This window comes from Vibrio algicola, assembly GCF_009601765.2.
In the GTDB taxonomy this organism is placed as follows: Bacteria; Pseudomonadota; Gammaproteobacteria; order Enterobacterales; family Vibrionaceae; genus Vibrio; species Vibrio algicola.
On the sequence record NZ_CP045700.1, the window covers coordinates 288,358 to 342,171 of the forward strand.

75 protein-coding genes, 1 other RNA gene and 1 pseudogene (2 of these 77 cut by a window edge) are annotated in these 53,814 nt (G+C 44.5%); 64 read left to right on the plus strand and 13 right to left on the minus strand.

The window, feature by feature from the left end:
• Positions 1-770, plus strand: the 3' portion of a protein-coding gene (locus GFB47_RS12845) for a TDT family transporter (RefSeq protein ID WP_153448443.1). 190 nt of this gene lie to the left of the window's left edge; 770 of the gene's 960 nt are visible here — the last part of the coding sequence; the start codon falls outside the window, past its left edge; its stop codon occupies positions 768-770.
• 111 nt (positions 771-881) lie between these two features.
• Here GFB47_RS12845 and GFB47_RS12850 read toward each other — a convergent pair whose 3' ends face one another.
• Together GFB47_RS12850 and GFB47_RS12855 are read right to left on the minus strand one after the other, a co-directional pair.
• Positions 882-1,151 carry a hypothetical protein gene (locus tag GFB47_RS12850; RefSeq protein ID WP_153448444.1) on the minus strand — a complete coding sequence of 90 codons (270 nt, stop codon included), beginning with the start codon at positions 1,149-1,151 and terminating at the stop codon, positions 882-884.
• A 485-nt stretch (positions 1,152-1,636) separates the two neighbouring features.
• Positions 1,637-2,419 carry a LexA family transcriptional regulator gene (locus GFB47_RS12855; protein WP_225874332.1) on the minus strand — a complete coding sequence of 261 codons (783 nt, stop codon included), beginning with the start codon at positions 2,417-2,419 and terminating at the stop codon, positions 1,637-1,639.
• A gap of 172 nt (positions 2,420-2,591) precedes the next feature.
• Between GFB47_RS12855 and GFB47_RS12860 the strand changes: the two genes are divergently transcribed.
• The 53 genes from GFB47_RS12860 (at position 2,592) to GFB47_RS13110 (ending at position 34,316) form a co-directional block, all read left to right on the plus strand.
• Entirely contained in the window at positions 2,592-2,825 is a 234-nt protein-coding gene (locus GFB47_RS12860; protein ID WP_153448445.1) for a helix-turn-helix domain-containing protein, read from the plus strand.
• Entirely contained in the window at positions 2,825-4,825 is a 2,001-nt protein-coding gene (locus GFB47_RS12865) for a transposase domain-containing protein (protein ID WP_153448446.1), read from the plus strand. The genes GFB47_RS12860 and GFB47_RS12865 overlap by 1 nt, the downstream gene beginning before the upstream one ends.
• 34 nt (positions 4,826-4,859) lie before the next feature.
• Positions 4,860-5,129: a helix-turn-helix domain-containing protein gene (locus GFB47_RS16605; RefSeq protein ID WP_225874350.1), complete on the plus strand. Its 270-nt coding sequence runs from the start codon at positions 4,860-4,862 to the stop codon at positions 5,127-5,129.
• Entirely contained in the window at positions 5,129-5,815 is a 687-nt protein-coding gene (locus GFB47_RS12870; RefSeq protein ID WP_225874351.1) for an AAA family ATPase, read from the plus strand. The genes GFB47_RS16605 and GFB47_RS12870 overlap by 1 nt, the downstream gene beginning before the upstream one ends.
• 8 nt (positions 5,816-5,823) lie before the next feature.
• Positions 5,824-6,042 carry a hypothetical protein gene (locus GFB47_RS12875; RefSeq protein WP_153448447.1) on the plus strand — a complete coding sequence of 73 codons (219 nt, stop codon included), beginning with the start codon at positions 5,824-5,826 and terminating at the stop codon, positions 6,040-6,042.
• Positions 6,029-6,349 (plus strand): hypothetical protein, encoded by a 321-nt coding sequence (locus GFB47_RS12880; RefSeq protein ID WP_153448448.1) that lies wholly within the window; start codon positions 6,029-6,031, stop codon positions 6,347-6,349. Before GFB47_RS12875 ends, GFB47_RS12880 begins: the two co-directional genes overlap by 14 nt.
• A gap of 11 nt (positions 6,350-6,360) precedes the next feature.
• Entirely contained in the window at positions 6,361-6,984 is a 624-nt protein-coding gene (locus GFB47_RS12885) for a DUF3164 family protein (RefSeq protein ID WP_153448449.1), read from the plus strand.
• A 7-nt stretch (positions 6,985-6,991) separates the two neighbouring features.
• Positions 6,992-7,210 carry a hypothetical protein gene (locus GFB47_RS12890; protein WP_153448450.1) on the plus strand — a complete coding sequence of 73 codons (219 nt, stop codon included), beginning with the start codon at positions 6,992-6,994 and terminating at the stop codon, positions 7,208-7,210.
• Positions 7,197-7,367 carry a hypothetical protein gene (locus GFB47_RS12895; RefSeq protein WP_178306495.1) on the plus strand — a complete coding sequence of 57 codons (171 nt, stop codon included), beginning with the start codon at positions 7,197-7,199 and terminating at the stop codon, positions 7,365-7,367. The genes GFB47_RS12890 and GFB47_RS12895 overlap by 14 nt, the downstream gene beginning before the upstream one ends.
• On the plus strand, positions 7,364-7,579 hold the full coding sequence (locus GFB47_RS12900) for a hypothetical protein (protein WP_153448451.1): 216 nt from the start codon (positions 7,364-7,366) through the stop codon (positions 7,577-7,579). Before GFB47_RS12895 ends, GFB47_RS12900 begins: the two co-directional genes overlap by 4 nt.
• Positions 7,572-7,727: a hypothetical protein gene (locus GFB47_RS12905; RefSeq protein ID WP_153448452.1), complete on the plus strand. Its 156-nt coding sequence runs from the start codon at positions 7,572-7,574 to the stop codon at positions 7,725-7,727. The genes GFB47_RS12900 and GFB47_RS12905 overlap by 8 nt, the downstream gene beginning before the upstream one ends.
• A 3-nt stretch (positions 7,728-7,730) precedes the next feature.
• Positions 7,731-7,808: hammerhead ribozyme type II (locus GFB47_RS12910), an RNA gene on the plus strand.
• 7 nt (positions 7,809-7,815) lie between these two features.
• Complete coding sequence (locus GFB47_RS12915; RefSeq protein ID WP_153448453.1) at positions 7,816-8,274, plus strand: hypothetical protein; 459 nt, start codon at positions 7,816-7,818, stop codon at positions 8,272-8,274.
• Positions 8,274-8,600 (plus strand): DUF3850 domain-containing protein, encoded by a 327-nt coding sequence (locus GFB47_RS12920; RefSeq protein ID WP_153448454.1) that lies wholly within the window; start codon positions 8,274-8,276, stop codon positions 8,598-8,600. The genes GFB47_RS12915 and GFB47_RS12920 overlap by 1 nt, the downstream gene beginning before the upstream one ends.
• The gene (locus GFB47_RS12925; RefSeq protein WP_153448455.1) at positions 8,597-9,154 is read left to right on the plus strand and encodes a hypothetical protein; all 558 of its coding nucleotides are present in this window, start codon (positions 8,597-8,599) and stop codon (positions 9,152-9,154) included. Before GFB47_RS12920 ends, GFB47_RS12925 begins: the two co-directional genes overlap by 4 nt.
• Positions 9,139-9,663, plus strand: a complete 525-nt coding sequence (locus tag GFB47_RS12930) for a gp16 family protein (protein ID WP_153448456.1) — start codon at positions 9,139-9,141, stop codon at positions 9,661-9,663. The genes GFB47_RS12925 and GFB47_RS12930 overlap by 16 nt, the downstream gene beginning before the upstream one ends.
• Before the next feature lie 145 nt (positions 9,664-9,808).
• A complete protein-coding gene (locus GFB47_RS12935; protein ID WP_153448457.1) occupies positions 9,809-10,201 on the plus strand; it encodes a Mor transcription activator family protein in 393 nt (130 codons plus the stop codon).
• A gap of 11 nt (positions 10,202-10,212) precedes the next feature.
• On the plus strand, positions 10,213-10,395 hold the full coding sequence (locus GFB47_RS12940) for a hypothetical protein (RefSeq protein ID WP_153448458.1): 183 nt from the start codon (positions 10,213-10,215) through the stop codon (positions 10,393-10,395).
• A 7-nt stretch (positions 10,396-10,402) separates the two neighbouring features.
• Entirely contained in the window at positions 10,403-10,882 is a 480-nt protein-coding gene (locus GFB47_RS12945) for a structural protein (RefSeq protein WP_153448459.1), read from the plus strand.
• An 80-nt stretch (positions 10,883-10,962) separates the two neighbouring features.
• Positions 10,963-11,511: a glycoside hydrolase family 108 protein gene (locus GFB47_RS12950; RefSeq protein ID WP_153448460.1), complete on the plus strand. Its 549-nt coding sequence runs from the start codon at positions 10,963-10,965 to the stop codon at positions 11,509-11,511.
• Positions 11,511-11,843: a hypothetical protein gene (locus GFB47_RS12955; protein WP_153448461.1), complete on the plus strand. Its 333-nt coding sequence runs from the start codon at positions 11,511-11,513 to the stop codon at positions 11,841-11,843. The genes GFB47_RS12950 and GFB47_RS12955 overlap by 1 nt, the downstream gene beginning before the upstream one ends.
• Positions 11,830-12,078 carry a DUF2644 domain-containing protein gene (locus GFB47_RS12960; protein WP_153448462.1) on the plus strand — a complete coding sequence of 83 codons (249 nt, stop codon included), beginning with the start codon at positions 11,830-11,832 and terminating at the stop codon, positions 12,076-12,078. The genes GFB47_RS12955 and GFB47_RS12960 overlap by 14 nt, the downstream gene beginning before the upstream one ends.
• Positions 12,075-12,335 carry a DUF2681 domain-containing protein gene (locus GFB47_RS12965; RefSeq protein ID WP_153448463.1) on the plus strand — a complete coding sequence of 87 codons (261 nt, stop codon included), beginning with the start codon at positions 12,075-12,077 and terminating at the stop codon, positions 12,333-12,335. The genes GFB47_RS12960 and GFB47_RS12965 overlap by 4 nt, the downstream gene beginning before the upstream one ends.
• 135 nt (positions 12,336-12,470) lie before the next feature.
• The gene (locus GFB47_RS12970) at positions 12,471-12,692 is read left to right on the plus strand and encodes a TraR/DksA C4-type zinc finger protein (RefSeq protein ID WP_153448464.1); all 222 of its coding nucleotides are present in this window, start codon (positions 12,471-12,473) and stop codon (positions 12,690-12,692) included.
• Positions 12,693-12,992 carry a DUF2730 family protein gene (locus tag GFB47_RS12975; RefSeq protein ID WP_153448465.1) on the plus strand — a complete coding sequence of 100 codons (300 nt, stop codon included), beginning with the start codon at positions 12,693-12,695 and terminating at the stop codon, positions 12,990-12,992.
• Positions 12,993-12,994: 2 nt separating this feature from the next.
• Positions 12,995-13,285: a VpaChn25_0724 family phage protein gene (locus GFB47_RS12980; RefSeq protein ID WP_153448466.1), complete on the plus strand. Its 291-nt coding sequence runs from the start codon at positions 12,995-12,997 to the stop codon at positions 13,283-13,285.
• An 8-nt stretch (positions 13,286-13,293) separates the two neighbouring features.
• Positions 13,294-13,542, plus strand: a complete 249-nt coding sequence (locus GFB47_RS12985; protein WP_153448467.1) for a hypothetical protein — start codon at positions 13,294-13,296, stop codon at positions 13,540-13,542.
• Entirely contained in the window at positions 13,514-14,092 is a 579-nt protein-coding gene (locus tag GFB47_RS12990) for a DUF3486 family protein (RefSeq protein ID WP_153448468.1), read from the plus strand. Before GFB47_RS12985 ends, GFB47_RS12990 begins: the two co-directional genes overlap by 29 nt.
• A 2-nt stretch (positions 14,093-14,094) precedes the next feature.
• Entirely contained in the window at positions 14,095-15,702 is a 1,608-nt protein-coding gene (locus GFB47_RS12995; protein WP_178306510.1) for a terminase large subunit domain-containing protein, read from the plus strand.
• On the plus strand, positions 15,699-17,288 hold the full coding sequence (locus GFB47_RS13000; RefSeq protein ID WP_153448469.1) for a DUF935 domain-containing protein: 1,590 nt from the start codon (positions 15,699-15,701) through the stop codon (positions 17,286-17,288). The genes GFB47_RS12995 and GFB47_RS13000 overlap by 4 nt, the downstream gene beginning before the upstream one ends.
• Positions 17,281-18,075 (plus strand): phage head morphogenesis protein, encoded by a 795-nt coding sequence (locus GFB47_RS13005; RefSeq protein ID WP_153448470.1) that lies wholly within the window; start codon positions 17,281-17,283, stop codon positions 18,073-18,075. Before GFB47_RS13000 ends, GFB47_RS13005 begins: the two co-directional genes overlap by 8 nt.
• A 138-nt stretch (positions 18,076-18,213) precedes the next feature.
• A complete protein-coding gene (locus GFB47_RS13010) occupies positions 18,214-18,897 on the plus strand; it encodes a hypothetical protein (protein WP_153448471.1) in 684 nt (227 codons plus the stop codon).
• A 141-nt stretch (positions 18,898-19,038) separates the two neighbouring features.
• Positions 19,039-20,007 carry a phage protease gene (locus GFB47_RS13015; RefSeq protein ID WP_153448472.1) on the plus strand — a complete coding sequence of 323 codons (969 nt, stop codon included), beginning with the start codon at positions 19,039-19,041 and terminating at the stop codon, positions 20,005-20,007.
• Positions 20,007-20,906: a Mu-like prophage major head subunit gpT family protein gene (locus GFB47_RS13020; RefSeq protein ID WP_153448473.1), complete on the plus strand. Its 900-nt coding sequence runs from the start codon at positions 20,007-20,009 to the stop codon at positions 20,904-20,906. The genes GFB47_RS13015 and GFB47_RS13020 overlap by 1 nt, the downstream gene beginning before the upstream one ends.
• 107 nt (positions 20,907-21,013) lie before the next feature.
• Positions 21,014-21,571: a hypothetical protein gene (locus GFB47_RS13025; protein ID WP_153448474.1), complete on the plus strand. Its 558-nt coding sequence runs from the start codon at positions 21,014-21,016 to the stop codon at positions 21,569-21,571.
• Between the two features lie 30 nt (positions 21,572-21,601).
• Positions 21,602-22,042, plus strand: a complete 441-nt coding sequence (locus tag GFB47_RS13030) for a gp436 family protein (protein WP_153448475.1) — start codon at positions 21,602-21,604, stop codon at positions 22,040-22,042.
• Positions 22,042-22,584 carry a phage virion morphogenesis protein gene (locus GFB47_RS13035; protein WP_153448476.1) on the plus strand — a complete coding sequence of 181 codons (543 nt, stop codon included), beginning with the start codon at positions 22,042-22,044 and terminating at the stop codon, positions 22,582-22,584. The genes GFB47_RS13030 and GFB47_RS13035 overlap by 1 nt, the downstream gene beginning before the upstream one ends.
• 13 nt (positions 22,585-22,597) lie before the next feature.
• Complete coding sequence (locus GFB47_RS13040) at positions 22,598-23,200, plus strand: hypothetical protein (protein ID WP_153448477.1); 603 nt, start codon at positions 22,598-22,600, stop codon at positions 23,198-23,200.
• Positions 23,201-23,235: 35 nt separating this feature from the next.
• The gene (locus tag GFB47_RS13045; protein WP_153448478.1) at positions 23,236-23,445 is read left to right on the plus strand and encodes a DUF2635 domain-containing protein; all 210 of its coding nucleotides are present in this window, start codon (positions 23,236-23,238) and stop codon (positions 23,443-23,445) included.
• 2 nt (positions 23,446-23,447) lie between these two features.
• The gene (locus GFB47_RS13050; protein ID WP_153448479.1) at positions 23,448-24,926 is read left to right on the plus strand and encodes a phage tail sheath subtilisin-like domain-containing protein; all 1,479 of its coding nucleotides are present in this window, start codon (positions 23,448-23,450) and stop codon (positions 24,924-24,926) included.
• Between the two features lie 27 nt (positions 24,927-24,953).
• Positions 24,954-25,304 (plus strand): phage tail tube protein, encoded by a 351-nt coding sequence (locus GFB47_RS13055; RefSeq protein ID WP_153448480.1) that lies wholly within the window; start codon positions 24,954-24,956, stop codon positions 25,302-25,304.
• The gene (locus tag GFB47_RS13060; protein ID WP_153448481.1) at positions 25,304-25,648 is read left to right on the plus strand and encodes a phage tail assembly protein; all 345 of its coding nucleotides are present in this window, start codon (positions 25,304-25,306) and stop codon (positions 25,646-25,648) included. Before GFB47_RS13055 ends, GFB47_RS13060 begins: the two co-directional genes overlap by 1 nt.
• Positions 25,649-25,661: 13 nt before the next feature.
• Positions 25,662-25,790 carry a hypothetical protein gene (locus tag GFB47_RS16705; RefSeq protein WP_267904254.1) on the plus strand — a complete coding sequence of 43 codons (129 nt, stop codon included), beginning with the start codon at positions 25,662-25,664 and terminating at the stop codon, positions 25,788-25,790.
• A complete protein-coding gene (locus GFB47_RS13065) occupies positions 25,774-27,525 on the plus strand; it encodes a phage tail tape measure protein (protein WP_153448482.1) in 1,752 nt (583 codons plus the stop codon). The genes GFB47_RS16705 and GFB47_RS13065 overlap by 17 nt, the downstream gene beginning before the upstream one ends.
• A gap of 21 nt (positions 27,526-27,546) precedes the next feature.
• Entirely contained in the window at positions 27,547-28,878 is a 1,332-nt protein-coding gene (locus GFB47_RS13070) for a DNA circularization protein (RefSeq protein WP_153448483.1), read from the plus strand.
• Positions 28,871-29,941, plus strand: coding sequence for a phage baseplate assembly protein (locus GFB47_RS13075; protein WP_153448484.1), 1,071 nt, complete (start codon positions 28,871-28,873; stop codon positions 29,939-29,941). Before GFB47_RS13070 ends, GFB47_RS13075 begins: the two co-directional genes overlap by 8 nt.
• Positions 29,935-30,537 carry a phage baseplate assembly protein V gene (locus tag GFB47_RS13080; RefSeq protein ID WP_153448485.1) on the plus strand — a complete coding sequence of 201 codons (603 nt, stop codon included), beginning with the start codon at positions 29,935-29,937 and terminating at the stop codon, positions 30,535-30,537. Before GFB47_RS13075 ends, GFB47_RS13080 begins: the two co-directional genes overlap by 7 nt.
• A gap of 8 nt (positions 30,538-30,545) precedes the next feature.
• Positions 30,546-31,004: a phage GP46 family protein gene (locus GFB47_RS13085; protein WP_153448486.1), complete on the plus strand. Its 459-nt coding sequence runs from the start codon at positions 30,546-30,548 to the stop codon at positions 31,002-31,004.
• Positions 30,994-32,061: a baseplate J/gp47 family protein gene (locus GFB47_RS13090; RefSeq protein WP_153448487.1), complete on the plus strand. Its 1,068-nt coding sequence runs from the start codon at positions 30,994-30,996 to the stop codon at positions 32,059-32,061. Before GFB47_RS13085 ends, GFB47_RS13090 begins: the two co-directional genes overlap by 11 nt.
• Positions 32,046-32,642: a YmfQ family protein gene (locus tag GFB47_RS13095; protein ID WP_153448488.1), complete on the plus strand. Its 597-nt coding sequence runs from the start codon at positions 32,046-32,048 to the stop codon at positions 32,640-32,642. The genes GFB47_RS13090 and GFB47_RS13095 overlap by 16 nt, the downstream gene beginning before the upstream one ends.
• Positions 32,642-33,433 (plus strand): hypothetical protein, encoded by a 792-nt coding sequence (locus tag GFB47_RS13100; protein ID WP_153448489.1) that lies wholly within the window; start codon positions 32,642-32,644, stop codon positions 33,431-33,433. Before GFB47_RS13095 ends, GFB47_RS13100 begins: the two co-directional genes overlap by 1 nt.
• Positions 33,430-34,113, plus strand: a complete 684-nt coding sequence (locus GFB47_RS13105) for a hypothetical protein (RefSeq protein WP_153448490.1) — start codon at positions 33,430-33,432, stop codon at positions 34,111-34,113. Before GFB47_RS13100 ends, GFB47_RS13105 begins: the two co-directional genes overlap by 4 nt.
• 2 nt (positions 34,114-34,115) lie before the next feature.
• Positions 34,116-34,316, plus strand: coding sequence for a hypothetical protein (locus GFB47_RS13110; protein WP_153448491.1), 201 nt, complete (start codon positions 34,116-34,118; stop codon positions 34,314-34,316).
• A 180-nt stretch (positions 34,317-34,496) separates the two neighbouring features.
• On the opposite strand, the gene narI is transcribed toward GFB47_RS13110, so the two are convergent.
• Positions 34,497-34,808, minus strand: a complete 312-nt coding sequence (gene narI / locus GFB47_RS13115; protein WP_153448492.1) for a respiratory nitrate reductase subunit gamma — start codon at positions 34,806-34,808, stop codon at positions 34,497-34,499.
• On the minus strand, positions 34,805-35,491 hold the full coding sequence (gene narJ, locus GFB47_RS13120; protein WP_153448493.1) for a nitrate reductase molybdenum cofactor assembly chaperone: 687 nt from the start codon (positions 35,489-35,491) through the stop codon (positions 34,805-34,807). The genes narI and narJ overlap by 4 nt, the downstream gene beginning before the upstream one ends.
• A 96-nt stretch (positions 35,492-35,587) precedes the next feature.
• Between narJ and GFB47_RS13125 the strand changes: the two genes are divergently transcribed.
• Together GFB47_RS13125 and narL are read left to right on the plus strand one after the other, a co-directional pair.
• Positions 35,588-36,508, plus strand: coding sequence for an IS5 family transposase (locus GFB47_RS13125; protein WP_153448494.1), 921 nt, complete (start codon positions 35,588-35,590; stop codon positions 36,506-36,508).
• 278 nt (positions 36,509-36,786) lie between these two features.
• Positions 36,787-37,440, plus strand: coding sequence for a two-component system response regulator NarL (gene narL / locus GFB47_RS13130; protein ID WP_153448495.1), 654 nt, complete (start codon positions 36,787-36,789; stop codon positions 37,438-37,440).
• Between the two features lie 117 nt (positions 37,441-37,557).
• On the opposite strand, the gene GFB47_RS13135 is transcribed toward narL, so the two are convergent.
• Positions 37,558-38,013, minus strand: a complete 456-nt coding sequence (locus GFB47_RS13135) for a methylglyoxal synthase (protein ID WP_153448496.1) — start codon at positions 38,011-38,013, stop codon at positions 37,558-37,560.
• Positions 38,014-38,349: 336 nt separating this feature from the next.
• On the opposite strand from GFB47_RS13135, the gene GFB47_RS13140 reads away from it, so the two are divergent.
• On the plus strand, positions 38,350-38,631 hold the full coding sequence (locus tag GFB47_RS13140; RefSeq protein ID WP_153448497.1) for a hypothetical protein: 282 nt from the start codon (positions 38,350-38,352) through the stop codon (positions 38,629-38,631).
• 54 nt (positions 38,632-38,685) lie between these two features.
• On the opposite strand, the gene GFB47_RS13145 is transcribed toward GFB47_RS13140, so the two are convergent.
• Positions 38,686-41,055, minus strand: coding sequence for a fatty acid cis/trans isomerase (locus GFB47_RS13145; protein ID WP_153448498.1), 2,370 nt, complete (start codon positions 41,053-41,055; stop codon positions 38,686-38,688).
• Between the two features lie 307 nt (positions 41,056-41,362).
• On the opposite strand from GFB47_RS13145, the gene GFB47_RS13150 reads away from it, so the two are divergent.
• From GFB47_RS13150 to GFB47_RS13160, 3 genes are all read left to right on the plus strand, one after another.
• The gene (locus tag GFB47_RS13150) at positions 41,363-41,509 is read left to right on the plus strand and encodes a hypothetical protein (protein WP_178306511.1); all 147 of its coding nucleotides are present in this window, start codon (positions 41,363-41,365) and stop codon (positions 41,507-41,509) included.
• A gap of 211 nt (positions 41,510-41,720) precedes the next feature.
• Positions 41,721-41,954 carry a hypothetical protein gene (locus GFB47_RS13155; protein WP_178306539.1) on the plus strand — a complete coding sequence of 78 codons (234 nt, stop codon included), beginning with the start codon at positions 41,721-41,723 and terminating at the stop codon, positions 41,952-41,954.
• 310 nt (positions 41,955-42,264) lie between these two features.
• Positions 42,265-43,308 (plus strand): GMP reductase, encoded by a 1,044-nt coding sequence (locus GFB47_RS13160; RefSeq protein WP_153448500.1) that lies wholly within the window; start codon positions 42,265-42,267, stop codon positions 43,306-43,308.
• Between the two features lie 112 nt (positions 43,309-43,420).
• Here GFB47_RS13160 and GFB47_RS13165 read toward each other — a convergent pair.
• Positions 43,421-43,708: pseudogene (locus GFB47_RS13165) on the minus strand (tyrosine-type recombinase/integrase); the annotation flags it as partial.
• A gap of 79 nt (positions 43,709-43,787) precedes the next feature.
• On the opposite strand from GFB47_RS13165, the gene GFB47_RS13170 reads away from it, so the two are divergent.
• Together GFB47_RS13170 and GFB47_RS13175 are read left to right on the plus strand one after the other, a co-directional pair.
• Positions 43,788-44,708: an IS5 family transposase gene (locus GFB47_RS13170; protein WP_153448502.1), complete on the plus strand. Its 921-nt coding sequence runs from the start codon at positions 43,788-43,790 to the stop codon at positions 44,706-44,708.
• 33 nt (positions 44,709-44,741) lie between these two features.
• On the plus strand, positions 44,742-45,389 hold the full coding sequence (locus GFB47_RS13175) for a 3'-5' exonuclease (protein ID WP_178306512.1): 648 nt from the start codon (positions 44,742-44,744) through the stop codon (positions 45,387-45,389).
• A gap of 284 nt (positions 45,390-45,673) precedes the next feature.
• Here the strand turns inward: GFB47_RS13175 and GFB47_RS13180 are convergent, their stop codons facing one another.
• The 6 genes from GFB47_RS13180 to GFB47_RS13205 are packed head-to-tail and all read right to left on the minus strand — an operon-like array spanning position 45,674 to position 53,061.
• Complete coding sequence (locus GFB47_RS13180; protein ID WP_178306513.1) at positions 45,674-47,395, minus strand: BatD family protein; 1,722 nt, start codon at positions 47,393-47,395, stop codon at positions 45,674-45,676.
• A 23-nt stretch (positions 47,396-47,418) separates the two neighbouring features.
• A complete protein-coding gene (locus tag GFB47_RS13185; RefSeq protein ID WP_153448505.1) occupies positions 47,419-49,407 on the minus strand; it encodes a vWA domain-containing protein in 1,989 nt (662 codons plus the stop codon).
• A complete protein-coding gene (locus GFB47_RS13190; RefSeq protein ID WP_153448506.1) occupies positions 49,400-50,362 on the minus strand; it encodes a vWA domain-containing protein in 963 nt (320 codons plus the stop codon). The genes GFB47_RS13185 and GFB47_RS13190 overlap by 8 nt, the downstream gene beginning before the upstream one ends.
• Positions 50,355-51,128 (minus strand): DUF4381 domain-containing protein, encoded by a 774-nt coding sequence (locus GFB47_RS13195; protein WP_153448507.1) that lies wholly within the window; start codon positions 51,126-51,128, stop codon positions 50,355-50,357. Before GFB47_RS13195 ends, GFB47_RS13190 begins: the two co-directional genes overlap by 8 nt.
• Entirely contained in the window at positions 51,125-52,108 is a 984-nt protein-coding gene (locus GFB47_RS13200; RefSeq protein WP_153448508.1) for a DUF58 domain-containing protein, read from the minus strand. Before GFB47_RS13200 ends, GFB47_RS13195 begins: the two co-directional genes overlap by 4 nt.
• Positions 52,105-53,061 (minus strand): AAA family ATPase, encoded by a 957-nt coding sequence (locus GFB47_RS13205; RefSeq protein WP_153448509.1) that lies wholly within the window; start codon positions 53,059-53,061, stop codon positions 52,105-52,107. Before GFB47_RS13205 ends, GFB47_RS13200 begins: the two co-directional genes overlap by 4 nt.
• A 258-nt stretch (positions 53,062-53,319) precedes the next feature.
• Between GFB47_RS13205 and GFB47_RS13210 the strand changes: the two genes are divergently transcribed.
• Positions 53,320-53,523, plus strand: coding sequence for a restriction endonuclease subunit S domain-containing protein (locus tag GFB47_RS13210; protein ID WP_153448510.1), 204 nt, complete (start codon positions 53,320-53,322; stop codon positions 53,521-53,523).
• Positions 53,524-53,687: 164 nt separating this feature from the next.
• Positions 53,688-53,814 carry the 5' portion of a DUF3820 family protein gene (locus tag GFB47_RS13215; RefSeq protein ID WP_027695672.1) on the plus strand. It continues 89 nt past the right edge of the window, so only the first 127 of its 216 coding nucleotides appear in the window; it begins with the start codon at positions 53,688-53,690; its stop codon lies beyond the right edge, outside the window.

Here is a 53,814-nt window from a genome sequence, read left to right on the forward strand (position 1 = left end):
AATTGCGTCATCCGATTGTGGGGTCGGTGCTGCCAACCATGTGTATGGCACTCATGGCGATTTCTTACGATCTTATTCATTTTCATCAACTCGCGATTACTGGCCGAGTAGTCTGGTATGGCGCAGTGATCCTTCACTTACTGTTTTTCATCTCGTTTACTTACCATCGTTGTAAAGGCTTTAAACTTAAAGACATGATCCCAAGTTGGTTTATTCCGGCAATTGGTCCGATTTTAGGCTGTTTAGCGAATCCCGGTGCAGACACATTATGGTTAGCTAACATCTTATTGGTTTTAGGGGTAGGTTCGTATTTTGTGTTATTGCCACTGCTAATGTATCGATTAACTTTCCATGAGCGATTACAAGCGGCTGAAGTACCAACCTTTGCCATTATGGCAGCGCCGTCTAATCTGATCATTATTGGTTACTTGGGGGTCGCGACTGCGCCGATGGTGAATATGCTACTGATGCTCAGTGGTGTGGCAATACTATTGAATGTGGTGTTTTACTTGTCGCTAGTACGTCTGCTAAAACAACCCTTTAGTGCGGGGTTTTCAGCCTATACTTTCCCGCTTGCCAGTGGCGCAACCGCGATGTTTAAAATGGAAGCACTATTAACCAGTCACGAGTTGAGCAATGGGGTGGGTGTGTTTCATTATTTAGCCATTTTTCAGCTTTATGTGGCCAGCCTTATTATTGCTTATGTGGCATTTTGCTTTATCAAACATTACCGCTTTAATCTGATTGGCTTGTTTGTTAATCGTGCTTAGAAGGTGGATTATCCAGCCGTTTAGTGAATACTTTAACGGCTAAATGGATTAACTTTCAATCTCTAATCTCTAATCTCTAGCTTCTAGGCGCTTAAGCCCCTAAACTTTAATTTAAGCCACCAAACCATTTCGAACTAACCCGCGGCGCACGTTTTTACATAACTTACCAAAGCGGTTTAGTTCATCAAAATCAGGCAGTTGATCTTTTTTCAATTGCGATTCCCAATAGATCAATTCCCCTTCAACTAGCTCGAGCAATTTTCTTGGGCAACCGACGCAAGTATCACCACAAATAGAGGCTTCAGGCGCATCGAGTGGAAACTCGCTTTTGACCGTTTCGATGATCTCTAGCATAACGGTTTTACGATCAGGTTTTGCCATGACTTTGCCCTCTATTATTGGTTTATTTGATTATATCAAAAATAGTTGAGCGATTAATATACTAACTAAGAGGTAGCTTTTCTCAAACGCCAAAGGAAGGAGCAGTGTCTTTCGGGGTATTCAGATTGGACACATATTAAATGGAATGGGTATAAGCATAACCCTGTTGAATAACGTGAACGTAAAGCAAAAAAAGCCAGCTCCGAAGAACTGGCGAATAGGGCATCTGTGTATGAAGACTATTTAAATGAACAATATAAGGAATAGATGGGAATTGGTCGGAATAAATGGGATGGATTTGGTTTGAGGCTAGGAAAAACAAAGGGTTTGAGGCGTTTTGCTTCAAACCCTTTTTTGTATTTTAGGTGTTGATGGTGGAAATTTCAAAATGAACAATTTTTTGAAATTATGAAAATCAGCCCTAGTAAAATGAACAATTTGGAAAAGGCTTTATTTTGTTTTTAAAGTGCCTTTAAATTTTTAAATCAGTTGCCCAGGTCTTTAGCGATGTGAACCACTTGGCCTATCACTTGGAACTGGTGCTGCTCTTCTTTTTTGATGTCCATCATGCTGTAAGCTTTGTTGTCGCTAATTAAACGCCACGTGCCCACCATGCTTTGGTAACGCTTCACAAACAGCTCCTCACCGTTTCTAAAAACATATATGTGCCCATCTTGTGGAACGGTGCGGCCTAGGTGCACCACTAGCGTGTCGTTGTTGTTGATCGTTGGTTCCATGCTGTCGCCTTTGGCCCATACAATCGCTAAATCCTTTTCGCTAAAGCCTCGCCACTTCAACCACTTGCGCCTAAACGCTAGGTGTCTGCATGGTTCTTCTTCACCGCCTAAAGGGTTTGTACCGTGTCCGGCTGAGACTTGAATTCTATAGCCAGGAATAAGAACAAACTCATTATAAAATTCGAGCATTTCATTAGAGGCAGCATAGCTTTCTGCTACATCACTGATTCCGAATATAGGCTTCATAGGCTCATCTATTGCTAGCATTTCGCCTCTGCCTGTCGCTAACCACTCTAGGTTAACACCCTCTCTGCACGCAATTTGGTGCGCTATATTTAGATTTGGAATGGATCCGTTTTTGACATAAGCATTTACGGTAGATGCTCCAATCCCCCAATCCTCAGCTACTTGCCTCGCACTTCTGCCTTTCATCAAAAGCAAAATTCTTTCTGATAACGATCCATTTCCTTTGTTTTCAATCGGATCGTTAGAAGAATTTGAGTCTTTTTCGACCATATTCTTTAAACCCATTGTCGTATCTAGCCTGAGCCACATTTAGCCCAAAAGAAACGTAATTTAGAAAAAGATCTAAATTTAGCTGTTGACAAGAACTATATTTAGATCAAGAATTGATTTTACGAACTAAGTTTAGTTACTTAGTGCATGTAGTAATAAAGAGATACTAGCAGATTGGGGGCTAAGAATGGAAACAAAAACCGATATGCCACGAGCATTGATTGTTGCTCACTTAAAAATGAAAGGCTGGAGTGTTGCCAAATTATCTATGCACCACGGGTATCACAGAGGAACATTAAACAATGCTTTATGTGCTCCTTGGCCGAAGGGTGAACGTCTAATTGCAGATGCACTAAATATGGCACCAGAAGATATTTGGCCGAGTCGTTACCCTGAAGTTGAGACGAAAGGAGTAGCTTAATGTACTTCACAGCCAAAGAAATAGCTGGCGTGACGGGCATGCCAAAGCTAGAGCGAAATTGTTTAGCCAGACTGAATAACCTATTTAGTCAGCGAGATCTAAATCCTGAATTTAAACGCAAGCGGCAAGGCACTAAAGCGTTCGAATACCACATTTCTATTTTACCGCTTGCCACACAAGCTGCGCTTTACAAGCGTGAAGGCAAAATCAAAGTGGGTGATCAGGTTTTCGATTTACCAAAACCCAAAACCACTTCTTACTGTCGCGAAGCATTATGGGTGCGTTGGAACAAAGCTGGCACTCGTGCGCAAGAAAAAGCGCAAGGTGTACTAAAAGCCGTGCAGACCGTTAGCGAACTTGTGCGCTCTGGCATTGGCAAAATGGCCGCTTATGAAACCGTTTCAAATGAATTCGGGATCAGCAAAATGAGCCTACGCCGCGCCTGTTCCAAAGTGAAAGATTTTGCACCGGAAGACTGGGCACCTGCATTGCTTGATCGCAATAAAGAAGTCGCGTCTGAAATCAAATCGAAACGCTTTGCCTACATCACACCTGCTGCGTGGGATTTTTTCAAAGCCGATTACCTACGCCTAGAACAACCAACTATGGCCGCTTGTTACGAGCGCTTAATCGAAGCTGCTCCACAACACGGCTGGAAAGTACCTAGCCTAAAAAGCCTAGACCGCCGTATTCGCCATGAAGTACCACATCAACAACGAGTGATGCTACGCAAAGGTGAGCACGCATTAATGAGTTTATTCCCAAGCCAAGAACGCAGTGTTGATGGCTTGCATGCCCTTGAATGGATTAATGGCGATGGTTACCAGCACAACGTGTTTGTGAAATGGTTCAACGGTGAAATTCTTCGTCCTAAAACATGGTTTTGGCAAGACATCTACTCGCGCAAAATTGTGGGTTGGCGTTGTGACATCAGCGAAAACACCGACAGCATTCGCCTATCACTTATGGATGTGTGCGAGCGCTACGGCGTACCAAAAGAAATCACCATAGATAACACCCGCGCAGCGGCAAACAAATGGATGACTGGCGGCGTTCCTAACCGTTACCGCTTCAAAGTCAAAGAAGATGACCCACTTGGCATCATCCCGATGCTTGGTATGAAGCTGCATTGGTCAAGCGTGATCTTGGGTAAAGGTCACGGTCAGGCAAAACCTATCGAACGTGCGTTTGGTGTGGGCGGCCTAGATGAAATGATCGACAAACACCCACTGTGTGCAGGTGCCTACACTGGCCCTAACCCAATGGCAAAGCCAGACAACTACGCAAGCAAAGCGATTGATGCAGAAGAGTTCCTAAAAGCGCTCGCGGCTGGTGTTGAGATGTACAACAGCAAGCAAAACCGCCGCACTGAAATCTGCCAGGGCATGATGAGCTTTAACGATGCCTTTAACGCCAGCTATGCAGAAGCACCAATCCGTAAAGCGACTCAAGAGCAGCTGCAATTGATGATGCTACAAGCGGAAGCCATCACGGTGAACAAACAACACGCCACCATCACGCTTGATGCAGGCGGCAGCTTGAAAGGTCGTAAGAACCGTTACCACCATGAAGCCCTGTTTGATTACGTAGGGCAAAAACTGGTGGCACGTTTTGACCCACTCAAACTGCATGACAGCGTAGAAGTTTACACCCTACAAGGCGTGCGAATTTGTACAGCGGAATGTTTAGAGAAAGTCGGCTTCGGCGACACTCAAGCCGCTCGCGAACACAAACGCAAACGCACTCAATTTACCAAAGCCAACAAGATTGCCGCACAAGCGCAAACCGATATGGATGCGCTGGAAGTGGCCGCCATGATGAAGCCGCTTGAAGAAGAGTTCATCCCAGAAACCAAAGTGGTTGAGCCATTCCGCCCTGTGTCCATTGGCAACACCGCTGCACAAGTCCATGTGGATGAAGATCTGGATGAAGACTACGAAGCCAATTATGCGCAAAACCTTTCGTATCTTGTGGAACAGAAGAACAAAAACCGCCTTTAAAACCAATTTAAACCGCCGATAAACGGAGCAATTTATGACTAAACAAATGGAAAACGTGATCACTTTAGGCCAACCCCAAGCGACTGAAACCGATGTGTTAATGCGTGTTCGTACTTTGGTTGACTCAAAAGTGGTTACATCATCGCAGCTAGCGAAAGAGATCAGCGTGTCGCCTGCCACGCTAAGCCAAATCATCAACAACAAATACCAAGCCGACCCTAGCAAGATTGTTGAGAAGCTTGAGAAATGGTTGCGCATGCGTGAATCACGTAAAGCAACGCCAAGCCAAAACCCGGCTTTGTGATGACAACCACAGCACAGCAAATCACTAACGATTTGACCTACGCCCAAGTGACCGAATCGATTGTCGTGATCTACGGCGCATCCGGTGTCGGCAAATCAGAAACCCTGCACGAGTACCAAAAGCAAAACAACAACGTGTGGATGGTGACCGCTTCGCCAAGCCGTTCAAGCCTGACCGAATGCTTATATGAAATTGCGATGGAGCTAGGCATGGATCAAGCGCCACGTCGCAAAGGCCCATTAGCGCGAGTGATTCGCCAGCGCCTAAAAGGTACAGAGGGTTTGATCATCATTGATGAAGCCGACCACCTCGATTACCCAACCCTAGAAGAGCTGCGCATTCTGCAAGAAGAAACAGGCGTAGGCATGGTGCTAGTAGGTAACAACAAGGTTTATACGCAGCTAACGGGTGGCCGACGCAATGAAGATTTTGCCCGTTTGTTCTCACGCATTGCGAAAAAGCGCGGCATTCACAAAACCAAACAAGCCGACGTTCGCGCCATTGCACAAGCGTGGAATGTTCTTGGCGAAACCGAAAACAGCCTGATGTTCCAAATCAGCGAACGCCCGGGTGGTTTACGTCTATTAAGCAAAACCCTAAAGCTTGCGGCCATGTATGCCAAAGGCGGACAGATTACCGAAAAAGGCTTACGCACTGCGTTTGCTGAATTAGAAACCAATGAGTGAGGTGTGAGATGACTGTTGTAAACAAGAGTAAAGAGACTATCGCAACCCACAACGGGGAAGCTTATTTATGGATAAAGGACTCACAAGGCCAAGTGTTCAAGTTTGATCGCGTTGCGCACATGGTAGACGGTGGCGTGGATTTAGACCAAATGAGACCTGATGAGTGCTTGTTGGCTCCCGGTCACATCTATCGATTTGATAAGGAGTTAACCAATGATGCACTTTAACGAAAAACGCCGCGCGGTTCGCAATGCCATTGAACGCTTAGAACGTGAAGGCGCTGCTGTGATTGGCTGGAACGTCAAACTCGCTATTCCAACCATCACTATTGAAATGCCGCCTGTGTCGTTGATGACCAAAGCCTACACGGTCACAGAGCGTAAAGCAGGCAAGCGTGTGACTAGCCATGTCGCCAAGCTTAGCGGCTGCTTAGTTCGTTGGTACGACAGCGAACTACCAGAAGCCTTTTTTATCACTCAACACCTAAACCCATACGCGCCAGAGCTTATCGCTTCATGGCCGACGAACTTATAAGAGAAACGACTATGACTACCCAAAACCCAAACCAAGCACCTGAAGGCTACCGCTTTAACGCACAAAGCCACCTAGTACCTGAGAGCCAAATCAAAGCGATTGATCTCATTCGTGATGATGTGGTGATGACCATAGTGCAAGAAGCTCGCATCCAGCAGCAACGCCTTGCCACTTTTAAAGCAGGAGCCATGAACAAGGTCGCCGACTTTGTAGACCTATCCGCTGAAGAATACGGCGTGAACTATGGCGGCACTAAAGGAAACGTCACACTGGTTTCATTTGATGGCCGCTACAAATTGCAACGAGCTATGGGTGAACACCGCGTGTTTGATGAACGCATTCAAGCCGCGAAAACCAAGATTGATGCGTGTATTCAACGCTGGTCGGAAGGTTCAAGCGACCAAATCAAAGCCCTTGTGGATCATGCTTTCCGTGTGAATAAACAAGGCCACATTGATGTAAACCAGGTGCTGAGTTTGCGCCAATTAGATATTGATGATGCGGAATGGTTAGACGCCATGGAAGCGATTGCCGATTCAATTCAAATCACTGGCACCAGTTCTTATTTGCGCTTGTACGAGCGTCAAGAGAACGGCGCTTATACACAAATCCCACTCGACATTTCAAAACTGTGAGGTCGTTATGGCTCAGTCAAACCAACTACTTGATTGCCCGATGCGCCGTGAGTTCTTGCTAAAGAAAATGCAAGAACGCACACCAGACGAGTTAATTGAGCAAATTCAACAGGCGGCCAAAGGCGACCCGCGCAAGGAGTTCAACAAAGGCGTTGCCGCTACCTGCCAATGGTTACTTGGTCTTGGTGATAAACCCTTTGGAGGAAATGACGATGCCACGCAGTAATGAGCTTATTCCTTGCATCATGCTGCACAACCGCATGAGTAAAGAACAAGCCGAAGCGTGGGCAGACAAACATTGTGGGGATTGGCGCAATACCCCACTACCCAAAGCGAAGCGGATCAAGTCAATCGCTTCAAATGAAAAGGAATGGGAAGAATGAATAAACAAAAAATATTAGATGATTTATTGAAAATTTTTGATGAACAAATCGAAGCTGAAAAAGAATCACGATCAGAAAAAGATAAAGACTCTATGAGCCAAGGTGAAGTTTCAGATTGGCATTACGATGATGGCCGTGTTGATGGTGTCGATACTGGTCGATTTTTAGTTGAAGAATATTTTCAAGGATTAGAAGAGCAGCCAAATGAATAACCCTTACACCTGCATACACAGCAAACAAGCAATAGAAAACCAGTTGGAACTTGCGGAAGAAAAACACCACAGCGATGTGTACATGCAAGGTGTAGTCGATGCCCTGATGTGGGTACTAGGGCAAACCCCACCGCCAGCCGAAGACTAACCCGAACGAAACAGATAGCCGAACAGTTAGCGGTTATCTGTCTATCTAGCGTCGTGGCTAGGTACTGATGAGTAGCGAAGAGGTTTTTATGAGTACAGAAATAACCAAAGAAATGTGGAAAAAAATTGAAGATGAAATGTCTGATGGTTGGGTAAGTATCGTCTTTGCCTACAAAGGATATGAAGTAGGTGTTGAGCGCGTTCGAGCTTCTGAATCTAAAACATGCCTGCAAGTTTATATTGATGGGATCATTAAAGGTGAATGGGTGAGCTTTTCAGGGAACGATGGCATTAGTGATAAAGCGCCAGCGATTCTAGCTGATGTGTGGTGTAAGAAGACCAAATCGAAATACGACACAAAATTTAAAACTAGCATGACGAAAATATGGGGGAAACGTCGAGTTACAAAGAAATATCCAGATCTTAATGATAAACATGTTTTCCATGTTCCAACGTTTTCTAAAGCTTCCGTAGTGTGTCGTCAATTTAAAAAGCTTGAAGGCATTACTTTGGTTAAGTCTAAAAGCTCTTTCACGGGAGATTTGTAATGAAAGCCAAGTCCTCAACAGAAAAGCTACGTGAATATGTAGACTTATTTTTAAATAGCCCAACCTCAAATGTCCATGATTTAAAAATACTACCCAATTACTTTAATGCACAGTTATCAGGAGCTAAGCGTTTTGAGGTTCGTTGTGCAGATCGTGATTACAACGTAGGTGACTTTTTAGTGCTTAATGAATGGGATGGTGAAAAATACACAGGCAGAAAGCTTGAAGTAACGATCACTTATATCTTGGGTGGCTATGACTTTGATGGTCTAGTTCCTGGCTTTGTCATTCTTGGTACAAGTGATGCAGTTGAGGTGAAGCAATGAAACTCACCCGTTGCCCTGTGTGCCACTGCAACATTCACTTGGATGCGTTAATCCAAGACCAAGCAGGTCGTGACTTGCTTGGTGATGTGGCGGCACTGCCTGATTTTATCGCTCGTCCATTGTTGAATTACATCGGCTTGTTTCGTCCGCTCAAGTCAGATTTATCCAATGGTCGTGCGCTGCGCCTCATGCGTGAAGTCACCGATGAATACAAAGCGGATCATCTACTTGCTTCCGCCTTGATTGAAACGGTCAACAAACTGCGTGAAAAGCGCATTCAGTTTCAAGACGTGAAGCCACTCGCCAACCACAACTATTTAAAGCAGGTATACAAAAGCCTAGCGGTAAAAAATAACGTAGCAATGCCTACAGAAAACCACACTCACCAAGGCAAAGCGGAAGCGGTACAAACCACCAAGCCTGATGATAGCCAATGGTACATCGAGCAAGCCACTCGCATGGTGAAGATGGGCATCGACCCACTCGGTGAGAAAAGCACCATTGCAAATAAGTTGAAAGAAATGAACTGGAGACCGCCATGTCAGCAATGCTAAAAATGGTACAGATTGGCAAGCGTCAGTTGAACTTAGATGATGATGTTTACCGCGATATGTTAGAGCAAATTACAGGCCAACGAAGCTGCAAAGGCTTGAGTGACGCCAAGCTAAAACAAGTGGTCGATTGGATGAAAACCAAAGGCTTCAAAGTGAAGCGCAAGCCACGCCCAAGAGCGGAAGAAGTCACGGTTATTCGAGCTATTTGGATCACCATGCACCAACAAGGTTTTGTGCGTAACCCCAAAGACCTAGCAATAGACGCCTACTGCAAACGCATGACCAAACAGATTAACGGCAAAGGCGTAGAACGCGCTAACTGGATGAACCAAGAACAAGCCGCTTATGTGTTGGAAGCGTTAAAACGTTGGCATGTGCGTTTAATGGATGAAGCGTGTATTGCGAACGGCTGGCGTAAATGCCGCAATGAATACGGGAACTTACCCAGTCATGCCGTAATGAGCGCGCATTACGACATAGAACATCGAAAACATAACCCTATCGACTAACCAAAACGCCCAATTCAACGGGCGTTTTTTTATTGCCTACCTTTCTCATTATTTCCCATTCCGGAACATCTATACGATATCGGTTGACGTGTTTTTAATCACCGCTAACAATTCCCATATTAAGTGGGAATAAGCGAGATTAATAATGACAGAGCAAAACCTTGATATGTTGGGCTTTGATGACGTGTCGATTGAAGCGATTAAAGATTTAGACACCGAAGATTGCCGATGGCCGGAAGCCATGCGCCAAATGTACGATATTTTAAAGCATGAGCTTATCGAGGCTGGCGTGAGTGAAGAGTTAGCCATTCGTCAGTTAAGCAGTATTTGTAAAGCCTTTGGTGGCATGCAGTTCTACTTGCCACGAGGCAACCAACTTGCAAACGAGATTAAACACTTGCACATTTGGAACGAGTTTACAGGCAACAATGTCACTGAATTATCTCGTAAATATGATGTGAGTATGCAACACATTTACCGAGTTATTGCTAAGATGCGTAACCGCGAAGTGAAAAAACGACAACATGATTTATTTTAGAAGGAATTATTATGACTATTTTTGATTTATTGGTAGCAATTATCGTGGGCTTAATTACCGCATTCCCTTTGTGTAAAGTAGCGCAGCGCGTTGGCTTGAAATCTGATTGGTGGGTAATGTTGGTTCTAGTTCTTATTCCTGTATTACAGTTGCCATATCTTTACTACATTGCTCTAAGTCAGTGGAAAAAGTGAGGTAATCATGGCCAAGAACTTAGCCTTTGATTCTGCTTTTGATTTTGTTTGCAAGCAATTAAATGTACCGAGTGCAGCGTTAAAATCTTTGCATAAGATTCTATCTAAGAATATCAATGACAGAAGAAACGCCCTAAAACAAGCAATTGAAATTTTACCTTATAACTGGATGTGTGAATCTATTTCGCCAATTCTAATTGGTAACAAGAAAGATGATATAAGTAAAAACCATATTGATTTTTTAGTATTTAGAATCATATCTTTGACCAGAGTGAATGAGCAATGGGATCGCATTCATAGAACTAAGCGAGTAATGCCAAACCTGTTACTTCAGCGTGGAACATTTATTCTAGATTGCGCTATCCACGAACCCGATAATGGTAAGGTATTTTCTGTCGATGATGAATATTGGACTACGCACCCATTAAATGAAGATCTGACATGTAATTGCTCTATTAGACAATTAAGCCGACACGAACACCCATAAACAACAACCAACGTTAATCCGCTTACCCCCTTAATAAAAAGCACAATCGAGTAAACAACTTACTCGGCGGTGCTTTTTTTATGTCTCAAGATTTTCCATTTAATACTCGTGATTACTCGCTCTCTTTCTGCCATGCGTTAATGTTCGTGTTAGAAAAAGAAGGTGGGCTAACGGCTGATGGCGGCTATGTGGACGACCCTCAAGATCGTGGTGGTGAAACCAAGTTTGGTATTAGTCAGCGTGCGTTTCCCCATGAAAACATTGCTGATCTAACCATTGATGACGCCGTTGCATTGTATTACGCCCACTACTGGTTAGTAGCAAGCTGTAATGATTTACCTGACCCTCTTTCGTTAGCCGTCTTTGATGCTGCTGTGCAACACGGCGTTCGTGCCGCCATTAAGATGCTGCAAGAAGTCGCTGGCGTGGTAGCCGATGGCATTTATGGCCCTAAAACCCATGAAGCGGTTTACGCCAAAGACGATGAATACCTGCTTTCTGTTTATCACCTACGACGTGCTCGTTTCTACGCTCGCATTATCAAGAAGAACCCGACACAAAGTCGCTTTATTGAGGGCTGGCACAACCGTCTAAGTGATTGCTTAGAAGCGGCTTGGGAGTTGGTGTGATGTCTTTTTATAAACTCAACCCCGATCTAAAAAATGCCCGAGCCTTTGAGCGATTCAAAGATGGTCGTAAAGCTCGCTTTAATGATGAATTAAATGACCTTCAAAACGGGATTGAACCGCGTTTACACAAAGCACCTTTGTACAGCCATAACTCAACTTGGCAATCACAATTTCGCCGTGGTTTTGAAAGCGTGACCGCCAATGACTTAGCCCAGTTTCGTTATCGCTATGCGGAAAATCAAAAGCAGCAAGAGTTAAAAACACCACTGCATCCTCGTATTCAATCGATTCTCAGAAATCAAAATGAAAGGAACGCTCATGCCAACCACTAAACCCAACGCTTTAAAAGAGCTGTTTACCAATGACGACAACCGAACCAGTACCACAGGCACTTTGCATGTGCTTGGGTTCTTCGTTCTCTCTGCCGTGCTTTTGTATTCGGTGTATTTAGACCGCAGCTACGTGCCGGAACTGTTCACCACCTTGGCCATTTTTAGCGGCGGCGCAGTCGTGACCAAGGGCGCTGTCTCTGCTTACAAATCCAAAGTGACCAAGGTGGGTTCATGAGTTTTTCAATCATGACGTATTTGATTGCGGGTGCTGCCGCTGCCTTTGTTTTCCTGTTCTGGCTAATGAACTACTACAAAGCCAAATCGAAACGCATTGCGGGGCAGCTAGAGCAAGCGAACGTGATGAACGCACAATTGCAAACGGAGATAAAGCATGTGCAAATTAAGCAAAAAATTGAAGCAGATAACTTTGCTCTTGATGGCGATCAGCTTGATGAGCGGATGCGCGAGAAAGGTTATTACCGTCAGCAATAGCGGCTGTACCAGCTTTGGGTTGATTTATGCCAGCCCACAAGACACCGATGGCACCAAGCGTCAGGTGTTAAACCATAACGAAACTTACGAGGCCATTTGTCCTACAAAGCCTCTGAACAAAAAAGAGAGCAATCAATGACAGATGTAATCGACCAAGCCGCCAAGTTAGAACAGCGGCAGCGAGATGCTGCTATTGCCCGAGCAAGGCAAGTGACCGAACAAAAACCGCAAATGATTGATGGTGACACTATTGTGTGTGCGTGTTGTGGTGAGCCTATTCCATTAAAAAGATTAGAAATCAACCCTGCTGCCACTTTATGCGTAGCGTGTAAATCACAGTTAGAAAAGGAACGATGAGTGGACATTAATGATTTAAAAGTTTGGTGGCCTATTGTCTGGGCTGGAGTGTTGAGCGTAGTACAAGTGATTCAAATGCTGTTATCTAAAACTTATGCAAAACGTGAAGATTTAGAAACGGCAAATCAAAAAATTAATAAGATCAATAACTACATTTCGTCACTGCCGACACATGATGATAACCACAAACTCCGTTTAGAAATGGAAGTTACTCGTGGCGAAATCAAAGAATTACGGGCGGCATTAAAGCCAGTTGATCACTTAACCAAGTTATTGCTTGAAAAAGAAATGAAGGAATAGTCATGAGCATGCATGAAGTTTTACAGCAAGACCGCCGTCTTGTGATGTTGCGGGTGCTGAATGAGTCACCTGCTTATACGGCCAATGAGTCTATTTTAGATTCTTCGCTCGATGCGTACGGTCATCGTATCAGTCGTGATCTTGTGTTGTCTGAAATGCACTGGCTACAAGAGCAAGGCTTAATCACCTGCAAAGATATGTCGGGCACCTTGGTCGCCACTATCACTCAACGCGGTAGTGATGTTGCTGAAGGCCAAGCCACTCATCCTGGTGTGAAACGTCCGCGCCCTTAGAGATTGTTATGAAAAACAAACATGTTAAACCGATGATCTGCTCTATTGATGATGGATATAAAGGTAAGTTTTGGCACCGAGGTAAATTGATGCATATAAGAGAACATCTTATATCAGCACCAACAATGGATGAGGTTTGTTTTTTTGGGGCAATATCAGTTACCAGAAATCAATTAAGAAGAAAAAGCGGCGCTTGTTCCAGACTCTCTTATATAAGGCAAGAACAATATGAAGCACACCAAAAATCGACTGAGTAAGATAGACAAACTGCCAGATGACATAAAGTCACAGCTCAACATGTTGTTGCGTGATGGCCGCATGACCCAAGAAGAGATCCGTAATCAGATAAATGATTTGATTGCCGAGCAAGGTGTACTGGCGGAAGAACGTGGCGATGAAGAGTACATCAAGCGCAATGCATTAAGCCGTTATTCCAAGTCATTTCATAAAGGCATGGAGAACTACAAACGCGCCCAAGAGATGACGAAACAATGGGTGCAGCAGTTTGGTGAAATGCCACAAACGGATATTGCCCGCACGTTAATTGAAGTGGGTAAAAGCCAGATTTTTGATTTTCAAATGGCGGCGTTGGAAGAAGGCCAAACCATCGACCCGAAAACTTTGGGCCAAATGGCACTGGCAATTAAGCGTCTGCAAGAAGCGCAAACAGGCAGCATTAAGTTGGAGTCTGAAATTCGTCAGCAAGCGTTTGAAGAAGCTGCCGAGAAGACCGAAGCCGTCGCTAAGAAAGCAGGCCTTACTTCCGACACGGTGAAAATGCTCAAATCTGAAATCTTGGGGATTTAATTATGGCTGAAACCGTTACCTTGCCAATCGTGAACAAAGTGACTGAAGACATCCTTATCGAGTTTGATAAGGATGAGCTTTTACTTGGTTATCAGAAGCGTTGGATTGCTGATGACTCCGTACTCAAGATTGCTGAGAAATCACGCCGAACCGGTTTAACCTTTGCCGAAGCTGCCGACTCAGCCATTAGCGCAGGAACGGCCAAGGGCGAAGGCGGTAACAATGTGTTCTACGTTGGCTCAAATAAAGAGATGGCGCGAGAGTTCATTGATGCGGTCGCGCTGTGGGCCAAGATATTTGATAAAGCCGCAGGTGAAGTACAAGAAGATGTCTTGAACGATGAAGACAAAGACATCTTAACCTTTGTGATCTACTTTGAATCCGGCTTTAAAGTTCAGGCGTTATCGAGTAACCCCTCTAACCTACGTGGTATGCAAGGTACAGTTATCATCGATGAAGCTGCTTTCCATGAACGCCTAGCCGAAGTCTTAAAAGCCGCACTTGCTTTGACTATGTGGGGATCTAAAGTTCGACTTATCTCTACCCACAACGGTGTCGAAAACCTATTCAACCAACTCATTCAAGACAGCCGCGCTGGCAAAAAGCGTTATTCCATCCATACCATCACGCTGGATAATGCTTGTGCTGAAGGTTTATATCAGCGTATTTGTCAGGTCACTAAACAAGAATGGTCGCCTGAAAAAGAAGAACAATGGAAAGCCAACTTACTCAAAGACACCGCCACCGAAGAAGACGCACTGGAAGAATATTACTGTGTGCCGAAATCTGGCGGTGGTGCTTATATCGCGCGTTCGTTGCGAGAGCGAGCAGCAAAACTCGATGCGCCTGTGTTGCGATTTACTGGCTCCGATGCGTTTAACCAAGCAGGTGAAGGCGCACGCATGCGTGAAATGCAAGAATGGTTGGTTGAACATGCAGGGCCAGAGCTAAAGAAACTCCCGCAGAACTTGCGCCATGCACTCGGTGAAGACTTTGCACGTAGTGGTGACTTAACCGTGTTTGCTCCTGTCATTATCAATGATGACACCAAGCGTAAAGTACCGTTCTTGGTCGAGCTGAAAAACGTGCCATTCAAGCAGCAAGAGCAAGCGTTGTATTACATTTGTGATCGCCTGCCTCGTCGTGATGGCATCTTCCTCGATGCGCGTGGTAACGGCCAGTACCTAGCCGAGCAAGCGCACTACAAATATGGTGAAGAAGTGGTTGAAGTCATGCTGTCTACCGCTTATTACCGTGAAAACATGCCGAAGTTTAAAGCTGCTTTTGAAGACGATGAACTGGAGCTGCCAAAGCATGAAGATGTGATCACCGACCTTGGGCAAATTCAAATGATTCGCGGTGTGCCTGGCATTGATGATTCACGCACTAAAGGCAGCGATGGCAACAAGCGTCACGGCGATAGCGCGATTGCTATTTTCTTGGGCTTCCTTGCGTCTAAAGCCGATTTAACTCGCTATGAATTGCACACCATTTCCCCTAAAGGCGATGAGACTCACCGCCGATTCTTTGGCAGTGCTGAAGAAAACAACCGACACGATGACGCATTCGGTGAACGCACCGACCTGCGTGGTAAAGGAATTCGATTATGATTTTAGATGCAAATGGCAAACCGTTTAAAGTTGAGCAAGAAGTGCTGTCTGAAGACATTGCTCGTGCTTATACCACCAGTGTGCGAAACCCTCGCCCGAGCAGTGTCGCCAGTACCTTAACCCCGCAACGTCTAGGAACGTTAATGCGCGCAGTGGTCGATGGCACTGACCTTGAAGCCTTCATGACGCTAGCCGAAGAAATGGAAGAGCGCGACTTGCATTATGCCGCCCAGCTGCGCACCCGTAAGCTGGCAGTGGCGGCATTGCCTCCGACCGTGGAAGCGGCCAGTGAAGACGAAAGCGATGTAGAGCTAGCAGAAAAAGTCCGTGACTTACTCAATGACGATCAAGTTCCTGAATTATTCTTTGACCTTCTTGATGGCTTAGGAAAAGGCTTATCGGTCGTGCAAATCTTATGGAACACTAATGCGACACCATGGAAACCTAAAGACTACAAATGGGTTGATCCTCGTTATTTACGCGCCGACCAAGACACACTCGAAAGCATTTTACTCATTAGTAATGACTACCCAAGTGGCGCACCGTTAGAGCCGTATAAGTTTATTGTACACACGCCTCGATCTAAATCTGGCAGTGTATGGCGCAATGGATTGGCGCGCTTGGTAGCCGTGATGTACATGCTGAAATCGTTCACGGTTCGCGATTGGTGGGCTTTTGCGGAAGTGTTTGGCATTCCGGTGCGTGTGGGTAAGTACGGCCCGAACGCCAGCAAAGATGACATTACCACGCTAGTGAATGCGGTTAGCCGAATTGCCAGTGATGCAGGCGCGGTTATTCCTGAGTCGATGAAACTAGAGCTGATTGAGACGGCTAAAGGTAATGGTGGCAACACTCTATTTGAAAACATGGCACGCTGGTGTGATGAGCAAACCAGTAAGGCGGTACTCGGCCAAACCATGACCGCCGATGATGGCAGCTCGCAATCGCAAGCGAACGTGCACAACGAAGTGCGTATGGATATTGCGAAATGGGATGCACGCCAACTGGAAGCCTGCATCAATGAGTACCTAGTTAAGCCTTACATCATTTTGAATTGGGGCGTACAAACTCGCTACCCGAAAGTACGCATTAAAGTACCAGAGCCAGAAGACTTGAAGATGCTGGTTGATAGCATCACGCCATTGATTGATCGTGGCATGAAAGTCTCAGCCTCTAGCATGCGTGAAAAGTTTGGTTTAACAGAACCGGATGAAGAAGACGAACTGCTGCAAGCTGAAACACTCATTGCCATGAGCGCGACGCCACCGCCTGCGTTAAACCGTAGCCAGAAACATGCCGATGTTGAGTTAGGCCGCAATAAGCAACGTGTTTCGATTAACCGTGTGACGCAAACTTCTGACCAAATCATTGATGAACTCACCGACGATGCGATGGACGATTGGGAAGAAGTCGCGGAAGACTTCATGAACCCGATCATGCAACTGGCCGATAGCGTAGACAGCTATGATGCGTTCTTGGCTAAGCTGCCAGAACTGCAAGACCAATTAGGTGCAGAGAACTTTGTCGAACAAATGGCGAAGTACATGTTTGAAACACGCGCACTAGGAGACGTTCGTGATGCCTAGTGATTCAGACAAGTATGATTTCGTGCCGACGGATGTACTCAACTGGTTTAAGAAGAAAGCCATTGAACCTAGCTTTGATTACAAGGATGTGTGGAAGCAAGAGCACACCAATGCCTTTACCGTTGCCAAGATGCTCAATGCGGATTTGTTGGTGGATGTGAAAACCTTGGTGGAAGATGCCATTGAACAAGGCCAAACTTTTGCCCAGTTCCGCGACATCTTAAAGCCTCTGTTGGTTAAGTCTGGTTGGTGGGGCGTTCAAGAAATGGATGACCCGCTCACCAAAGAAACCAAAACCGTCCAGCTTGGTAGCGAAGGTCGAATCAAAACCATCTACCGTACTAACATGCGTACCGCACGCGCAGCTGGTCAGTGGGAACGCATCGAGCGCACTAAGCGAGCCATGCCGTACTTGTTGTATCAGCTTGGCCCTTCTGTGGAACACCGTGTGGATCACGTTAAGTGGAAAGACTTGTTGTTACCTGTGGACGATGAATGGTGGCAGCAACACATGCCGCCTAATGGTTGGGGCTGCAAGTGTTGGATTCGCCAGGTATCAAAATATGAATATGGCAAGCTGACTGAAAGCGACAAAGTTTCAACCACTGCGCCACAAGGCAAAACCAAGCAATGGGTAAATAAACGTACGGGTGAAGTGGAAACTCTACCAGAAGGCATTGAACCAGGATGGAACTACAACCCTGGTCAAGCTCGTGAACAAGCTATGAAAGCCGACTTAAATAAAAAAGAGGCTCGAATGCGTGAGACGTATTCTAAGCCGCTTTAGGTTGATATTGGCTACAAAGTTACTAATGAAAATGTTTAAACAAATCTGAGGCGATTTAAACGGGGTTTAAACATGGTTATAAGTGTTTGTTAGCGGTAGAATTTCGTTTTCACAAAATGAACGATTGAAGGCGGAGTTATGTTATCGAGTGTTTATGTCAAGGAAGTGCCAGAGCTAACACTTATTACATCCACGGATTGGATTGCTATTGGTAGCATGGTCGTCACCGTGATTATTGTTGTATTAGCTGCTTGGTTTCAAGTTCATCAAGCTAAAAAGTTAGCTGAGCAAACGAAACAGCAGATGGAAGCAGAGCAAGATTTAAAACGTAGGCAGTTTATTGCGCAGAGTAGACGAGAATGGATTGCTACATTACGTAATGAAGTATCTGGATTTTTATCAGCTTCAGGAGAATATCATACTTATATTATAGGTACCTACCATATGGCTTATCATTTGCCTCCTCAAAAAAGGGAAAACGGTATAATTTTAAATGCTGTAGTACTAAGCAATGAATTGATTAATACAAGGGTGCGTATTGAGCTACTTTTAAACCCTGAAGTAAATGATCAAGCAGTAAAAGTGAAAGTATCCATAAAGGATTTAAATCTTGATAATGAATTAATATATTCATTAAATAAAATAATAAAGCAACTTTCAGATATACGAGAATATATTGAAAAAGAGCCAGATATTGATTCTTTATCACAAGGAGTTGATGATATGAACAAGGACTATGTACAACTTCTTAATGAAACCAAGGCATATGCAAAAGTTATTTTAAAGACAGAGTGGGAACGTGTGAAAAAACTCGAAGGCTAATCCTAAATCATCCCAAACTAAAGCAACCAACGTTAATCCGCGTCGGTTGCTTTTTTTTTGCATGCTTACTTCACACAAGATGTTTCATACCAACCCGAACCCAAGGAGGTTGTTATGTGATCTTCAATTTTGGAGTGAGTAATGAACCAAGCATTAACTGCATTATGTTTTTCCTTACAGCCTACCTCGGTTGCAGAAAATGCAACGGAACAAGGCATTTGGCTACCGATGATCCCTGCTGGCACATTTGCAGGTGTCGATAGCCGTTCCTGGACAAACAACAACCCAGAGCAAGTCATTGCCCGCTTTACGCAAAAGCGCCCATTCGATATTGAACACTCAACCCATATCAAAGCCCCGAAAGGTGAACCTGCTCCGGCGTACGGTTGGATTACCAAAGCCGAAAACCGTAACGGTGAAATCTGGGGCTTTATCGAGTGGAATGATGATGGCGCACAACTGATTGATGAGAAGAAATACGCTTTCTACTCGCCTTCCTTTACGTACGACAAGAGCGGCCAAGTGCTGGCGCTTGTGAGTGCGGCTTTAACCAATGACCCCAACCTTGATGTTCCTGCATTAAACCAACGAATGGAGAACGCCAATATGCCGTTGCCAAAAATCGTTTTGGATGCGCTTGGCCTTGCCGAAGATGCAACACCAGAACAAGCCGAAGTGGCTATCAACTCTCTTAAACAAGAGAAAGATGTCGCCCTAAACCGTGCTCAGACCGTGGACTTAAACAAGTTCGTACCAAAAGAAACCTACGAAATTGCGCTAAACAGTGTATCGAAGGCAGAAGCCCAACTGGCTGCTATTCATGATAAAGAGCTTGAAGCACTTGTCGATGATGCCATTGAAGCTGGCAAAGTTGCCCCAGCTAATAAGGATATGTATTTGTCTTTGTGTCGTGCCGAAGGTGGCGTGGATCAGTTTAAGTCTTTTGTTGAAGCCGCCCCTGTAGTGGTGGATAGCAAAGAAAAGAAAAAGCCAGCAGTAGCAACAAACAGCAAGCTGGATGATGTTGAACTGGCGATGTGTCGCAAGATGGGCGTCTCTGAAGAAGAGTACCTAGCGGCTAAAGCTGAAACGAATAAAGGAGCGAAATAATGGCGACTGAAGCACAAGTACTTGAAGCTCTTCAAGTCAATATGTCTGCGGCGTTTACCCGCGGCTTACAAGCAGCAAACCCGCAATGGCAGATGGTAGCGACGAAAGTACCTAGCTCGGGTGCGGCAAACTTTTACGGTTGGCTAAAAGACTTACCTGGCATTAAAGAATGGGTTGGTGATCGTCAACTGGCTGACATGGGCCGTCACGGTTATTCGGTTGAAAACAAAACGTGGGAAAGCTCGATCTCTGTTTCTCGTGAAGATGTCGATGATGACCAAATCGGTCACTACTCGGTTATTGCGCAGAACTATGGTGATCAAGTTGCCATCTTCCCTGATGAATTGTCTTACGGCTTATTAGTCGCTGGTTTCACAACACTTTGTTATGACGGCCAGAACTACTTTGATACCGACCACCCAATTGAATCAGATCCAGCAACGACGTTCTCGAATGTGATTGGTGACCCAACCACAGACACTGGCGAACCGTGGTTCTTGATTGATGATACCAAGGTGCTGAAGCCTATCGTGTACCAAGAGCGTCGTCCGTTCGTGTTTAAGAACATGCAGCCAAATGAAGAATATACCTGGTTCAATAACAAATACGCCGCTGGTGTAGATGGCCGTTGTAACGTGGGCTTCTCATTCCCTCAGTTGGCGATTGGTTCTAAAGGCGTGTTGGATGAAGACACTTATGCCGCAGCCAAAGAGCTATTAGGCACCATGAAGAAAGCCGATGGCACACCAATTGGTACTCGCGCAACCAAGATTGTGGTTGGTCCGAAAAACGAATCGGCAGCGAAAAAACTATTGGCTCGCATGTTGGTAGAAGGTGGTGACTCCAACATCTACTACAACGATGTAGAGATTGTTGTGAGCCCTTACATCACGGCTTAGTTCTTAAAACGTAAACGCCTATCAGGTGCAAACTGATAACGGGCTGGCGGTATTCAGTTACCGCCACGTTTAAAGCCACTTTAACCTCGATTTAAAAGGAGTTCACCGTGAGTGGAACCGCTAAAAAAACAGGTACATCAACTGCGAAACAGACGGCAGCAGCGAAGGCTAAAGAAGCAGCTGCAAAAGCTGATGAGCAGACAGCGAATGCCAACAGCCCCGAGCAATCTACCACTGGAACTACTGAGCAACCAGTGGAACAAGCTCAGCCCGCTGATCAAGCGCAAGCCGAACAGGAAGCGTTGAAGGCAGATTCTGATATTCAACAAAAGGAACAAGACGATGTTTCGAAACAAGCAAAAGATGATGAGCCACTTCTCAGCACTGATGGTGATCCTATTGGTGTGCTTGGTGCCCTTAAAGTTCGCTCTGTCTCAGATGCTGGCTTTTGGCGCAGTGGCGTTAAATTTCACCGCTTACAAGAAACATTGGTGCTTGTGGTGGATGGAGAACCGCAAGGTCAGCCTGCGGCAGTGGATGTTAAAGACTTCCCACCTGAGTTTGTGGTGTTCATGTCTACTGAAAAGGCAAAGCGCGTCCACGATGAGCCTCGCTTAGTGGTGGAGACTGTCGAACTTAAAGATGTAATCGACATTCAAGACTAGCCATTAACAGACAAGAGCTAAGGAAAACCGATGGCAATCTACGCAACAAAACAAGACTTAATGGATCGCGATGAGCAAATGCTTTGGAATTTTGCCATTGATCGCAATACCAACGAGTTAAATGACACATGGATTAACCAAGCCCTAGAGCAAGCCGATGAAGAGATCGATTCTTTTCTGGCGCGTCGCTTTGAGCTTCCGTTACCGACTGTGCCAGGCATGTTGAATAAGATTGCCATTACCATTGCTTTCTACTGGCTGGCCGACCGTGACCAGCAAGCCACCAACTTGTTGGAAGAACGCTACAAGATGCAGCTGCAAACCCTGCGTGACATTGCTGACGGTAAGCGCGAGCTCGGTTTGCCAACCTTGGATGACAACAACCCAACCGAAGGCAGCGTGGGCAAAGTAGAACTGGTGCAAGAAGGCGAGCGCCTGTTTACCCGCAACAAACTTAGAGGCGTCTTGTAATGGGTATCTCGGTTCAAGTCACCGGAACGGAGGAACTGAGACGCTATGAAGAGCTGCTTCAGCGCTTGGCGGATCCATCTCATAAGTCTGAGTTACTTGAATCCCTCGGCAGTGTTGTTGAGAGCCAGACCCGCAGACGAATTGCTGATGAAAAAGAATCCCCTAGTGGTGTGTCTTGGCCTGATTGGTCAGCGGATTACGCCAAAACACGCCATGGAAATCAGTCCTTGTTACAAGCTGATGGCGGATTGCTCGATTCCATTCAGTACATCGTACAAAAGAACCAAGTACGAATCGGCTCGCCGCTTGCCTATGCCGCCGTACACCAAGATGGATTTTCGGGTGCAGTGCAAGTATCGGCCCACAATCGGCTAATTACTCAAGCCTTTGGCAAAGCACTTAAACACCCTGTGTGGCAATCGGTAAGTAGCTTTAGCCGCCAAATGGACATCCCACAGCGCGAGTTTTTAGGGCTAAGCAGTGAAAACCAAAACGAAATTTATCAAGTCCTTGGTGACTTCTGGCAGGAGCTAATGTCGTGATGGAGACAGTGAAATGAGTAGACCTGATGTATTTAACATCCAAGGTTCCACGGTGTGGGCTACGCAAGAAATTGTTAAGTACTTAAAGCCTGTGCTTGAAGGTTCAGAACGAGATATTGACAAAATTCAAACCGTAGAGCGTCACATTGGCCGTTTTGATAAACCGGAAGATGTAAAGCGCTGGCTAAGTAACCGTGATGGCAGCGTACGTATTACAGCTTTACGTGTCACTGAGTATGAGAACACCGCAGGCAGCTTATTTGGCAAGGTTAATTTTGTGGCCTATGTGTTCACCACTGACCAATACGGCTATGCCAAAGACCAGCGTTGTGAAGTGGTTGCAGGTCAATTAGTACAAGCCATTATGCAGCGTGGTGCACTACCTACGGCACGTAGCAATGTAGAGGCAGTTCGTAGTGATAACTTATACAGCGGCAGTATTGATCAATTAGGTGTCGCTATTTGGGCTGTCACCTGGTCGCAATGGTGGCCGATGGATGAACCACTCGATCCATCCTCATTAGACGATTTTATCACCTTTAGTTTTGAAGGCGATGTGGGTGACGGTAGCCCACCGATTGAAGGTGAAGTCACGCTTCCACAAGATGACTCTTAACCCCGAACACGTATTACAACCGAAAGGAAACCACCATGAAGATCTATGTGAAACCAAATAAAGCGAACGTCAAGGTGCGTAAACCTGACGGTAAGTACCTAGCCGAGCAAGGCGAAGAAGTCACAAAGTCTGCTTTTTGGGTGCGTCGCATTAACGATGGCGACGTTGTTGCTAGTGAGCCAACCCCAACCACAAAACCAAAGAAAGCCGCTGCTGTAGAAGCTGCTGCTAAGAAAGGAGAATAACCATGGCATTGGGTAACATTCCAAACGATATTTATACGCCGTTAGTGTTTATCGATATCGATAACTCAGAAGCACTTTCTGGTACGCCAGCCTTGGTGCAAAAGATTTTGGTGATTGGTCAGCAGTTACCAACGGCGCTATCTACTCCGTTAAAGATCACTCGCATCGGTACGAGTGAAAGTGAAGCTGATGCGCTGTATGGCAAAGGTTCGATGCTTTCTATCATGTTGCAGCGTCTACGCAAAGCCAACAGCTACACCGATGTGTATGCGCTGAACGTGGCGGACTTTGGTGGTACTGCTGCTAAAGGTGAAATTACCGTTACTGCCAGCACAGCTAAGGCTGGGGTGATTGGGTTGCTGATTGCTGGTACGTCGGTTCAAGTGACCGTTAAAGAAGGTGATGCTGCGAGTGCGATCACCACCGCCATTATCAATGCGGTCAATGAAAATACCTCATTACCTGTGACAGCGGCATTGAAAGATGCTGAAACCACCGTAGTTGAATTAACCTGTAAATGGACGGGCCAAACCAGTAACGACATTGATTTACGCCACAGCTATTACGATGGCGAAACGTTACCAACTGGTGTGACGATTGCGTTCACGGAGTTTTCTGGTGGTGCTGGCACTCCTGATATGAGTGAAGTGATCGCCGCTATTCCTGACGAATGGTACAACCATATTGCGATGCCATTTAATGACACCCAAAGCATGAACGCGCTGCGTGATGAATTGGTATCTCGCTATGGCCCACTCAAGATGATTGAAGGTATTGCTTATACCGCGTTCCGTGGCACGTTTGCGGAAACGGGCTCTTATGGCGATGACCGTAATGACTACTTGTTCACCTGTATGGGTACCAATAGCTCACCACATGCACCATGGGAATGGGCCGCATCTTACTGTGGTATCGCTGCATATCAATTGGGTATTGACCCTGCACGCCCACTGCAAACGTTAGTGTTGCCGGGCATTCTACCGCCAGCCAAAGAAAGTGTCTGGGACCAAACCGAGCGCAACTTACTGCTGCATGATGGTATTGCCACTTATACCCGTACCCCCGGTGGTGAATGTGCCATTGAGCGTGAAGTCACTATGTACAACGTCAACACTTATGGCGACCCAGACCCAAGTTACTTGGACATTACCACGCCAGCCACGTTGGGCTACTTGCGTTACTCGCTACGAGTGATGGTGACCAACCGTTACCCACGCCACAAATTAGCCGGTGATGACGTACTACCAAAACTTAACCCTGGTCAGCCAGTGGTGACGCCTAAGCTGATGCGCAATGCCATTTTGGAACTGGCCGATACCGATTGGGTGCCAAATGGTTTGGTGGAAGACTTCGATGGCTTCAAAGAAACGTTAAGCGTTTACCGTGATGACAGCGATGTGAACCGCTTGAACTGTGTGTTTAAACCAGACCTTGTGAATCAGTTGCGTGTATTTGCCGCATTGATGCAATACAAGCTGTAACCTCGATTAATAAAAAGGAGAACGCAAATGCGAATTCTTGGTGAAGTGGTTGTACGTAACAATGGCAACCAACTAAAAACGAAAAAAGGCTCAACACTGAATTCGGGTGGATATACCAATACTTCTCACATTGGCCCTGGTCGTGTTTGGGGTAAATCTCGGGAGTACACCGCACCGACTATTCAGGTAACGATCGCGGCTGCTGAAGATGTGGATGTGATGGACATTAACGCAATGGAAGCGGCCACCCTTACATGGGAAGGTGATAACGGCATCGATTACATGATGACAGGCTGTGCACCGCAAGCCCCATTCCAGCTATCAGACTCTGGTGAAATCACCGGCACATTTGAAGGCGAAAAAGTGGAGCGTGTGTAATGGCGATCATGACGTTTGAATTACCGCATGGCTACAAGGCGGGTGAAACTACCCACCTTGAAGTTGGATTGCGTGAGCTATCCAGTGGCGACTACATCGATGCGCAGCTAGCGGCTGAAAAAGTTGTGATGCAAAACGGTGTGGCTGTCGCCTATACCTCAGATGTGATGTATGGCTTAGAGCTGCTGATGCGCCAAGTTGAATTCATTGGCAGTGTACAAGGCCCACTTTCTATCAAGGAACTACGTAAGCTGCATGCTGATGATTTCAACTTGCTACAACAAAAAGCCAGTGAGTTAGATCAGCTTTTGATTAAGGAGTTAGAAGCTCGGGGGCGATCTTAAGGTACTGGCTGACATGGGCGAGTCTTTACAGCTCGCCATTGCTTCTAAAGTGCCACTCAGTACCACCACTTCAATGCCTCTACGCCGTTTGATTCGGACTTACCACAAAATACGAGAAATGACCCATGGCCAAACGTCTTGAAACTGACATTGTTCTTAACCTAGCGGGTAACTTAGCCAACAAAGCCAAGCAATATGGCAACTCCATGAGTCAGTTTGCGCAGAAAAACCAACGTGCCATGACGTTAGTTAAAACGACTACTGCGGCAGCTGGTCGTGGTATTGATCGTTTAGGCAATCGTTATGTCGGTATGGCAACCGCGTTCGCGACAGGTGCAACCGTTCGCAATGTCGCTGCTTTCGATAGCCAAATGACGCGCATTGGTACTAACGCTAAGTTAAGTGCTGATGAAGTTGATGGGTTAAAGCAATCGGTTCAAGATATCTCAAACAATAAAGACATTCGCGTCGATGCTGGACAATTGGCGTCTGGTGTCGATGTGCTTCTTGGCAAAACCGGTGATCTGAAATTCGTCACAGATAACCTAGAAAATATGGGCTTGTTTATGCAGGCATTCGGTGCAGATGCTCAATCAACAGGCGCATTATTTGCCCAGTTTAGAGAAAAAGGTATTACCGAGTCTGAAGCCGTGATGGATACCATCGACAAACTGTATGGTCAGTTTGCAATTGGTAGTGTCAGTGTCAAAGACCTTGCGGGTATTTCTGAGCAGCTCTTTGCCACTTACCAAGGCAAAGGCCCAGAAGCTATTCAACAAATGGGCGCGCTCGTTCAGTTGTTTGCGAAAGCTAAAGGCAATGCCAATGAATCGTTAACCTCAATTCAAGCTGTGTTCGCGACCTTTTCCGACAAGAAGAAGGTTGAATTTTTAGATCAGCAAGGCATTGAGGTGTTTAAGAAAGGCACCAAAGAGTTGCGAGAGCCTGCTGAGTTGCTACTAGAAATTTTAGACAAAGCAAAAAATGATCCGTTGAAATTGGGCGATGTATTCGACCAAACATCACTACAAGGTCTAGCGTCTCTTTATAGTTCAGACAACAAAGCGCTATTAAAAGAGATGGTTTCTGATACCACTGATGTAGGAGCAACCCAGAAAGCAGCAGCCACCAATGCGGCTACTTTTGATAGTGCGCTCACCTCCCTAAATAACTCTTTTGAAAAGTTCGCTAACATGCGACTCGCTGAGCCGATCCAAGATTTGGCGGATGCCATTAATAGTGTTGATGATGACACCATTCAAAACTGGCTAGATTGGGGCGAAGCTGCTGCGTGGGCATTAGGCGGTTTAGTCGTTGCGAAAAAAGGGTTAGATATTGCCGCATCGGTTAAAGGTGTATTCGGTAAAGGTGGCATACCTGGTTCGGGTGGCGTCGGTGGCAAAGGAGGTTTTGCAGACTTAGGTGCAACCCCTGTTTATGTCGTGAACATGCCAGCGGGTGGTATGAATAATTCTGGCACATTGGGCGGTGGGAGTAATAAAGGAACCAAAGGAAGCAAAGTGAAGTCTGCCGCAGGTAAAGCGCTTGCAGCTACGATTCTATATCCTATTGTCGAGTCAACAATGGATGCCTTAATTGGTGATACTGCATTTGGCAAATGGGCACAAAACACCACGTTAGGCTCTCTATTTTCAAGTGACGATAAAGAATCAAAGTCAGTCACTCAAGCCGTCAAAAACTACCAAACCAATGATGGCACAACGCCAGCCACCTTACCTTGGATGATGGCCCCACAACCGCTAGGTATTGGCGGCAATATCAAAGTCGATATTGGTGTCAGTGATGATCGCATTACTAAGAAAGTCACAGGTAGCTTCCCTGGCTTAACCGTTAACCCAGATTCAGGCATCAATTAACCCACCATAAAGGAGCTTTAAATGGCATTTGAAGAACGTTTAACGGCCTCTTTTCGTGGGGTTGAATTCTTACTTGAAGGTGCGGATGGTGAAAGTGGCCGCCGCGCCATTCCTCATGCTTACCCTAAAAAGGAAAGCGGCTGGGCGGAAGACAACGGCAAGGTGCTGCAATCAGAAAAAATCAATGGTCGCGTTCTTGGCGATGATTACGTCACCCAATTGCAAAATATTCTCGATGCGCTAAATCAGCTGGGACCAGGCGAATTCATTCACCCTTGGTTTGGCGTGCGACAAGTTCAAATTGGTAAGGTGAGCCATAAGCTACTTATCAATAAAGACCGAACCGCGAGCATTAGCTTTGAAGTGTTTGAGGTGGGTGAAAACCTTTTTCCTTCGGCTCAATCAGACACAGCCAGCGACCTACAAGATAAAGCCGAACAATCTCAAGATGCTGCTAACTCTGCCTTTGAGGGTTATTTTGATGTCGATAATGTGGAAGGCATTGGCGGCATGGTGGATCAGTTTTTAGATGATTTAGACGAGTTCACTCGAAACTTACCTTCACTACCAAGCGAGCTGCGTGAATGGACAAACCGCTTGATTCGCACAAAAGACTCGATTGGTAACTTGTTGGCTTACCCTGGCGACTTGGCGGTTGAAACAATGGGCTTATTAGAAGATGTGAAGTCTGTTGTTACTGACCCTATTCGCGCCCTTGATGTTTATACCCAAGTGCAAAACCGTTGGGATGGTATGCGCGCAGAATTGGCGGTAACAGGCGGTTTGAGTAGTGGTATTTCAAGCTCTGATGGTGTCGCCAGCTCTGTGCCATTTACGGCTAACTCAGAAAAGAAAGCGGCGATTACCCAAAACAGTGAAGTGTATAAACAGCTGATTTTAAACTCTGCGGCCATTTCTAAAGCGGCAGCGTTGGGGGCTTCAGATTTTAACCAGGATACTGAAGCGGATGACAATGTGATTGCCTCGTTAACAGGCGCTGAACGTACGGCCATTTTGACTGGCCCTCAATTGAAAGCCATGGGAAATGGTGTGGCAAGTGAACTGGCGGTGTTTTCAGAGCAAGCTGTCGAACGTGGTGATTCATCACTCTGGCGTTCTTTGCGTGCGTTGCGCCAGTCTGTGTTGTCTGACACTCGTGCTCGCGCAGAGCAGCTGCCCCAACTTTCTGTGTATACCCCGAATCAAACCATGCCTGTGTCTTACGTGGCTTGGAGCCAGACGGGAGATACAGAAAACCGCCAGTCGATTATTCGCCGCAATGGTCTTTCTCATCCTGCGTTTATTAAGCCTTCTCAATCGGTTGAGATTATCGGGGAGAATGGCAATGGATAAAATCACGCTGAAAGTAGATGGCAAGGTTTATGAAGGTTGGACTAAGGTTCAAGTCACTCGCGCACTCGATAATATGGCGGGTACATTTGAACTGTCTTTGACTTGGAAATGGATGGACAACCAATACCAAGCCGTGAGTGCACCTATTCAGCAAGGTGAAGCTTGCATGGTTGAAATTGGTGGTGAGCGTGTGATCACTGGTTACATTGATGACTGGATACCTAGCTATGACGATGAACAAGTGCAAATCTCGGTCAGTGGCCGCGATAAAACCGCAGACCTTGTTGACTGCTCTGTGGTGCATTCTAGCGGCCAGTTTAACAACCAGACGTTAACGCAAATTGCTAAAACGGTGTGCAAGCCATTTGGTATTGATGTGATCGTGAATACGGATGTGGGCGCAGCATTCCAACGTGTGCAACTCGAACAAGGTGAAACCGCCCATGAGCTGCTTGCACGTTTGGCAAAACAGCGTGGTGTTCTACTGACTTCTGATACGTTTGGTAACTTGGTGATCACTTGTACTAGCAAAGAAAAATCAGGCACCGCTTTGATTCTCGGTCAGAACATTCTTGCCGCACGTGGGCGTTTTTCTTGGCGTGATCGCTTTAGTCAGTTCACGGTGAAATCCACTGGCCCGAGTTTTGGTGAAAAGTGGGATGGTGCTGGATTGTCCTCTGTTGGAGGCATAAAAGCAGAAGTGACTGATAGTGAAATTACTCGTTATCGTCCGATGATTATTATCAATGAAGAAATTGCGACCGCCGATGGTGCAAGCAAGCGTGGTCAATGGGAACGCCAGCGCAGCATTGCACGCTCGAACAGTGCAGAGTACACGGTCACAGGCTGGCGTATTCCTGACACGGGTAAGTTGTGGAACTTTAACCAATTGATTTCAGTTCAAGATCCTATCTTCGGCATTGATAAAGAGCTGCTCATTAAAACGGTGATGTTTAGCGAAGATGACTCTGGTCGCTTGGCTGTGATTAGCGTCGTTCCACCGGATGCAATGGAGATACCAGCACAAATCGAGAAGAAAACAAAGGTGGCTGCAAAATGGTAACAGAGCGCTATATTCAAAAACTGCTTGCCCCGATTCGTCGCAAGATCATGGGCAGTATTGGCCGTGCGTTGGTGACAGGTGTTATCGAGGATTTACAACGTCAAAACATCCAGGTGCAAATACATGCGGATGAGTCTGCCGATAACATTGAGCGTTTTCAAAATTATGGCATGAGTTCAAACCCACCAAAGAATTCAGAAGCGGTCTTGGTTGCGCTGGGCGGTGACTTAGCCAACTTGGTTGCAGTGGCTGTGGAAGATAAAAATTGTCGCCCAACAGGTGAAAGTGGCGATGTTTTTTTATACCATCAAGACGGTCACAACATCCGCCTCACCAAAGACGGCAAGCTAATCATCACAGCAACTGAGGTGATTTATAACGCTGCCGATTCTTTCACTATCATCTCACCAGAAACATTAATTCAAGGCCCCTTGCATGTGACGGGTGGTATCTCGACAGACTTAGGCATATTTGCCTCTGGCGGTATTACGTCAGCCAGTGTGGTTAGCGGTAGCGACTTAACGGCTGGCGGTTTTTCATATCTTGGTCACTATCACAAAGCAGGAAGCACGAACACGACACCGCCTATTGGCTAAAGGTTTTTATGATGAACATCGCACAAGGTATGGTTCAGTTATCCAACGTTATCATTGAAGGTGATGTGGACAGCACGATATCAAACCTTGTGCTGATTTCTTTGTTTACCGATGCTCGTGCTAATTCCTCTGACATTATTCCGGATGGCACAACAGACTTACGTGGTTGGCCGGGTGATACTTTTTCAGATAAACCTTGGGGTTCTAAGCTCTGGCTACTCTACCGTGAAAAACTGACCACTGATGTGCGTAACCGTGCGGTGAAATATGCCGAAGATGCACTGGCGTGGATGCTGGTCGATGATGGCAATGGCTGCATGGCTCGCAAAGTCTCTGTGACGGGTTCTATTCCTCGCTTTCAAACCCTTGCGTTAACCATTGTGATTTCAAAGCCTGACGGCAAGGAAATAACCTTAACTGTGTCTCGTGCTTGGTCTGCTACTCAGGAGTTTATCTATGCCGTTTAACGTTCCTACTCTTCGCCAACTGATTGAGACTGGCAAGCTTGATATTGAGGCATCACTTGATCAGGTGTTGCCTAAGTTTGGTATTGAGCTTGCACTGAATAGTGCCGTCAGTGGTTCGTTGCGTGATGTGTACGATTACCAGTCTTGGATTGTTCGCCAAATTATTCCTACTTCTGAATCTGAAGACCAAACCATTATTGATACCGCACGAACTGAAGGCGTGATCCAGAAGCTTGCCACGGCAGCAACTGGGCCTGTCACGTTAATTGGTGATGTGCCTGTGCCACTGGATACGCAATTAATCCACAGCGATGGCCGCTTATATACAGTGGTGCTTTCTAATGCGCCTATTGATGGTGAAGTGCTGGTAACAGTTGAGGCCAACGAGCCAGGCGCAGACGGTAATATAGATGACGGTGAAGCCTTAACTTTAGTTTCTACTGTGCCAGGCATTCAACCAAACGGCACAACGGGCGAAATTTCTGGCGGTGCAGATTTAGAGCCTGTAAACGAGGTGCTTGAGCGTTTGTTATTCCGTAAGCGCAACCCTCCAATGGGCGGCGCTGTGCATGACTATGTTGGCTGGTGCCGTGAAGTGGCTGGCGTGACTCGCGCTTGGGCGTATGACCGCTACCAAGGAGGCTCAACTGTTGGTTATGCGTTTGTGTTTGATGGCCGTGAAGACATCATTCCGAATAGCTCTGACATTGCCACTATGGATGCTTATATTTATCGACATTCTGACCCTGCAACGGGTGCAGATGTTGGGCGTCCTGCGGGCGTAGAACCTATCAATATCAATCTTCAATTGTTAACAACTGACTTGGGGATTGGCTTAACACCTGACTCTTCCGAGCTTCGTAAATCGGTTCAGACCAGTTTGGATTCTTACTTCAAAACGCTATCACCTGGTCAAACCCTGCTACTTAGCGCCGTTCGTACGGCTATAGGTGGTACTGAAGGTGTGACGGATTATACGCTTGATCTCAATGCTGATGTGCCAGCTGCCGCAAACCAGTTACATGATTTAGGGGTGATCACATGGGCCATAGCGTAGCCGAGTGGACAAGCTCGCTTGTTCTGCAAATGCCTCGTGGTTTGATTTGGAACTACGAGCCAAACAGCACGCTATATAAGTATGTTGCAGGCTATGCACCACGCCTTGAAGCAGCAGAAACGAATGCTGACTTACTGCTTGATGAAATGCGCCCTGAAACGTGCTTTCAAACACTACCCGAATGGGAAACCTATTTAGGCTTACCCGAGTGTAATGTGAGTAACCAAGGCTTTGAATCACGCCGTGCGGCTGTTGTTGAGAAGTACCACCGTAAAGGCGGTTTACAGGCATGGAACATTGAAAAGCTCGCCGCAGATTTGGGCTTTGATATCGAGGTACAAGAAATCTTCCCTCACCACTGCTTACGTGGTTGTACATATCCACTTTATGAAGAGCGTTATCGTCACGTTCTTCGCATTAATGTTTATGGCATCACCCAAGCGTATGCCACCTGTTTAGATAACTGTTTAACCCCGTTGGTATTACAAACCGCTGCGATTCTTGAGTGTACGTTAAACACCATCAAGCTAGGCGGAAAATACTATGAATACGTTTATTACTATGATGAGGAGAGCGTTTAATGCATCCGTTAAATAACAGCTCACAAGTCACGGAAGCGCCAGCCACCAAACCTCGAATTGGTACGCCTGGTTACTTCTCTGAATCCAACGACAGCGGCGCACCAAGTTACCCAGGTGCAGACTGGTTTAACGCCAATATTAAAGAGTTCATGAATGCGCTCAGTGCGTCTGGTGTTGAGTTTGATCCTGATAGGTTTGATCATTTGGCGCTTGCGATTGCCGCAGGTGGTAAAGCTGCAATGTTAGATGTGCTAACAGGCTTCCGCTTTCACGAATCTATCCACGGCTTCGACCGCACACAAATAGCCCTAAAAGCTGACGGCACCGAAGTGCTACGCGCAGACTTTCCAAAACTTTGGGTAATCGCAGAATCAACAGCCGTAGACCAAGCCCTAATTGATGCCAATCCAACCCCTTACGCAGCAAACTATGGAACAGGTGACGGTGCAACGACATTTACTATGCCAAACTACGGCTTAATGCCTTGGGAAGCAGCAGCGGGTATGTATGGTGCGGCAGGAACCACGGTTGAAGACCAGATTCAGAATATAACTGGCTCTGCAAGTATAGCTAGTGGTGGATCTAACTTTGGGTTTGTTGCATCGACATCTGGAATCATTTTTGGGGTTGATCAAACAACAGCACCATCACTTACTGAATCTAGTTCTGGTAATACTAGATATAGATCATTTTCAATTGACGCTTCTCGTATCGCCCGAACGGGTGACTACACCCGCCCAAACACTAACTTTTCTGATGTCTGGATTATTCACGGAGAACATGCAGCATGAAACTAGCACAATATCATTTTGAAACCGGTGAATATCTACGCACGGTTGATGCTGTAAAAAACATCAAATCGAAAGAGTTCATGATCCCACCGTATCACACACCAGACTTTCCTGTTGCCGAGCTTGAAGAAAATGAATACCACGCATTTTTAGACAACAATGGCAACGTACCTCGTGATTACAATGACGGTACTTGGCAAGCAAAAGAACGTTTCGTCAAAGTCACAGCATACAACAAGCAAACAAAGCAGCCGAAAGAGTTTGAAGATAAAACCCTATTTGATGACGAATACACCTTACTTGAACCAAAGCCATTTCAAAAATGGGAAGGTGAACAATGGGTGCAAGATGATGAAGCCGTTGCAGAGTATAACGCCAGTAACGGCAAAGTGATTCGTGACACTGCAATCAGCTCAGACTTGAACGCGTTAAGTGCTCAATGGGATGTTGTATCTGATGCAGCAGACATTCGGCGTGTGATCAACGATGCAGAAACCATTAACGCCCAAGAAACTGACACTACTCAATTCCGACTTGCGGATAATACTTGGCGCGATACTTCACTAGCAGAATTGCGTGAAGTCTTGCGTGTATTCATTGCTCGCAAGCGTGATATTTGGGATCAGTTCGCGCAATGGGATGCAACCGACAAACTCGAACCGTTTAGTCCTGAGTATTAGAAATGAAAGCAGCTCTAATTTTATGTGCAGCACTCACTCTTTCGGCTTGTTCTAGTGTGACTATTACTGATGGTGAGCAAGATGCCATTATTGGCTCAGATAGGACTCAAGATGGGTGCCACGTAAAAGTAAGTGATGACTTCAAAGGAAATGTGACATATCACTCAAAACGCTGTGACGTAACAATTTCAAAACCGATTTAATCCATCTTCAAATCAACTTTAAATACAGCTATAAAAATAAACAAACCCTAGTATTATGAACAATTCGCAGCGTGTTCACTTTACTAGGGTTTGCGTGTTCATATTTCGCGACGCGCTACAATCTGTTTTACAAAACCCGTGGGTTATAAATTCTTATCATATTAAAAATGGACAACAGCGCTAGCGACGACTGCGCACCAATTGGTACTTACGCGCTAAGTATTCCACTGGTACGGGTAGCCAAGCTTCATACATCCAGTGTGGGGTTAACATACCAAATGCGTGGCCTGCAAATACCCCTAAAATACCTAAATGGAAAAGGTTAGAAGCAATAAACATATAACGCTTATCTTTCGCGCTGCTTAGCATTTGGCTTGATCCTGCGCGCCAAGAATATTGCGCTTGATCATAGCGGATCCAGCTACCAATAAAGAAAATAGCAGCAAGATAGGGGTATACGTTAAAGAAAAACGTATTTAAAAAATCGCTCATTGTTGGCCTCCAGACATTGAAGTCAAACTGTCTTTAGCTGAGTTATCAGACAGGGGTGCAATAGAATCTAAGCTTACATATTGAGGCTGAACACTGCCGGCAAAACTTTTTTGGTGCATATTTTGCTCGGCAGAGGCACAACCTTCTTCGCCTAAAAATTTGATTTGCTCTTCTTCCCACACCGCATCTAACGCTTCGGCGGTATCATCACGTTGCTCTTTGTCAACATTGTCATGCAAGTGCTCAGGACGAACTTGAGTACCTGACAATTCCAATAGCAAGGTAAACAAGGAGCTATAAAGACTGTCACGCTTTTCTAAACGAGCGCCAAGCAGTGCCAAAATAGGCGCGATATCCGCCAAACCTTGTACCGCTTCTTCACGCGCTAGAGTGGCAAGATATTCAAGGAACACCGGCAGATAATCGGGCAATTCGATACTTTCGATTTGCAGACCTGCGGTTTTATATTGTTCCATCAAGTCGATCATGGCTTGACCACGATCTCTTGATTCACCATGAACGTGTTCAAATAACAATAAAGACAAAGAACGACCACGATCAAACAACTCAATATAGTTCGATTGAGCGTCCAATAAATCTTGTTCGGTTAACTCTTCAATAAAAGTATATAAGCGACTCATTTGAGCAGGTGAGAGAAATAACATCTCTGAAATGTCTTTCATTAGCTCGTCTTTATGTGGCTTTGTTGCGTAATTCGATGGAACTAAATGTGAAACTGACGATCAGATCGTTTACTCCCCACTAAACCATCGATATTCATACCAAAACCTCGTTATAAGACCAAAAACTGGAAGTTATATAATCAATCACTGATTAAACGTGGTTCACTGACTTTCTGGATTGATGAAGAAGCTATCCAAGAATGGAAAGAAGCTAAACAAGGGCTGCGTGGTAGACCTCGTATTTTCAGTGATTTAGCAATAACAACAGCGCTTATGGTAAAACGTATATTTTCAATGCCCTTAAGGGCATTGCAGGGATTTATTGATTCTGTATTTCAACTTGCTAATGTCCCGCTCACTTGCCCTCATTATTCTTGTATTAGTCGTAGGGCTAAAGAGGTTGAAGTCTCATTCAAAACGAAAGCTCGTGGCACGATACAACACTTAGCCATTGATTCTACTGGCCTCAAGGTTTACGGCGAGGGTGAATGGAAAGTCAGGAAACATGGAACTGATGGGAAGCGCCGGATCTGGCGTAAGTTACATATAGGTGTTGATGTCGTTACTCATGAAATTATTGCGGCAGAACTCACTTTCTCGAATGTCAGTGACGGAGACGTTCTACCTAATTTACTAAAGCAAACACGTCGAAAGATCTTAAAAGTATCAGGCGATGGTGCTTACGATACTCGACAATGCTATGAAGCCATTCGTATCAAAAAAGCCACCCCACTTGTGCCCCGAAGACTTGGTGCAGTCTTTTGGGAAAAGGGACATCCACGAAATTTATCCGTCGGGTTTCAACAGTTTTATGGTTCTAATAAGCAGTGGAAAACACGGTTTGGGTATCATAAAAGGTCAATTTCAGAAACGGCAATGCATCGAGTGAAAAAGCTATTGGGCGGAACACTCAGCTTAAGAAATTATAATGCCCAAGTTGGGGAAGCTTACGCAATGATCAAAGCTTTAAATAAACTAACAGGGCTAGGTATGCCTAAAACTTACCGAATTGATTGAAATAATACCATTCTAGTGTTGTCACCTCTAAATTTGAATTACGCAACAAAGCCAAATTGATGCCCAATATGATGCGAATAGTCAGAAGGTTGTCATTACCATTGTGGATGATGGGTGTGGAATGCAACAAATTGTTGAACCTAAAAATCACTACGGTATTACTATTATGCGAGATAGAGCTAAGTCCTTACCTGGTCAGTTAAATATTGAATCAAAGCTAGATCAAGGTACGCGCATTAATATCGAATTCTCACCCCAATAAAATAAAAGGCGCTGTTATGGAATTAAAACACACTGATAAATCAACGGTTATTTTAATTGATGATCATCCAATGTTATGTGGTGGGGTGAAACATTTGATTGAGATGAACGGTAACATGCAAGTGGTCGCGATGGCGCACACCGGAACAGAGGGTATTAAATTAGCCAAACAACATGAGCCCGATTTGATTTTACTCGATCTCAATATGCCGGAAATGAATGGTTTAGAAACATTGCGTGAATTGCGCAATTGTCATTTGTCGAGCCGAGTGGTGGTGTTTACCGTCTCCAACTATAAAGGTGACTTAACCAATGCAATCAAATTGGGCGCGGATGGCTATTTATTAAAAGATATGGAACCGGAAGAGCTACTGAAAGCGATAGATCAAGCCTGCAATGGTCAAATGGTGTTAAGCCCAGAGATGGCGCCAATTTTAATGGAAGGGTTACGCAGTAAAAAAGAAGCGCCACGCGGCGTTGATAGTTTAACTAAGCGTGAATTTCAAACCTTAAAGTTGGTGGCAACCGGTATGACCAATAAAATGATCGCGCGTAAACTCGATATTGCCGAAGGGACGGTTAAGGTGCATGTGAAAAGTTTATTGAAGAAGTTAAATTTGCGTTCACGAGTTGAAATGGCGGTGTGGGCACACGAAGAGAATTTGTGTTAATCGTCACTTATCCTCAATAATATTGGTAATAGTTTAAAACGAAAAACGAGCCTAGCACTAAGTGTTAGGCCCGTTTTGTTCGTTATTTAGTTAATTATGTAGCTATTTAACCGATAATTATATTCTATCGTTTAAATAGGCTTGATAATCAGGGATTTCAACATCCACTTCTTGTTCTAGTAATTTGGAAGCAAACAAGAATTTTGCCGTTGCACGGTTGGTGGCGACGGGAATATTCCATACTGAAGCAATACGCAGCAATGCTTTCACATCGGGATCGTGTGGTACCGCATTTAATGGATCCCAGAAGAAAATCATCATATCAATCTTGCCTTCAGAGATCAGTGCGCCCAGTTGTTGGTCACCGCCCATTGGGCCACTCATCAAGCTTTTAATTGCCAGTCCGGTTTCTTTACTCAGCATATTGCCAGTCGTGCCAGTGGCATAAAGAAAATGTTTTTGAAGTTTTTCTTTGTTTTCAATAACCCAACGCAATAATTCTGGTTTGTAATGATCATGAGCTACCAATGCAATGTTTTTATGAGCAGGCATGGTTCGAATTGTTTTTTCCATTATTAACATCCTGATTGGTTTATGAAATGAGTTAATATTCTGTCTACAGCATAATGTAAATTAAGCTAAATAAATAGCGCGATAATGCGGTGTTGTTGCGATTTATTCGACGGAGATTAATAACGCTAAATCATCGTTATGCTCCTCATTTTTAGTTATTCATTAAGCTTATAAAGTGATTACATGACACTAAGATGATGGTTTATTAGGTTTGCGATGGATCAAATTTAGGTCAGTCATTGGCATTGAATCGTAAAAATGGGATCTAAGCTAGAAACTAGGAGGTATTTTATTTTTATAGTGGCAGGAAGCTAAAAGAGCAGAAAAGGATTTAACATGAAAAAATTAGTGCAGAAGGTATTGGTCGTCAATGTTGGCGCGCTGCTAGTGGTGTCGTTTCTATCCAAGGTGGTGCCAGTATTACAACCACATAATATGGCAGAGTTTTTATTTTTCGTTTTGTTGGCGATTTGGATTGTGGCCGCGGTAGCATGGCAAGGCAGTAAGCAGTCAGTATCATGGGATCAAATCTCGGTATGCAAACCAAAAGAGAATAACTTTGGTATGTTAATGACCATTGCCGGTATTCCAGCATTAATCGGTTGTTTAGTTTTGTAATGATGCCTTCATTACACCTCAAGCAACGTTAGAGTTGACTTGAGGTGTACGATATTAACGATTCTCAAAACGGTTGTAGTCAAGTAACCCTGCCTCAATCGGCTGATCATTTTGATACCATTTGTTTAGTTTATCGCTGAACGCCCAAAAATCAGCAGAACCGCGTCTAACGCCATATTTGTCTAAAATGGCAACATAATCGTCATCATCTTCTAGCTGTGAAAGTTGTCGATAAAAATCTGCAATATCCGATTCTTTCAACTGAATGAAGGCGGAAGGGTAACTGCCCAATACGCCTTTCACTAAGGTTAAATCATCGTCCTCTCTTATCCGATTACTTTCTTCATCAAATAAGCTTGAAATGTTGCTGTGTGCGTTGTTGTGTATCAAGGTAAAAACTTGTTCTTTGCCATTTTCCAATGTGACCATAATGGAGATTAAAGGAGGAATACGATAAACCCCTTTACCCTTTAATAGGTCAATTTTATTTAGAATAAATTCATTTTTTTGCGACAGGCCGGTATTAACTAAAGCGTATCGTTGGGTGAGTACCGGAGCTAACCGCTGTTTTAACAAGGCGTACAATTCTTGCTTTGGGTTATCCGTTTTGTATTCAATATTAGGCGGCTGTTCAAATGGCGTCACATCACGCTGAATAAAGGCACTTAATTGTGGGGTCGGATCTTGATACCAATTTTCCATTTGCTTGTGTCGTTCTTCGATCGGAAGTAACGATAAGAAATTCTCCTCGCCTTCCATGCGTAAAAAATCCATAAACATACGCGTCATTAATTGATGCCCGAAATTACCATATATATCAAAACCATCGACTAATAAGTATTGGATCCTTTCGAGTAATTCATAATCGATCACCCAAGCGGTTTTCGGTGGCTTACCCACTAAGCCTTTTACTACCGATGCACTGTCAATATGACGAAAGATAGTCAATGCGGCATTACTATTTTTATTGTCGCCATCCCAGACAAGCTCAGGCGTTAAGTTTGAACCGTTTTTAAACCATTTATTCATTTGGCGTGATTTTGCTTCAAGGTAACGGGCTTGGCGCTCGGAATAACCCAGCCATTCAAAGGTCGGAACCAAGTTGCTCTGTTGTTCTGAAGGTAGCCGTAAGTTATGAGTTTGCTCGTGATAAAGTTGTTGGACTTCAGGGTTGTTCGCGCTGGAAGGATCAACAAAGAACACCCAAAAGCGATCATTAATGACATTTAAGGCCAACTGCCCACGACAAACTGGACCTTTAATAAAACTCATAATGGTATTTTGAGCATTATTTAACATAAATTGATACCGGGCAGCAACAGGAAGGGATTCAAATGCTGTTAATGGGTTTGCCGCCACGCTCGAATGATAACTTGGTAATCTTTTTACTTCATATTGTGGTTTGATAAATAAAGACTGAATTCGCGCTAACTTCTTATCATTTAATGCGTATGGTTGGTGGGTTTTATTGACAATTGTCGCGGGGTAGGCAACTAAACGGTAATACACACGGTCGGTTTTAGGATCGGAATAAGGACGACGGGTCGCAATGCGATTGACTGGTTGTCCAGGTGGTGTGGTGGAGCGAACCAGCATAAAAAACTGGATTGGGCTGTCTGGTGTTGCTTTTTGGAATTGTGAGAAATAGAGATGAGATAAAAATAAATGCTCGTATATATAGCGGCTAGTAAGTTGCTGTTTTAACGAATCACTATTGAAAAAATCTTCCCATTTATCAATTTGAGCATATTGCTGTTTTGATAATGGTTGATGGGCCGACATTACTGCGCCATCAGATAACCATTGCGTTAATGTATTATGCTCTTTGTCACTTAATGCAGGCATTCCATAAGGCATACCCCAAGTTGGATAGTCGGCGGCATATTGGTCATATTCTTCAATTGAAGGGCATTGTTGTTCGCGATCGATGGCAAAATCAAAGCCTTCAAGCTGATCTTGTTGTGTCATCGGATGTTGCTTTTTCTGTTTAAGTAATCGCGCTACTAAGCCTGCTTCTAAATTGGCTTCAGGGATTTGTGCACGTTCATTTAAAATGGGATGAAAACCAATCTCACGCCATTCTTCGGTAGTTTGTGCATCTTCAAATAGACGCGTTGGGTTTGTCGCGGTTAATCGAGTGCCGTTATACACTAAACTTTTATTGGCGCCACGATCGATACCTTCTACAGAAGAAAATTTTAATTGGCAAGGAGCATCATAACAGGCATGACATACAACACAGCGATTATCTAAAATCGGCTTTATGTCATTGATAAAATGCTGAGCCGCAGGGGTTTGAAAACTGGGCGTGCGAGGGCGAACTTGCTGCTTACCAAAGATATCATCATAATTAAAACCGGTATAAATGGCACAACCCGTAAAGGTAGTAACCATCAATATCAGACAAAATTTACTTAATTTCATGTTCAACTCATTATTTACATTCAGTCTATCTTGCAATGAGACAATAGCAAAAATGAATGGATATGTGATTATTATTTACAACTTTGATAACAACATCTCGAACTTTCAGAAAAGTGTACTATTATCAAACAAGTGATTGCCAAAGGGAATACTTATAACCTTGTCATTCATGGTTGTGATGGAAAGTTGTCGTAATTAATAATAAACGATTTTTTATTGAGATTTTGTGACTACAGTACCTGTTCAAGCGAACAACGCTGATATCAAAAACACCACTATCTAACAAATCGATGCCAACACATTACAAATGAACGTTGCATACGTAAACGGCACTCAAAAAACATTACGCGGCGTTAAAGCTGGCGATTCAGTTACTTTCTATGCTGATAACCAACGTATCACTACCGTTAAAGTTCAAGAGTTAGAAGACTACGTAGCGGCTGCTCAACTGTAAGTCATATTGATTTAATTTGAAGTAACAATACCAAACAAGATGCAGAGTACACTTCGGTGGCTCTGCATTTTTTTGTTTGTCATTTGATGATAAACGATAATTTTGACCAATAAAGCTCACATTATCTAAGATTTACGACTTAAGTCCTACAGCCAACCAATAAAAAAAACGTCATAGTGAAAGCAATACGGTCAAGGAGGATAAAGCCATGATGGAAACAATCGTGTTGGTGATTGAAAAGAGCTTTCTTTTCGTTGGGATTTCACTGATTTTGATGAGTATGGTTCAATATGGAAAGCGTAGCCAAGACTGGAAAGGGCTCGCCACCATCTTTTATAAACGCGTTGAAATGTCGGTAGGGGAATTCAAATATTATAAATTAGGCGTGTCGCTGGTGGTTTTTGCGGTGGTATTGCGGATTTTATGCTTAACCTTTTGGCCTTAATTGTGGGTAAAGTGTTTATTATTAACTAGTTACGGTGCTGAGTGCGAATTTCAATTCGAAGATTGAAGGCAGTTTCCGAGATACTATCTTTCATAAAGTATCACAAAAAAAATTGAAATATCAGACTGGTAACGAAAAAATCTCACCCTATAATACTGAAAACCGGAGCGTCAACAAAACGCTGCGGTTTTTTTGTGCCCGAAATTCGTGAGCCTTGTTGTAAAGACAATTCATTATGATTTTTTGATGTTATCAAATGGCGGGCATGATTATTTCTTTGTTTCAATTTGCCTCATAGGAAGTGTATAGCATGCGTATCGAACAAGAACTGAAGTTAGGCTTTAAAGATGTATTATTTCGCCCTAAACGCTCAACATTAAAGAGTCGTTCTCAAGTTAATCTGGATCGCGACTTCACTTTCAAGCACAGCGGCCGTCAGTGGTCTGGCGTACCTGTTATTGCGGCGAATATGGACTCTGTCGGCAGCTTTGCTATGGCGCAAGCACTGGCTGAACATAATGTGATGACGGCAATCCACAAGCATTACACTGTGGCGGATTGGGCTGAATTTATTCAAACTCATGATGCAAAAGTATTGAATAATGTGATGGTATCAACCGGCACATCGGATGCGGATTTCCAAAAAACCATCGATATTATGGCATTAACAGAAGATATTATTTTTATCTGTATTGATATCGCTAACGGTTACTCTGAGCATCTAGTCGAATATGTATCAAAAGTGCGCGCACAATTTCCAGATAAAGTGATCAGCGCGGGTAATGTGGTTACTGGGGATATGGTTGAAGAATTGATCCTTGCTGGCGCCGATATCGTAAAAGTTGGCATTGGCCCTGGCTCGGTTTGTACTACGCGAGTAAAAACGGGTGTCGGTTATCCGCAGTTGTCTGCCATTATTGAATGCGCGGATGCTGCACACGGTTTAGGTGGCACAATTGTCGGTGACGGTGGCTGTACTTGCGCGGGCGATGTATCTAAAGCCTTTGGCGGTGGTGCCGATTTTGTGATGCTGGGCGGCATGTTAGCTGGGCATGAAGAGTCAGGCGGCGAGCACATTGAGCAAGATGGTAAATCATTCATGAAGTTCTACGGAATGTCATCTCAATCGGCAATGAAGAAGCATTCTGGTGGGGTAGCCAAGTATCGCGCGGCAGAAGGTAAAACCGTGCTTATTCCATTCCGTGGAACGGTACATGATACCATCAGCGATATTCTTGGTGGCGTGCGCTCAACCTGCACCTACGTTGGCGCGGCCAAGCTTAAAGAGCTCACCAAGCGCACCACATTTATCCGAGTTCAAGAGCAAGAAAATAATGTTTACGGGCGTGATTAAATTGTCAATTTAACTCTGAAATGGCCGCTTTTTTAAGTGGCCTTTTTTATGTCAAAAACATATGAGTGGCGATGAAGTGGCGACAGGAAATTAAAAAATTTTGTGGCGACAGTCAGGCACCAATGCCGGCGATTGGGTTTTTTGTTACAGCATCAGATAAATGATCGGGCGCAAAGTGTGCATAACGCATTGTTATTGCAATGTCGGCATGGCCTAGAATATCCCTTAACACCAGAATATTTCCTCCATTCATCATAAAGTGACTGGCGAATGTATGGCGCAGAACGTGTGATGCTTGCCCAGAAGGCAATTCTAAACCTAGTTTATTCTTGAGGATGTAACAAAAGGGCGTGTAACACTCTACAAATAATTTTCCAGATGTTGGTTTGTAGAGTTCGTGGCTTTGTTGCGTAATTCGATGGAACTAAATGTGAAACTGACGATCAGATCGTTTACTCCCTACTAAACCATCGATATTCATGCCAAAACCTCGTTATAAGACCAAAAACTGGAAGTTATATAATCAATCACTGATTAAACGTGGTTCACTGACTTTCTGGATTGATGAAGAAGCTATCCAAGAATGGAAAGAAGCTAAACAAGGGCTGCGTGGTAGACCTCGTATTTTCAGTGATTTAGCAATAACAACAGCGCTTATGGTAAAACGTATATTTTCAATGCCCTTAAGGGCATTGCAGGGATTTATTGATTCTGTATTTCAACTTGCTAATGTCCCGCTCACTTGCCCTCATTATTCTTGTATTAGTCGTAGGGCTAAAGAGGTTGAAGTCTCATTCAAAACGAAAGCTCGTGGCACGATACAACACTTAGCCATTGATTCTACTGGCCTCAAGGTTTACGGCGAGGGTGAATGGAAAGTCAGGAAACATGGAACTGATGGGAAGCGCCGGATCTGGCGTAAGTTACATATAGGTTTTGATGTCGTTACTCATGAAATTATTGCGGCAGAACTTACTTTCTCGAATGTCAGTGACGGAGACGTTCTACCTAATTTACTAAAGCAAACACGTCGAAAGATCTTAAAAGTATCAGGCGATGGTGCTTACGATACTCGACAATGCTATGAAGCCATTCGTATCAAAAAAGCCACCCCACTTGTGCCTCCAAGACTTGGTGCAGTCTTTTGGGAAAAGGGACATCCACGAAATTTATCCGTCGGGTTTCAACAGTTATATGGTTCTAATAAGCAGTGGAAAACACGGTTTGGGTATCATAAAAGGTCAATTTCAGAAACGGCAATGTATCGAGTGAAAAAGCTATTGGGCGGAACACTCAGCTTAAGAAATTATAATGCCCAAGTTGGGGAAGCTTACGCAATGATCAAAGCTTTAAATAAACTAACAGGGCTAGGTATGCCTAAAACTTACCGAATTGATTGAAATAACACCATTCTAGTGTTGTCACCTCTAAATTTGAATTACGCAACAAAGCCGATCTTATTTGGTGTTGATACAGGAGTGTTCCCATTTACACGAGAAAATGATGAATTGATTGATTTGGTTTTACCGAATAAAGATAGTTATACCCATGGTGAAGAACGCCGCTTATTTTATGTGGCCTTAACGAGAGCAAAGCATTTTATATATCTGCTATTTTACGGTGAAAATCGCAGTCCATTTTTAACTGAAATGGAAAATTATGGAATGAAATATGTAGACGTTAAGTTAGCACCAAAATTAAAAAAATGGCATTGTAATCAGTGTAAAACAGGGGAACTTCGCCCCTTAAAGACTAAATATAATAAAACGTTCTATAAATGTTCGTTGTCACCAGCTTGCGATACTATTGTGAATAGTTGTAAGCATTGCAATTCACCTATAGAGACGAGCTCTAAAGGTTTTAGAGCATGTCGCGGCTGTGGTGAAATTGAAATTGGCTGTTTGCGTTGTGGTATGGGGACAATGGTAGCTCGATCTGAAAATGATCCGAATCGAGAGACATTTTACGGCTGTAATCGCTTTCGGAGAGGTGCTGATGATTCGTGTGGTGAAAACATTAAAACCAAAGCATATCAAGAACGAGTTATCCAAGCTAAAAGGTTTGTTACTCATAATCGTTAAGTCTATTTTTATGCTTGAAGCCGAATGCGAAGCGGTTGAATCTTTACAGACTCATAAGCCTGTGATCAATAGTAAGGTTATCTTGGCCTCAATCTAATCACTAAAGGTCAGCCGTTTGGTGTCCTGTCATAAAAAAGCTCATTAACCGAAGAACTTTTAGTTAATGAGCTTGTTACTAGTAATAAGTGTGCTGATTTACGAGAAACTAGTCGCTATTAATAACGCACTATTTATACCAACCGTAATCATTATCTGAACATTAAATTACACTGATAATCCGCACACTACAACGGCGGCATCTCATCTTTATTCTGATGGCCTTTCTTTTTCACTTCTTTCTCGGCTTGCTTGATCAGGTTGAGTAACGCCTTACTGTCATAATCTTGACGGTTTTTGCTATAAAACGCTGCCATTAATGTGCTTAATTCGGCTTTGATTTGTTGGGTTAACTCATCACTGAGGCTTGGGTGCTTAGCCAACCATTGTGAGATCTCACTGTGGATCTTAGCCCCATCTTGGTGTTGTAAAATATGGGCTAAATCGTTATCGGTGGCTTGTAAACTCGGTTGTTTGGCTTGAGTGCTGCTAATTGGAGCTTGCTTATTCTTTTTGAGTAGCAATATTAGAGTAATGATCCACAGCGCGGCAAATAACGCGGTTAAATAAGGCCAGTAGCCGGCGCTAATCACCGCTGGAGTGGCAGCGGTGTTGTTGTCTGTGGTAGCAGCAGGGCTGGGCGTGGTTGAGGCCTGAGTTGTTGCTGGGGTTGCTGCTGGCGTTGCAGTTTGCGCCGGCGCGTTTTCATCAACCGTGCTGGTTAAGGTTAACCCTTCAGCCTTAGCGGTTTCAGCTTGGCTGGTTTGTGAATTCCACCAAGGGACATTAACCGCTGGTAAGGTGATGGTGCCAGATTTTTTCGGCATCAACACTTGTTTGAGCGTCATTACGGTATTGCCTTGTTTATCTTGACCAAACTTTGGTTTTTCAGCATAAACTCGGATTGATTTTGGATAATCAATTTTAATATCAGGCAGGCTTTCAGCGCTCACATCTTTGACCACCAGCGCTAAAATACGGGTGATCGGCTGACCTACTTTGGCGTCAACTTTGCCTGATGAGACATCGATCATATCACCATTGCCGTTTTGCCATCCTTGTCGTAATTCCAGTGATTGAGTCGGTAGCCACACCCCTGAGAATGACGCGGGCTTTTCTAATACATTTAAAGCAATAGGGCCGGAGTGAACATTGACGGGCACAATGCGGCGTGCACCAGTGGCGCGGCTCACATCAATTAAACTGGCCGTCAATCGTGGTGGATTTAATGTGTGCTTTCCAGAAGTAGTGGCGGTCACTTGATAGTTTTGATCGACAATCGTCGCTTGTTTACCATTGACAACACTTTGATATTGCTTAGGTTCGCCAATTGGAGTAATGGTTAAGCCGTCACCCGATGGTGGGATAAGTTTGGTGTTTTGCAATCCACGCGGATCAGCTTTAACCACTAAGCGACTGCGTAATGTCGCCATTTCTTTAGGATAAAGCGTGTGTTTTGAAATGCTATCTTGAAATTCAATCAGATCATCTTGTTTCGGCGCGGTCGGATCTTTGCTGATATGTAAGGTGATCGGTTGGGTTTTGGCACCATTAATGGTAAAGCTTGGGATCACGACCTCACCGACTTTACTGGTCGCTAATGACACATTCCATTCGGTGCGGATGGTGGTATCGCCATTAATGCTGTAACGAGACGTGCCATATTGCACATTTCCCATAGTGAAGTTTTGACCAAGTACACTGGCATCAAAATCATCACGGCTAGCGGTGCCCATGTAAGCGACTTTAAAATTGAACACTTCATCGCTGCGGAGGTGAGTTTGATTGACGGTGGCAAAAGCAGGAATATTTTTTGCCACACTCACTTGGCTAAAGGTGAGTGAGGTGATTAACAGCATAAAGACTGAAAACCATTGCAGGGCGTTTGATTGGCTCATTTGTCGTTTCATTTTTTGCATTACCTTCTGTTGCATTACCATTGTTGACCAGTAGATTGAGGCGCTGGGTTTTGTTGAGCTTCTAATGCCATTTGCGCTTGCAATAAGCGTTTTGCATCATCAGGAATTTGTTGCAGTTTATTGAGTTGCGGATCCACTGCTACGGTGTTACTCGGCTTTTCCTTGTTGTTAGGATCGGCTTGAGTTAATGCTTGTGGCTTACTTTGTTTGCCTTGCTGTTGCTTAGAATCTTGCTGCTTAGCTTGCTGTTCCTGTTTAGCGTGTTGCTGCTTGGATTTATCCTGCTGAGCCTTTTGTTGTTTATCTTGATTTTGCTGTTGTTGCTGTTGCTGTTGTTTATTTTGCTCGGACTGCTTCTGCTGATTATCCTTGTGTTGTTTTTGCTCAGATTTACTTTGATCTTGCTTAGATTTCTCTTGCTCAGATTTAGACTTCTCTTGTTCAGATTTAGATTGCTTCTGTTTTGAGTGGTCTTGTTTTTTGTTATCTTGCTGTTTATTTTGGTCTTTGTTGTCTTTGTTGTCTTTGTTGTCTTTGGATTTTTGATCTTGTTTGTTATCTTTTTGATTCTGCTGTTTTTTTTGCTGTTGCTTTTGTTGTTCGAGCGCTTTATTGACGATATCGAGATTGGTCTTAGCATCATGATTGTTCGGGTTTTGGGCTAAAATAGCCTCGTAACCTTTTTTCGCGTCTGCTAATTTTCCGGCTTGGGCTTGCGCATTGGCGAGGTTGTAGCGCGAATCTTCGTCGCTGCTACCTTGCAGATTATCAATCGCGGCTTGGTAATTACCGGCTTGATATTGAGCCGCGCTTTGCCATGCTTTATTTTCAAATCGATTGGCCGCTTGGGCATAAGCTTTATGTTGGTAAGCATCAAAACCTTGTTGATCAGGCGTTTTGAATATCGAATCAATTAGGCCAGTTTGAGCGGCTTGAGTGACCGGAGCTTTGGATGTTGGCAATGAATAGTCTGCGGCAAAAGCAGGGCGAGGGCTCAACATTGGCAGCGTCATTAAGAGCGCGATACTGAAGATACCACCGCGACGAAACCCGCCTAATGCCAGTAGTAATAAAATTGGCAGTAACCAAAAACCGTTATTGGTGTGCACTTCCAATTCGGGGGATCCTTTATTCGCTTGTGCCGATTTTAATTGCACATGATGCAAGGTTTTGGCGATCGCTTGTACGTCGGCATCATCAGTGCGCAGTGGGGTGTAAATACCATTGCCGACTTTAGCTAAGCTTTGCAGGCCATTGATATTGGTTTTCGCTACCACAGTGGTGCCGTGACTGGTGAACATATCGCCATTGGGCAGTTTAATTGGTGCGCCTTGCTGAGTACCAACTGACATGACCGAGAGTCGCCATTCGGTGCCTTTTAATAGCTTGGCAATATCTTGGCTTTCATTGCGGCTAACATCATCCGATACCAACACAATATCACCTTGCATGTGACCGGCTTGAGTCAACATATCGATGGCTTTTTTTACACCTGCCGCGGCGTTACTGCCTTGAGTTGGCATAATATCGGGCGATAGATTAGGAATTAAATTGGCCAGTGTTTTACTGTCGGAGGTTAACGGGCTGATCATATAGCCATCACCAGAGTAGGCGACTAACCCCGTGGTACCTTCATTTAGGGTCGGTAATAAATCCAACATTTTATAACGTGCTTGGGTCAAGCGGTTTGGCGCTATATCGGTGGCGTACATCGACAAGGTCATATCCATGACGATCACGCGCGCATTATTGACACTAAAGCTAGGCACTTCTTGCTTTTGAAAGCTGGGGCCTGCTAACGCTAATACCGCAATAAGCCAAGCACTGAGGATCGCGCTTGCCAATGTTCGATGCGATTGCTTTTTATCTAAGCCCAGTTGTTGGCTTAAATGACTGGCAATTAAGCTGGTGGTGTTGGCGTGGCGAAATAACCACACACTTAACATCAAAGCAGGGATCGCAGCGAATAACCAATAGGGATGTAGAAACTGAAAATCAGCCATGTCGTCTCCTTAAAATAGCCAAAACAAAAGACAAAATTAGAGCCAGTGCTAATGGATAAGAAAACCATTCACTTTGTGGTCGCCAAGTTTGAGTGGCATTGGTGACGGGTTGTAATTGATTAATGGTTTGGTAGATCTTATCGAGTTGATCTTTATCTTTGGCGCGGAAATATTGCCCACCAGTCATTTTAGCGATCTCGGTTAAGGTCTTTTCATCCAGATCTTGGGAGGTATTGACGGTTCGAGTACCAAAGAAACCATTGGTTTGAATTTCACCTGCGCCAATGCCGACGGTATAAATAATCGCATTATTATCTTTGGCAATTTTTGCCGCTTCTAAAGGCTCAATCACGCCAGCGGTATTGCCGCCATCACTGAGCAGCACCATCACACGTTGTTTCGCTTCGCTTTTAATAAAGGTTTTAGTCGCAATACCAATGCCTTCGCCAATCGCGGTTTGGGTACCAATCATATTGAGCTGTGCGCGGTTCAATTGTTGTTGAACCGTTTGTCTATCGAGTGTTAACGGGGTTTGTAAATAGGCATGATCGGCAAACAGTACTAAACCAAGGCGATCACCTTTTCGTTCACTAATAAAATGATTAAGGACTTGTTTCACCGCAGAGAGACGATCGATATAACCATTATTGGAATTCATATCTTCTTGTGCCATTGAACCGGATAAATCCACCACCAGCATCATATCGCGATGTTTAGGTTGAAATTCAATTGGCTTGCCATACCACACAGGGCGGGCGGCGGCGGTGACTAATAATAGCCAGATCAATAACGCCAATATTTTAAGACTAATATGCTGCGCTTTGGGCACCGCGCCTTGTTCGGGTAACGTTGGCAAAGTAATGGCGGTGCGTTGTTGATGCGCAGGTGCAAAATAATAAATGATTAAAGGCAATGGCAGAGCGAATACCATCCACCACCAATGGAACTCAAACATCGTCCTTTGGCTCCTTACGTTTTAGTGTGGCGGATTCTAGTGGTTCAAAATCGGCGTCTTGTTGGTCGGCATTGGCATCTTGATTGGCGCTTAATTTTTCTGTTTTAGCTACTGTTGTTGTTTTAACTACGCGTGCTTTTGATACCGTCGAGTCCATTGTTTCGGTTTCTGCGGTCGGCTTGAATACTAAGTTCGCCGCTTTAAGTTGTTTTTTACTTGGCGGCAGCGTGCCTTCAACCCATTGTTCAACTTGTTGAATTAAACCAGTCGCTAAGGCATCACTGATCGGTTGCTTTTGATACAGCGCTTGTTGCCATTCGGTTTGATTGGCACTAAATGAAGAGGACGTTGATGTCTCGGCTGCTTGTTGGTCTAAAAATTTATACCATGCATTGCCATGTAAACTGGCCAGCATTCCGCGCGGGTAATACGCTAAACAGGCTTGGCGTAACAGATCGTTAGCCAAGGCCACTTTTTTATTGGGATTGGCCTCACGTTGACACATGTTGGTTAATAATCGTAATGCCGCTCTTTTAGCACGTCGATTTTTCTTATATTTACGCCATGTAAAGAAAGCAATAATAATCACTAAGATAATAATGGCGAAGAGTGCCCACCATCCCCAAGCGAGCGGCCATATTCCGGGTGCTTCGGGAAGATGTAATCCGGCTAAAGGCAATGGCGGTGAACTGCTGGTCGCCGCTGCAGCATGTGCAGAAGCGGTAGGTTGCGCGCCAGAGGCTGCAAGAAGAGTAGGGTTGTTCACGAGTGATTTCCTTGCGAAGATTCAGTTTGAAGGCGAGTGGCGCCAAGTTGAGACAACAAGCTGTCAGCGCTCGATAATGATTGCATCGGTATGGCCATTTTTTTGCACATGTTCTCAATAAGGTTGAAGTGTTCGGTATAACGATTTTCAAGCTGCTGACGAGTGCGTTTAAGACCGAAGTTTAACCACTGGGTTTGTTGGCCATCGGTGACATATTCGCTGCCTCTAAACGGAGTGTCGCCCATTTCTAAAGGATCAAAAATATGCACAAACCGCAGACGATTGTGCTGAGTTAATTGATTCAATAATGGTTTATCTTGCTCACTAAGGCGTTGAAAATCACTAATGAAGATTATATCACTGCCTTTAGGGCACATACGATGCATGGTTTGTAATACCCGTTGAAAAGGCAGAGTAATGTCATCCGTTGACTTAGTGGTTAAACGGGCGGTATCGCGTTCGATTAATTGATTATTTAGCTCAACTAATTGATGACTAATATGCAACGCCCCTTGCTGACGGGCGGTGGGTTTAAGTTCAATTAAACGATCGCCGGTATCAATTAATGCCCCAATACGGTCTTTGTTTTCAACCGTAAGCCAACTTAATAAACTGGCTAAATGGGCGCATTGTACCGATTTGAATAGTAACTGAGAGCCAAAACGCATGGTGCGGCTTAAATCGATATACAGCATCACCGGTTGCTCACGCTCTTCGGTAAACAGCTTGGTATGAGCTTTACCGGTACGCGCCGTCACCCGCCAATCAATCGAGCGAATATCATCACCGGCTTGATACTGACGAACTTCTGAAAAGTTCATACCACGGCCTTTGTGTTGGCTGGCATGCCCACCGTTAAGTTGCGACCAAATGCTTTTTGCTGGAGGCTGCCAATAAACCGTATGACTTTTATAATTGAGCAGCTCTTTTAAGCTCAAGCGAACCCCGGTCGAAAATGGGGGTAACATTGGCGCACTCATGCACTGCCAACCTGTGCTAGTAGTTCGGCGATCACACGATTAGGTGTTATCCCTTCGGCTTGGGCTTGATAACTCAATAATAAACGGTGACGAAGCACAGGGAAGGCCATGGCTTGTACATCTTCAGGGCTTACAAAATCACGACCCGATAACCACGCATGAGCACGGGCGCAACGATCTAAAGCAATGGTGGCACGCGGACTCACGCCCATTTGTAACCATTCTTTTAATAAGGGGTTGTATTGTTCAGGCTTACGGGTTGCCATCACTAATCGAATAATATATTGCTCAACATTGTCTGCCATGTGGATAGAAATGGCGGCTTGGCGAGCATCGAAGATAGTTTGTTGTGACAACGTCACGGGCTGGGTGGCAATATGCCCTTGTGCTTCACCACGATTTAAACGCAAGATGTCTAACTCGCTGCTGGCATCGGGATAGTTCACTTCAAGATGCAATAAGAAACGGTCAAGTTGCGCTTCTGGTAGCGGGTAAGTACCTTCTTGTTCAATCGGGTTTTGGGTCGCCATCACCAAGAATAATTCCGGTAGTTTATAGGATTCACGCCCGACGGTAATTTGCTTTTCCGCCATCGCTTCTAGCATTGCGGCTTGCACTTTGGCTGGGGCGCGGTTGATTTCATCGGCTAAGATCAATGAATTAAAAATCGGCCCTGGTTGAAAGGTGAACTCTCCGGTTTCAGGGCGGAAAATATCGGTACCGGTTAAATCGGATGGCAGAAGATCGGGCGTGAATTGGACCCGATGAAAATCGCCATCAATACAATCGGCCAGCACTTTTACTGCGCGAGTTTTGGCCAGCCCCGGAGGACCTTCAACCAAAATGTGACCATCGGCTAATAGCGCAACCAACAGTTGTTTGACTAATTCATTTTGGCCGATCACTTGAGAGTTTAGATATTGCTGGAGTTGAGCAAAAGTATCTGAATGCATGGTCAAAATATCTCCATTATTGATAAGGTTGAGCGATGAAAGAAAATTTACAAAAAGTAACGTAACCTTTCCGACTATAAAAAGCAGAAAAAGTTCGAGTTAGATGTGTTTATCTTGAAAAAATGCGATTAAGTGCTTAATCATTAAGCAAAGATGACAGTCGACGGGTGATAATATCAAAATTGATGCTGATTCGATTGTGGTTAAGTTGGCATAAAATGGTTAGAATTGAACTAAGTTTATTTTTGGAAGTGCATTATGAGCAATGATATAGAAAAAGAATTGGCAGACATGGCTGCAGAGCTAGAAGAGTCGCCAGAAACGCCATTACCAAGCCTTGAAGAACAAAAAGCGATTGTGGCAAAGTTAAAGCAATTAGAAGCAGAAGGGAATTTAACCCCAGAAGCCTTGGCTGAACATTTCGAGCAATTTGCCGAAAAGAAAGGTCCACCGGTTCATTAATGGTGAAAAGCAATAATCTTTGCTAGCCGAATCAAGTAAACGCCCGTTGGATCGCTTAAGCCAATGGGCGTTTTAGTTTTTATAGCCATTCCCAGCAGGTAATGAATCATCAAAAAAACGGGCCAAGTATTAAATGGCGTTGGGATTATTGGCGGGAGAATAAGATGTTAGAAAAAGAAAACCTGATCAAACTGGCTCGCATGCCGATGCCATTTGGGAAATACGCAGGGCGCATGTTGATCGACTTGCCAGAAGAATATTTACTGTGGTTTCAAAATAAAGCCGAATTCC

Coding starts and splice junctions, on each gene's coding strand:
- GFB47_RS12850 (WP_153448444.1), bottom strand. CDS start 1,151: ATGGCAAAACCTGATCGTAAAACCGTTATGCTAGAGATCATCGAAACG.
- GFB47_RS12855 (WP_225874332.1), bottom strand. CDS start 2,419: ATGGGTTTAAAGAATATGGTCGAAAAAGACTCAAATTCTTCTAACGAT.
- GFB47_RS12860 (WP_153448445.1), top strand. CDS start 2,592: ATGGAAACAAAAACCGATATGCCACGAGCATTGATTGTTGCTCACTTA.
- GFB47_RS12865 (WP_153448446.1), top strand. CDS start 2,825: ATGTACTTCACAGCCAAAGAAATAGCTGGCGTGACGGGCATGCCAAAG.
- GFB47_RS16605 (WP_225874350.1), top strand. CDS start 4,860: ATGACTAAACAAATGGAAAACGTGATCACTTTAGGCCAACCCCAAGCG.
- GFB47_RS12870 (WP_225874351.1), top strand. CDS start 5,129: ATGACAACCACAGCACAGCAAATCACTAACGATTTGACCTACGCCCAA.
- GFB47_RS12875 (WP_153448447.1), top strand. CDS start 5,824: ATGACTGTTGTAAACAAGAGTAAAGAGACTATCGCAACCCACAACGGG.
- GFB47_RS12880 (WP_153448448.1), top strand. CDS start 6,029: ATGATGCACTTTAACGAAAAACGCCGCGCGGTTCGCAATGCCATTGAA.
- GFB47_RS12885 (WP_153448449.1), top strand. CDS start 6,361: ATGACTACCCAAAACCCAAACCAAGCACCTGAAGGCTACCGCTTTAAC.
- GFB47_RS12890 (WP_153448450.1), top strand. CDS start 6,992: ATGGCTCAGTCAAACCAACTACTTGATTGCCCGATGCGCCGTGAGTTC.
- GFB47_RS12895 (WP_178306495.1), top strand. CDS start 7,197: ATGCCACGCAGTAATGAGCTTATTCCTTGCATCATGCTGCACAACCGC.
- GFB47_RS12900 (WP_153448451.1), top strand. CDS start 7,364: ATGAATAAACAAAAAATATTAGATGATTTATTGAAAATTTTTGATGAA.
- GFB47_RS12905 (WP_153448452.1), top strand. CDS start 7,572: ATGAATAACCCTTACACCTGCATACACAGCAAACAAGCAATAGAAAAC.
- GFB47_RS12915 (WP_153448453.1), top strand. CDS start 7,816: ATGAGTACAGAAATAACCAAAGAAATGTGGAAAAAAATTGAAGATGAA.
- GFB47_RS12920 (WP_153448454.1), top strand. CDS start 8,274: ATGAAAGCCAAGTCCTCAACAGAAAAGCTACGTGAATATGTAGACTTA.
- GFB47_RS12925 (WP_153448455.1), top strand. CDS start 8,597: ATGAAACTCACCCGTTGCCCTGTGTGCCACTGCAACATTCACTTGGAT.
- GFB47_RS12930 (WP_153448456.1), top strand. CDS start 9,139: ATGTCAGCAATGCTAAAAATGGTACAGATTGGCAAGCGTCAGTTGAAC.
- GFB47_RS12935 (WP_153448457.1), top strand. CDS start 9,809: ATGACAGAGCAAAACCTTGATATGTTGGGCTTTGATGACGTGTCGATT.
- GFB47_RS12940 (WP_153448458.1), top strand. CDS start 10,213: ATGACTATTTTTGATTTATTGGTAGCAATTATCGTGGGCTTAATTACC.
- GFB47_RS12945 (WP_153448459.1), top strand. CDS start 10,403: ATGGCCAAGAACTTAGCCTTTGATTCTGCTTTTGATTTTGTTTGCAAG.
- GFB47_RS12950 (WP_153448460.1), top strand. CDS start 10,963: ATGTCTCAAGATTTTCCATTTAATACTCGTGATTACTCGCTCTCTTTC.
- GFB47_RS12955 (WP_153448461.1), top strand. CDS start 11,511: ATGTCTTTTTATAAACTCAACCCCGATCTAAAAAATGCCCGAGCCTTT.
- GFB47_RS12960 (WP_153448462.1), top strand. CDS start 11,830: ATGCCAACCACTAAACCCAACGCTTTAAAAGAGCTGTTTACCAATGAC.
- GFB47_RS12965 (WP_153448463.1), top strand. CDS start 12,075: ATGAGTTTTTCAATCATGACGTATTTGATTGCGGGTGCTGCCGCTGCC.
- GFB47_RS12970 (WP_153448464.1), top strand. CDS start 12,471: ATGACAGATGTAATCGACCAAGCCGCCAAGTTAGAACAGCGGCAGCGA.
- GFB47_RS12980 (WP_153448466.1), top strand. CDS start 12,995: ATGAGCATGCATGAAGTTTTACAGCAAGACCGCCGTCTTGTGATGTTG.
- GFB47_RS12985 (WP_153448467.1), top strand. CDS start 13,294: ATGAAAAACAAACATGTTAAACCGATGATCTGCTCTATTGATGATGGA.
- GFB47_RS12990 (WP_153448468.1), top strand. CDS start 13,514: ATGAAGCACACCAAAAATCGACTGAGTAAGATAGACAAACTGCCAGAT.
- GFB47_RS12995 (WP_178306510.1), top strand. CDS start 14,095: ATGGCTGAAACCGTTACCTTGCCAATCGTGAACAAAGTGACTGAAGAC.
- GFB47_RS13000 (WP_153448469.1), top strand. CDS start 15,699: ATGATTTTAGATGCAAATGGCAAACCGTTTAAAGTTGAGCAAGAAGTG.
- GFB47_RS13005 (WP_153448470.1), top strand. CDS start 17,281: ATGCCTAGTGATTCAGACAAGTATGATTTCGTGCCGACGGATGTACTC.
- GFB47_RS13010 (WP_153448471.1), top strand. CDS start 18,214: ATGTTATCGAGTGTTTATGTCAAGGAAGTGCCAGAGCTAACACTTATT.
- GFB47_RS13015 (WP_153448472.1), top strand. CDS start 19,039: ATGAACCAAGCATTAACTGCATTATGTTTTTCCTTACAGCCTACCTCG.
- GFB47_RS13020 (WP_153448473.1), top strand. CDS start 20,007: ATGGCGACTGAAGCACAAGTACTTGAAGCTCTTCAAGTCAATATGTCT.
- GFB47_RS13030 (WP_153448475.1), top strand. CDS start 21,602: ATGGCAATCTACGCAACAAAACAAGACTTAATGGATCGCGATGAGCAA.
- GFB47_RS13035 (WP_153448476.1), top strand. CDS start 22,042: ATGGGTATCTCGGTTCAAGTCACCGGAACGGAGGAACTGAGACGCTAT.
- GFB47_RS13040 (WP_153448477.1), top strand. CDS start 22,598: ATGAGTAGACCTGATGTATTTAACATCCAAGGTTCCACGGTGTGGGCT.
- GFB47_RS13045 (WP_153448478.1), top strand. CDS start 23,236: ATGAAGATCTATGTGAAACCAAATAAAGCGAACGTCAAGGTGCGTAAA.
- GFB47_RS13050 (WP_153448479.1), top strand. CDS start 23,448: ATGGCATTGGGTAACATTCCAAACGATATTTATACGCCGTTAGTGTTT.
- GFB47_RS13055 (WP_153448480.1), top strand. CDS start 24,954: ATGCGAATTCTTGGTGAAGTGGTTGTACGTAACAATGGCAACCAACTA.
- GFB47_RS13060 (WP_153448481.1), top strand. CDS start 25,304: ATGGCGATCATGACGTTTGAATTACCGCATGGCTACAAGGCGGGTGAA.
- GFB47_RS16705 (WP_267904254.1), top strand. CDS start 25,662: ATGGGCGAGTCTTTACAGCTCGCCATTGCTTCTAAAGTGCCACTCAGT.
- GFB47_RS13065 (WP_153448482.1), top strand. CDS start 25,774: ATGGCCAAACGTCTTGAAACTGACATTGTTCTTAACCTAGCGGGTAAC.
- GFB47_RS13070 (WP_153448483.1), top strand. CDS start 27,547: ATGGCATTTGAAGAACGTTTAACGGCCTCTTTTCGTGGGGTTGAATTC.
- GFB47_RS13075 (WP_153448484.1), top strand. CDS start 28,871: ATGGATAAAATCACGCTGAAAGTAGATGGCAAGGTTTATGAAGGTTGG.
- GFB47_RS13080 (WP_153448485.1), top strand. CDS start 29,935: ATGGTAACAGAGCGCTATATTCAAAAACTGCTTGCCCCGATTCGTCGC.
- GFB47_RS13085 (WP_153448486.1), top strand. CDS start 30,546: ATGATGAACATCGCACAAGGTATGGTTCAGTTATCCAACGTTATCATT.
- GFB47_RS13090 (WP_153448487.1), top strand. CDS start 30,994: ATGCCGTTTAACGTTCCTACTCTTCGCCAACTGATTGAGACTGGCAAG.
- GFB47_RS13095 (WP_153448488.1), top strand. CDS start 32,046: ATGGGCCATAGCGTAGCCGAGTGGACAAGCTCGCTTGTTCTGCAAATG.
- GFB47_RS13100 (WP_153448489.1), top strand. CDS start 32,642: ATGCATCCGTTAAATAACAGCTCACAAGTCACGGAAGCGCCAGCCACC.
- GFB47_RS13105 (WP_153448490.1), top strand. CDS start 33,430: ATGAAACTAGCACAATATCATTTTGAAACCGGTGAATATCTACGCACG.
- GFB47_RS13110 (WP_153448491.1), top strand. CDS start 34,116: ATGAAAGCAGCTCTAATTTTATGTGCAGCACTCACTCTTTCGGCTTGT.
- narI (WP_153448492.1), bottom strand. CDS start 34,808: ATGAGCGATTTTTTAAATACGTTTTTCTTTAACGTATACCCCTATCTT.
- narJ (WP_153448493.1), bottom strand. CDS start 35,491: ATGAAAGACATTTCAGAGATGTTATTTCTCTCACCTGCTCAAATGAGT.
- narL (WP_153448495.1), top strand. CDS start 36,787: ATGGAATTAAAACACACTGATAAATCAACGGTTATTTTAATTGATGAT.
- GFB47_RS13135 (WP_153448496.1), bottom strand. CDS start 38,013: ATGGAAAAAACAATTCGAACCATGCCTGCTCATAAAAACATTGCATTG.
- GFB47_RS13140 (WP_153448497.1), top strand. CDS start 38,350: ATGAAAAAATTAGTGCAGAAGGTATTGGTCGTCAATGTTGGCGCGCTG.
- GFB47_RS13145 (WP_153448498.1), bottom strand. CDS start 41,055: ATGAAATTAAGTAAATTTTGTCTGATATTGATGGTTACTACCTTTACG.
- GFB47_RS13150 (WP_178306511.1), top strand. CDS start 41,363: ATGAACGTTGCATACGTAAACGGCACTCAAAAAACATTACGCGGCGTT.
- GFB47_RS13155 (WP_178306539.1), top strand. CDS start 41,721: ATGGAAACAATCGTGTTGGTGATTGAAAAGAGCTTTCTTTTCGTTGGG.
- GFB47_RS13160 (WP_153448500.1), top strand. CDS start 42,265: ATGCGTATCGAACAAGAACTGAAGTTAGGCTTTAAAGATGTATTATTT.
- GFB47_RS13170 (WP_153448502.1), top strand. CDS start 43,788: ATGCCAAAACCTCGTTATAAGACCAAAAACTGGAAGTTATATAATCAA.
- GFB47_RS13180 (WP_178306513.1), bottom strand. CDS start 47,395: ATGAAACGACAAATGAGCCAATCAAACGCCCTGCAATGGTTTTCAGTC.
- GFB47_RS13185 (WP_153448505.1), bottom strand. CDS start 49,407: ATGGCTGATTTTCAGTTTCTACATCCCTATTGGTTATTCGCTGCGATC.
- GFB47_RS13190 (WP_153448506.1), bottom strand. CDS start 50,362: ATGTTTGAGTTCCATTGGTGGTGGATGGTATTCGCTCTGCCATTGCCT.
- GFB47_RS13200 (WP_153448508.1), bottom strand. CDS start 52,108: ATGAGTGCGCCAATGTTACCCCCATTTTCGACCGGGGTTCGCTTGAGC.
- GFB47_RS13205 (WP_153448509.1), bottom strand. CDS start 53,061: ATGCATTCAGATACTTTTGCTCAACTCCAGCAATATCTAAACTCTCAA.
- GFB47_RS13210 (WP_153448510.1), top strand. CDS start 53,320: ATGAGCAATGATATAGAAAAAGAATTGGCAGACATGGCTGCAGAGCTA.